Below are 50,088 nucleotides of genomic sequence, written 5' to 3'. Positions count from 1 at the left end.
ATGCTCACCCGTAACAAGCGCCCACACTTATCGGCTGTATATTTTTAAAGAACAGTGCTTCATCCTAATGAAGCGGTGCTTCGTACTGCTGAAGCGAGGTGCGCATTCTACAGAGTTATCAGGAAACGTCAACAACTCTTTTGCTTCACCTTACTCGCTACCGCGTTGCTTTGCGCTATCGAGAGCGGCGCATTCTACAGGGTTTTAAATTTTCGTCAAACCCTTATTTCTAGCGCCTTTCCCGTCATCTCGCTTGCTTCTGCGCTATGTCAGGAAGCTGCGCATTATATAGACCCAGAAGCGTTGGTCAAGGGCTTTTGACAGATTTGTTACAAGAAAATCACAAGCCCTTGAAATGCATCAAACTGCGGGCATCCGTTCAGCTCACCGTGATGCGCGCAAACTTGCGTTTCCCCACTTGGGCCACCACAGTTTCGCCGGCTTTTAGCTTGAGCGCCTTATCGCTCAGCTTTTCGCCATCGAGCTTTACCCCGCCCTGATCGATCATGCGCAATGCGTCCGAGGTGCTAGCGGTGAGCCCCGCCTGCTTAAGGGCCTGGCTGATCGGCAAGCCATCCGCCCCGCCGATGAGCGTGACCTCAGGCATTTCATCCGGCATCGCGCCTTGTCTGAAGCGCGCCTCAAAATCCGCCAGGGCAGCTTCCGCTGCCGCCCTGCTGTGAAAGCGGGTAACGATCTCCTGGGCGAACAGCACCTTGATGTCGCGCGGGTTGCGCCCCTCCTCCGTCTCCGTTTTCCACCTGGACACCTGAGTCAAGGGCTGAAACGAAAGCAATTCTATATAGCGCCACATTAAATCATCCGACACCGACAGCAGCTTGCCGAACATTTCGTTAGGCGGTTCATGTATCCCTATATAGTTGCCCAACGACTTGGACATCTTCTGCACCCCATCCAACCCTTCCAGGATCGGCATGGTCAAGACAACCTGGGGCGGCTGCCCGTAATGCTTCTGCAACTCGCGCCCAACCAGCAGGTTGAATTTCTGGTCCGTACCGCCCAGCTCCACGTCCGCCTTCATCGCCACCGAATCGTATCCCTGGATCAGCGGATAAAGGAACTCATGAATAGAGATGGGTTGGCCAGAGCTGTAGCGCTTATGAAAATCATCGCGCTCCAGCATCCGCGCCACGGTGTGCTTTGCCGCCAAGCCGATCAGATCGGAAGCGGTCATTTCGGCCATCCAGCTGGAGTTGAACATCACCAGTGTCTTTTCCGGATCGAGTATCTTGAAGATCTGCTGCTCGTAGGTTCGTGCGTTCTCAATCACGTCGTCACGGGTCAACGGCTTGCGCGTCGCATTCTTGCCGGTAGGATCGCCGATCATGCCCGTGAAATCGCCGATCAGGAACATCGCCTCGTGCCCCAGCTCCTGAAACTGGCGTAACTTGTTAAGCAGAACGGTATGCCCGAGGTGCAAATCCGGCGCGGTAGGGTCGAACCCCGCCTTGACGCGCAACGACTTGCCCGTGGCCAGCTTTTCAACGAGCTCCTGCTCCACCAGCAGTTCGTCACACCCTCTTTTTATAACCTGCAACGCTTCATTAACCTGGGTCATCTATACCGCCTGCGTAAACAATATGTAATCGATTCGACCTTCACTGATCGCCCATCTTCTGGTAAGCTCCCGCCTACGTCAAACGCTCAGGGAAGTCATGCAAAACAACGAGATCGGTATTTTAGCGCAAAAGCTGTTTCAGCAAGAACGAAAATTAAGCCTGCGTTGGCTGGTAGCTGTTTCCAGCCTGCCATTATTCGGCATCGTTGCCGCCTTCGGTATTGCTCCGGAAACACAAACGCGCCAGATCCCTGTCCATACCGTCATTGAAAACCTGCAACTTCCCAGTGCCGCCACACCTTCCAGTATCGTCGGCAACTTCTGGCACGAGGAAAGAATTCAGCGCGGCGATACGATTTCAGCCCTGCTGGACCGCCTCAATGTTAATGACGAGGACATCACCGGATTCCTGCAGAGCGCAAAGGACTCAAAATCCCTGCGCCTACTGATCCCCGGTCGAATTGTCCGCGCCCAAACCGACTCGGAAGGGAATCTCCTCGCCCTACAGTACATCAGCAGCAGCGAATCCATGCTGAAGGTAGAAAAACAAGCCGGGGGGTTCAAGGCCATCGATGATGCGGTGCCGCTCGAGGCACGCCTGATGATGAAATCGGCGGAAATCAAAAGCTCATTGTTCGGTGCAACCGATGCCGCCAATATTCCAGACAATATCGCCACGCAAATCGCCGATATTTTTTCATCGGACATCGATTTCCACAGCGACCTGCAAAAAGGCGACAAAGTCACCGTCGTCTACGAGTCATTCTACAACAAGGGCGAGCTGATCAAGACCGGTCGCGTGCTTGCGGCAGAGTTCATCAATAGCGGCAAGAGCTATCGTGCGGTTTATTTCCAGGATCGCGAAGGCCGTGGCGGCTACTACACGCCGGAGGGTAAAAATCTGCGCAAGGCATTCCTGCGCTCCCCCCTGGAGTTTTCCCGAGTCACCTCAGGTTTCACCACGGCCCGCTTCCACCCGGTGCTAAAAGAATGGCGCGCCCATAAAGGCGTCGACTACGGTGCACCGACCGGCACTCGCGTGAAAGCGGTAGCAGATGGTACCGTCGCCTTCGTCGGCAAGCAAGGCGGCTATGGCAACCTGCTCATACTGCAACATCAAGGCCAATACAGCACGGCTTATGGCCATCTTTCCGCCTTTGCGAAAGGTTTGCACAAAGGCAGCAAAGTCAACCAGGGTGACATCGTCGGCCAAGTCGGCATGACCGGTCTTGCGACTGGCCCACATCTTCACTACGAATTCCGCGTCGCGGGTGTACAGCGCAATCCCTTGAGCATTCCCATGCCGACCGCTTTCCCCATCGCCACCCAGTACAAGGCTGATTTCAACAGGATGGCCGAGAATCTGGCAATGCGTCTAAACCTGCTGAAGAATACCAATCTGGCTTCGCTCGACTAACACCCTCCGGAATCATTTCGGCCAGCCGTTTTGAACCCGCCTTTCAACAGCCCGGAATACTATGTCGGGCTAATGTCCGGCACCAGCCTCGACGGTATTGATACAGTTCTGACTGCTTTCGAAAACAATACCTGCAAACTGCTGCACAGCCAGTTCATCCCTTTTGACGAAGCACTGCGTGTCGAACTGCTCGCGCTAAACAGCGCTGGAGCAAACGAACTCGAGCGTGCGGCTCTGGCGGCAAACGAACTGTCGCGCTGCTATGCAGCGGCAATCCAGGCATTGTTAGGAAAAACGGACATCCGGGCCGAACAGGTGAAGGCCATCGGCTGCCACGGACAAACCGTGCGCCACCGCCCCGACCTCGGATTCACCATTCAGCTCGCAAATCCGGCGTTGCTGGCCGAACTGACCGGCATCGCTGTGGTCGCCGACTTCAGGAGCCGCGATATCGCTGCCGGCGGGCAGGGTGCGCCGCTAGTACCTGCTTTTCATGCTGCATTGTTTCGCCATCCGGAACACCACCGTGTCATCGTCAACATTGGCGGCATCAGTAACCTGACCAGCCTGCCGCCCCACGGCGGGGTGCTCGGCTTCGACTGCGGGCCCGGCAACCTCTTGCTGGATGCCTGGACCGCCCTGCACCTGAGCCAGCCCTATGACAATGATGGCACATGGGCGGCAAGTGGCCACCCCATCCCAGAATTGCTGCGGCAACTCCTCACCGAACCGTTCTTTGCCACGCCTCCACCCAAAAGCACCGGCCGCGATCTGTTCAATCTGCCTTGGCTGGAGCATTTCCTGTCACCCGATTTTTCACCGGCTGATGTTCAGGCTACGCTGCTTGAGCTGACCGTGAAAGGGATTGCCGCTGCCATCCTGGAGCATTGCGGGAAAGCCGGCGAGATCTACCTGTGCGGGGGAGGCGCCCATAACGGGACATTGGTGCGCAGGCTGAAACAATCCCTGCCCAACAGAAGCATCGCACTAACCGATGACTTAGGCGTGAACGCAGACTGGGTGGAAGCTTTTGCCTTTGCCTGGCTTGCCAGGCAGGCACTTAATGGAAATTCCGGCAACCTGCCGGAGGTGACGGGAGCGAGAGGCGCGCGCATCCTCGGCGCGATCTACCCGGCTTGAAAAGACAAAAGGGGCTTGCGCCCCCATTTGTCTTGCCTGTTCCCTCTCCTCAATCCTCTCCCGCGAGCGGGAGAGGAGGCAAACGAGAAAGGCGCTTGTTTTGATCGAACGGTTTACGCTGAAAAAGACGAGCCGCAACCGCAGGTGGTAGTGGCGTTCGGGTTCTTGATCACGAACTGCGAACCCTGCAACCCTTCCTGGTAATCGATCTCGGAGCCCGCCAGATACTGGAAGCTCATCGGGTCGATCAGGAGGGCAACGCCGTTCTTCTCCACCGTGGTGTCATCCTCGTTGGTCGTCTCATCGAAGGTAAAGCCATACTGGAAGCCGGAGCAACCGCCGCCGCTGACGAACACGCGCAGCTTCAGACCCGGAATGCCTTCCTCGTCGATCAGCTGCTTCACCTTGGCTGCTGCGCTGTCGGTAAAGTTCAGCGGGCTGGGCATTTCAGTCACTGCATTCATTCTGTATCTCCTTAAAAAACTGCCACAACTAATTATCCTATAGTTGAGTTATTTAGTCAATTACTCGGAACCGGCTGAATTTCCCCCGGCTGCTCGGCGGCACCTTCCTGATGCACCAATTTTCCTTCTACAATCGCCCCGACGTGCATCTCCAGGGTTTTGTAGAACACGTCACCTGTGACACGGGATTTCGATTGCAGTTCCACGTATTCTTGCGCCTGCACCGGACCCACCACGGTGCCATTAATCACCACGTGCGACACACGGATCACCCCCTCGATTCGAGCCTGCTCGCTCAGTACCAACGTGCAGGGCTGGTCACCCGTCTCGCTGACATTCCCCTTGATGGTTCCGTCCACCCGCAAGCCGCCACTGAAGAAAACGTTGCCCTCAATTTTCGTGCCGATACCAATCAATGAATCAATTCGGTTTTGCGGTCTGCTGCGTTTGTTATTTCCGAAAAACATCAGTAATCCTCATGATAAATTGATGGTTTGCATCAGCTTCGGCTGAACAGCACCGTTTTCGAATACACGTATCTGGACTTTCTTCACTTGCGCATTGGGCTCGGCATGAAAGACTCCCTCCAGACGCTGGTAATACTTGAAGTTCAAATTATAGGCCCGCGCCTCCGCTTCCTTCGTGGAAGGAAGCGTCATTACCAGCCTTTCACCACCTTGGGTAAAACTGACCAGAAACTGCACTTTTCCCTGAAATTCGCGTTCCCTCTGCCCACCCTGCAACAGCAACAACCGATAGCGGTACTCGCCCGGCATGGTGTTTTCGACCTTGAAACGGTAGATGCTGAGATCGCCGTCGCTCTTGTCGGAGGACATCTGCTTGCGGAAGAAGGTCAAATCCTCCTTCAATTGAGCATTCTCATCCTGCAACGTCTTGACGGTTTTGGCAAGATCATTCTGCGTCGCCTGCTCGATCTGCATTTTGCGTTCGCTTTGCGCCCCATCTGAACGCAGGCTGGCGTTTTCCCGCTCCAGCGATCCAAGCTTCTCACGCAAGCGCTGCAACTCGTCCACTGTCGCACCGCGATCCAGGCCCGCAAAGCGCGACCCGGCATCGTAAAACAGCCAGGACAACGCTATTCCGCCGGTCAGCAGAATCACCATCAGCGGCAAGCGCCAGTACCACGCCACATGCCGACGCACCGCCAAAGGGGCAGCAGCAATCCCGAAACGGTGTTTCAGCCTGCGATCCAGCCTCATGGCAGGAGCGGAATCTGCTCCAGGCCTCTATTTTCAGGCAAGTCAAACAGCAGGTTCATATTTTGCACTGCCTGTCCGGCCGCTCCTTTGGTCAGGTTGTCGATGACAGACAGCACCACGGCGACATCAGCGCCCTGCGGCTGATGAACGGCAATGCGGCAGAAATTGCTGCCACGTACCGAGCGAGTTTCCGGATGGGAGCCGGTCGGCAGGACATCGACGAAATATTCATTGGCATAGCGCTTCTCATAGAGCGCCTGCAAATCCACTTCAGCCGTCAGGCGCACATACAGGGTGGCGTGAATGCCGCGAATCAGCGGCGTCAGATGAGGCACGAAAGTCAGTTGCACCGGCTTGCCCGCTACGAGCGTAAGCCCCTGGCGAATCTCCGGCAGATGGCGATGCCCCGCCACGGCATAAGCCTTGAAATTGTCGGCGGTCTCGCTGAACAAGGCTGCCACCTCGGCTTTGCGACCCGCACCAGACACCCCCGACTTGCAATCGGCCACCAGATGACCGAGATCCGCCACGCCCGCCTCGATCAAGGGGAGAAAGCCAAGCTGCGCCGCAGTCGGATAACAACCGGGGTTGGCGATCAGACGCGCCTTCCTGATTTGCTCGCGGTTGAGCTCAGGCAGGCCGTACACGGCTTCGGCAATCAGGTCGGGGCAGGTATGTTGCATGCCGTACCACTTTTCCCACAACGCCACGTCCTTGATGCGAAAATCCGCCGCCAGATCGATGACGCGCACACCGGCGTCGAGCAATTCGCGCGTTTCCTGCATGGCGATGCCGTTAGGGGTTGCAAAAAACACCACGTCGCAGGATTTCAGCGGCGCATCGGCCGGGTCGACAAACTTCAGGCCCACCCTGCCGCGCAGATTGGGAAACATGTCGCTCACCGCCATCCCCGCTTCCTTGCGCGAGGTGATGGCAACCAGCTCGACCTCCGGATGCTGCGCAAGCAGGCGCAGCAATTCCACCCCGGTATATCCCGTACCCCCCACGATTCCGACTTTAACCATATTGATCAATATCCCAATGTTGAATTTACCGACAATAATAACCCTGTTGCCACTAGACAACAATTACCGATAGGCAACAAAAAAGCCGCCATAGGGCGGCTTTTTTGCGATTGCAGCAGCGATTAACGCTTGGAGAACTGCTTGCGGCGACGCGCTTTGCGCAGACCGACTTTTTTCCGCTCGACTTCGCGCGCATCACGAGTCACCAGACCTGCGGCACTCAAGGTGGGTTTCAGCGCCGCATCGTAATCGATCAGTGCACGAGTGATGCCGTGACGCACTGCACCCGCCTGGCCGGATTCGCCGCCGCCATGGACGTTGACCATAATGTCGAACGTGCCCTGGTGGCTGGTCAATTCCAGCGGCTGACGCACAACCATGCGGCCGGTTTCGCGCGAAAAGAAAACATCCACAGGCTTGTCGTTGACGACGATGTCGCCTTTGCCTGGCTTCAGAAACACGCGTGCAACAGAAGACTTGCGCCGCCCCGTGCCGTAGTAGTAGGTGCCGATCATGATAATTCCTTAAATTTCCAGTACTTTGGGTTGCTGCGCGCTGTGCATGTGCTGCGCGCCTTTGTAAACTTTCAGCTTACGGAACATGGCGTAACCCAGCGGGCCTTTCGGCAGCATGCCCTTGACCGCTTTTTCCAGCGGACGCTCTGGGAAACGGGCGTGCATCTTGGCGAAAGTGGTGCTGATAATACCGCCGGGATAGCCGGTATGGCGATGGTACACCTTACCTTCGGCCTTGTTCCCGGTGACGCGCAGCTTGTCCACGTTGATCACCACGATATAATCGCCGGTATCCACGTGCGGCGTGTATTCGGGCTTGTGCTTGCCGCGAAGACGCGATGCGATCTCGCTGGCCAGACGGCCCAAAACTTTGTCGGTGGCATCCACCACGTACCAATCACGTTTTACTTCGTGATCTTTTGCAGAAAAGGTTTTCATGCAGAAATTCCGGTTGCTGTATCAGAGAAAGACGCGCATTTTATGTCAAGACTGCGGCCTCTGTCAAACGTTTGTCGCTATCGCAGTGCTATAATTTCTCGGCTGAATAACCAACCCGGATGTCTGATGGATTCACGTGCCCTCGCTGGTCTTTTGTTCCGTATGGAAATTTTGTTCTGTCGGGCGTATGAATAACTACGCCACTCCTTCACAAAATCCCCCTACAAAACAAAATCCTGCGCGATCATCACGCGAATCCATCAGACATCCGGGTTAACCAAAAAGGAAATCTCATGCAGGCACGGGTCAAATGGGTGGAAGACGCCAGCTTTCTCGGCATTACCGACAGCAACCACGCCGTTCTGATGGACGGTCCGCCTGATGCCGGCGGACGCAACCTCGGGCCGCGTCCGATGGAAATGCTGCTGCTCGGCGCCGGCGGTTGCACCGCTTTCGATGTCGTGGCGATCCTGAAAAAAAGCCGCCAAGCCGTCAGCGGTTGCGAAGTTTCCATCAAAGCGGAGCGCGCCGACAAGGAACCCAAGGTGTTCACCAAGATGCATTTCCATTTCACGGTACGCGGCAAGGGCGTCAAACCGGAACAGGTGGAGAAGGCTATCAAGCTGTCGGCGGAGAAATACTGCTCGGCGTCGATCATGCTGGGGAAAACTGCCGAGATGACGCACGATTTCGAGATCGTGGAAGAGTAAAATCTTTCACCGCAGAGGCGCGGAGGCGCGGAGAAGATCGAATTTCTCTGCGCCTCCGCGCCTCTGCGGTGAATCTTTAAACCCTGAAAGTAGTAGCCGTCATCACCCTGGCGGAAAGCTTCATCGCCAGCTTCACCGGCGCAGGCAATTCCGCTCCGCCGTGCTCCAGGGCCGTGGTGGCGTGCCTGGCCTCATCCTGTTTCATCTGTTCGACAACCGCACGACTTCTTACATCGCCGGCCGGCAGGCGCTGCAGGTGGCCCTCCAGATGGCGAGCCACCTGCCGCTCCGTTTCGGCCAGAAAGCCTAGATTCCATTTATCCCCCAACGCGCCGGCCAGCGCGCCAATCGCCAGCGAACCGGCATACCAGGCGGGGTTAAGCAGGCTTTTGCGTCCGCCCAGATCATTGATGCGGCTCTCGCACCAGTTCAGATGCTCGGTTTCCTCGTTGGCAGCCTGTTTCAGGGCTTGCTGAATTTCGGGCTGGCGCGCCGTCAGCGCCTGCCCCTGGTAAAGCGCCTGCGCGCAGATCTCGCCGCTGTGGTTCACGCGCATCAACGCCGCCGCCAGGCGTTTCTCTTCCTCGCCCATTTCGGCTTCGGCCAGGCTCTTTCCCGGCATCGGGCGTACGGTTCTCGCCGGGGCAAGCAAGGTGCGCAAGCCTTTGTCGAACCCCACGATCAAGTCATCTATTTTTATCATTTTCAAACCCCATTTGTCGGGCCAGCAAAGTTATTGGGTGAACCACTTCGATTTCGATTCCTGCCGCCTTCAGGCCAACCGCCAGATGCATGGCGCAACCGAAGTTGGAAGTTGCCAAAATCCGCGCGCCGCCAGCCTTTACCGCTTCTATTTTATCAGCCAGCAAGCTTGCCGCCATGTCCGGCTGAGTCAGAAAATAAGTCCCTGCCGCACCGCAGCACTGGTCGTTTCCCGCCAGTGCCACAACCTTCGCTCCAGGAATTCGGCGCAGCAGATCGTAGGGCTTGTCCTGGCAGTGCAGCACATTTCGCATCAAACAGGGCTCATGCACCGCCACTATTCCTGCCAGCGGCGCAATTCCAGCCTGTTCCCAGCCCCCGGCCTCACCCAGGAATTCGCTGATGTCCCGCACCCTGCCCGCGAAATCCTGCGGATAGTTTTTCAACGCCGTGCCGCAACCGGTGGCGGTCGAGATCACGGCCTCCACATTCACTCCCGCGAATGCCCGGAGATTCTGCTCCTCAAATGCACGCACCTTCTCCGGTTCACCCAGACCCTCATGCATGGCACCGCAACAGCCCTGCCGGGGCGGCACATGCACGGTATAGCCCAACCGGTTAAGGACAAAAATCGAAGCCGAAAGCGTTTCGACGTCCGCCACCCGCGCCACGCAACCGAGAAACAACCCCACCTCGCCACGCACCTTGCCTACGGCAGGATAAACCGCTTTCCAGACTGGCTGTGGCTTCAGCGGCGGCAGCCGTGTCGCGATCCGCACCAGACCAAACCGCGTCAACCAGCCAGCCTTGCCCGCCGTAGCCTGCCAAGTGCGCAATGCACCACCCGCCAGGCGCAGCATGGTCGGCCTGGTCGCCACGCCGTCCATAACCACGTGACGCCCCAGACGCTGCAACACGCTGCGCCGGCGAGACTTCTCCACGATGCCCCGCACTCCGTTGATCAAACGCCCATATCCCACATTATTCGGACAGACGTTCTCGCAGGCCCGACAGGCAAGGCATAAATCGATATGTTCCTGAAACCGTTCGTTTGCTGGAATACGCTGCTCCAGCACGCCCTGCATCAGCGCAATGCGCCCGCGCGGCGAATCCGCCTCGCTCAGCGTCTTGCGATAAGTGGGGCAATACGGCAGGCACAGGCCGCAGGAAACGCAGCGTGCGGCTTCGGCCGACAGATCTGGAGCAGATACAGAATTCAAAGGCAATAGGGAAGCAGACAATGTTCAGAAAGTTGACTCTACGAGCCTGACAGATCGAGGTCAAGCAATAAAAAACGGGCCTCCGAAGAGGCCCGTTTTAATCTTCACACTTCAAACCGGACTAAGCCGGCGAGAAATTAGAAGGAGTGACGCATACCGAAGGACCAAGCTGATGGATCTGCACCACCAGCAAGAGTGCTCGCGCCAATGGCACTAACAGAACCGGTCGCGCCAGCACCATTCAGGCCATAGAAAGCATTCTTGTCGTTGTTCAGCTTGACGTACTGGGCATAGACCTTGGTGCGCTTGCTCATATTGTGATCCACACCCAGCGCCCACTGCTTGGCACCGGTGTCGCTGGTGCTACCCTGGTCACCGGCTTTGGTGAAAGCCAGTTTCAGGTCGTTGCTGCCCATGCTGTATTTACCGCCCAGGGTCCAAGCTTTGTGACCGAAGACTTCGGTGCCGGCATTCAAATCATCAGAAGTCTTCTCAAAGGCGAAACCCACTTGGAGCGCATCGATGATCTTGTAGCCCACACCCAGTTTCCAAGCTTTTTCGCTGCGGTTAACGCTACCGGCGCCTACCCAAGACGGGCCAGCGTCACCGGTGTTGGCGTCACCAACTTTGTGACGCTCATAGGCCAAGCTCGCCATCAACGGGCCATTGTCGTACATACCCATGGCAGACCAAGCATTGCCCTTCTGCTGGCCGGAAGTGGTCACGAGCTCAGCGCCGGCCACATAGGCAACAGCAGCGTGGAAGCCGCTGAAGGTGGGGGAGATGTAGGCCACGACATCGGACTGGCGACCATCGAAGGAAAGAGCAGAACCAGCAACGGGGCCGGCAGTTGTGCTGGTAGCACCACCACCACCCATGATGTTGCGGTTGTCGGCCAGGCCGTCAGTGAAGTAGTCCAGGCCGCGGGTTGCCAGTTTGTAAGGAGTGTCATGACGACCCAGAATTACGGTACCGGCAGTCTTGCTGCTCAGGCCGACGAAGGTGTTGCGGCTGCCCAGGGTGGTTCCACCGGTGGTGGCGCCGCCATCAACGTTCAGGGCGGTTTCGATTTGCCACACAGCAGCCAGACCGTTGCCCAGATCTTCATTACCCTTGAAGCCGATACGGGAAGAGTTGGAGGACACTTTGTGGGTGCGGATACCTTGCTTGGTGCCGTCAGCAGTGTCACCGTTGTCGGTAACGTCAATGGACGCGTCCAGGATACCGTAGATGCTGACGTTGCCGCTGTCAGCCATGGCGGCTGCGGGAGCCAGAGCGGCAGCAACTGCCAAAGCAATAAGTTTCTTGTTCATGTAGTGATCTCCTTGAGAGTAGGGTTTTGCAACGAGGCTCTTTAATTGAGCCCTGTCTTTTACAGACAACTTCATTATCACTACACCCCATTCGGATTCCAAGCGCTAGTCGATAAAAACGTCTTGTTTTTGATTGCCCCGGGGAAATGTGTTGTTTTTTTGCAACGACTACTATTTGCGAATCGCCAATAGCGTATCCAGGGTGTCATTCACCAAGAGTCTGTCGGCGTTCGACAACACCCCCACTTTGGCAACGACAAACCGGTGATCGAGCGTGAACAGTTTCATACGCACGACGGATGGCGCTGGCAAGCCAGCCTGCGACAGATCGGCTATCCTGACATCTAGAGGCCATGGCGCGTTCTTTTCGCTGGTGATCATCGCCATGACGCTATGGCCAATCTTTGCATTAAAGGTAGCGTGATCCGACAAAACCAACGCCGGGCGACGTTTTTGCATTGCGGAATCAGTAAAGGGGAACGGGACAGTGACGACATCGTACTTCTTATAGGCCACGGTATGCCTCCTCGTCGTTCTCCGAAGCCCATTCGCTCAGGGTTCCGGCTAGCGCCTTTGCGTATTCCACATCCAGCGGCACAACCCGTCGCAAGCGCACCACCCCATTCTCAAGCTCAAAGGCGACCATGTCCCCTTGCCGGATGCCGAGTTTTTCGCGTACCTCCAACGGAATGGTCGCCTGATATTTGGTAGTTACTTTTGAAGCCAGCATAGTACCTCCATGTATTACGGTAATACCGTAATAATATAGATTGCCTGTCGGGCTTCGTCAAGAACTCATCCTAAAAACCGCTATTATCCACGGATGAACACAGATTAACACAGATAAAACAAATGGTTGAGCATAAGCCATTAGCTACCCGAAGGGTGGGCTATACACTTTATGTAATCCAATGATAATCCGTGTACATCCGTATTAATCCGTGGATAAACTACTTTTTCCAGGTTCATATAAGGGAACTAGCCGAACAGCCTCGCCAGCTCGACACCCGGGTCTTCGGCGCGCATGAAGGCCTCGCCGACCAGGAAGGCATTGACGCCGTGGCCGCGCATCAACTGCACGTCCGCCGGCTTGAGGATGCCGCTTTCGGTGATGACGATGCGCTCGGCGGAAATGCGCGGCAGCAGATCGAGGGTGGTTTCGAGACGGGTTTCGAAAGTGTGCAGGTTGCGGTTGTTGATGCCGATCAGCGGGGTCTTGAGCTGCAGGGCAGCCTCCAGTTCGGCGGCATCGTGCGACTCCACCAGCACTGCCATACCCAATTCGTGGGCCAGCGCCTCCAGCTCCTTCATCTGCGGCAGCTCCAGCGCCGCCACGATCAGCAGGATGGCGTCGGCGCCGATGGTGCGGGCGCGGCAGATCTGATACGGGGCTATCATGAAGTCTTTGCGCAGCACCGGGATGTGGCAGGCTGCGCGCGCCTCGATCAGGTGATTCTTGCTGCCCTGGAAGAACCGCACGTCGGTGAGTACCGACAGGCAGGCCGCGCCATGGGCTTCATAGCTCCTGGCAATGGCGGCGGGATCGAAGTTCTCCCGAATTACGCCCCTGGAGGGACTGGCCTTCTTGATCTCGGCGATCACCGCCGGTTTGCCCTCAGCGATCCTGGCGCGAATGGCGCCGACGAAATCGCGCGGTTTCGGCATCGCCTCCGCTTCGGCGCGCACTGCGGCATAGGGTTTCTTCGCCACGGCACGGGCAACTTCGGCTTGTTTGACTTCGAGGATTTTTTGCAGGATGTCGGACATGTTTATTTAGATTTCACCGCAGAGGCGCGGAGGCGCAGAGAGTTCTTGAAATTGGTTAACGATGCGTTTAATACCGCTCCTAAGAACTGGCACGTTAAAATTGACAAGCAGGCCAACTGGCCGGTGATAAAGCTTCAAATAGGTTAACAACTGAGCTTCGTGGATGGGCAATATTTTTTCAACTGTCTTGAGCTCAACGACAATCTCTCCTTCTACAACCAAGTCCATCAAATAGCCGCAATCAAGTTTGATATCCTTATAAACTACGGGCAATGACACCTGCCTCTCGAAAGCCGCTCCCTGCAACGACAACTCGTGGCATAAACACTGTTCGTAGGCAGACTCCAGAAGCCTTGGCCCCAACTCCCTATGTACTTCAATTGCACAGCCGATAATCAACCCCGTTAAGAGATTTTCCCTCTGCGTCTCTGCGCCTCTGCGGTTCATGAATTATTCCGGTTTGAAAACGCAATCAACTGATCGAGCTTGGCCTTGGCCTCGCCGCTGGCAATGACATGAATCGCCTTCTTCACTCCGGCTTCCAGCGTCTGCGCCATGCCGCCGACGTAAATCGCTGCGCCGGCATTGAGCGCGACGATGTCGCGTGCGGCGCCGTGGGTGTTATCCAGTACCGCCATCAGCCTGGCCTTGGCTTCCTCGGGATCATGCGCCTTGAGCGCCTCGACTGACCCGAGCTTCATGCCGAATTCTTCGGGGTCGATGGCGTATTCGATGATGCCGCCATCCTTCAGTTCGGCGACGTGAGTTTCGGCAGTGATGGTGATTTCATCCATACCATCGCCGCCATGTACCACCATGACGTGGTTCGCACCCAGTGATTTCAGCGCCTCCGCGAGCGGACGGCACAAATCCTTGCGGAACACCCCCATCACCTGGTTTTTCGCCCCGGCCGGATTGGTGAGCGGGCCGAGCAGGTTGAACAGGGTGCGCACTCCCAGTTCGCGCCGCACCGGTGCGGCATATTTCATGGCGCTGTGGTGGTTGGGAGCGAACATGAAGCCGACGCCGATTTCGTGGATGGACCGCGCCACCTGGTCGGGGGTGAGATTCACATTCACGCCCAGCGCCTCCAGCACGTCAGCGGAACCGCAGGTGGAAGACACCGAGCGGCCGCCGTGTTTGGCGACTTTCACGCCTGCCGCAGCGGCGACCAATGCAGAAGCGGTGGAAATATTGAAAGTATGGGCGCCGTCTCCGCCGGTGCCGCAGGTATCCACCAGATGCGCTTCGGCACCGACCGGCACCTTGGTCGAAAGCTCGCGCATCACCTCGGCGGCGGCGGCAATTTCGGCCACGGTCTCACCCTTGGCGCGGAGCGCAACCAGGATGCCGGCGATCTGCACCGGCGTCAGTTCCCCGCCCATGATCTGATGCATGAGTGACAGCATCTCATCGCGGGTCAGGTCGCGTTTTTCCAGCAGGGCGGTTAATGCGGTTCGTGCGTCCATTCTCGTTCCTCGGCTCACGTCATTCCGGCGCAAGCCGGAATCCAGTCACAGTAAGTCATGGTATAAATCCCGCCAACTGGGATTCGCTTTTTCAATCAATTCCAGCTTCCACTTGCGTTTCCATTCCTTGATCGCCTTCTCGCGCGCTATGGCAGGGAGCATTTCCTCGTGTACTTCGAACCATACCAGTGTATGGACGCCATAGCGCTTGGTAAATCCATCAACCGCATCCGACTTGTGTTCCCAAATCCGTTTGATCAGGTCAGAAGTCACGCCCACATACAAAGTGCCATTTCTTCGGCTCGCAAGCATGTAGACGCAGGGTTGCATGAGGTCTCTCCGAGTTCCTGGATTCCGGCTTTCGCCGGAATGACGAAACAGCTTGAGCTTCTATTCCTTAAGAAAATTAGCCAGCATCTCATGGCCGTATTCGGTCAGAATGGATTCCGGATGGAATTGCACGCCTTCCACCTGCAGGGTCTTGTGGCGCACCCCCATGATTTCGCCGTCTTCGGTCCAGGCGGTGATCTCCAGGCAATCCGGAATACTCGCGCGCTCGATCACCAGGGAATGGTAGCGGGTGGCGCGAAACGGATTGGGCAAACCCTTGAACACGCCCGTGTCCTTGTGGTGGATCATCGAGGTCTTGCCATGCATCAACTGGGCTGCGTGGACAATCTTCCCCCCGAAGGCCTGGCCGATGCTCTGGTGCCCGAGACATACCCCGAGAACCGGCACCTTGCCCGCAAACTCCTTGATCAGCGGCACCGAGATGCCTGCCTCGTTGGGCGTGCACGGCCCTGGGGAAATCACGATATGGTCGGGCTTGAGCGCCGCGACCTGCTCCACGGTGATTTCATCGTTGCGGAATACCCGCACCTCCGCACCCAGCTCGCCGAAATACTGCACTAGGTTGTAGGTGAAGGAGTCGTAATTGTCGATCATCAGCAGCATAATTTATGTCCTTCACCGCAGAGGCGCGGAGGCGCAGAGTTTATCGTCATTTTCTCAGCGCCTCCGCGCCTCTGCGGTTCAAATGGTTTTTCCTTCTTCATTCCCCAATCCGCCCAGCGCCAGCTCCGCCGCGCGCAGCACGGCGCGGGCCTTGTTGCGGGTTTCCGTCCATTCGTTGTCCGCCACCGAGTCGGCGACGATGCCAGCTCCCGCCTGGACGTAGAGCGTGCCATCCTTGACCACGGCGGTACGAATGGCGATCGCCAGATCCATGTCGCCGTTGAAGCCGAGATAGCCCACTGCGCCGGCGTAGATGCCGCGTTTGGTCGGCTCCAGCTCGTCGATGATTTCCATCGCGCGCACCTTGGGCGCACCGGACACGGTGCCCGCCGGGAAGGTGGCGCGCAGCACGTCCATCGCGTTCAGGCCGCTTTTCAGTTTGCCTTCGACGTTGGAAACGATGTGCATGACGTGGGAGTAACGCTCGATGGCCATGTTCTCGGTGACCTTGACCGAGCCGGTTTGGGCGACGCGCCCCGCATCGTTGCGGCCCAGATCCATCAGCATCAGGTGTTCGGCCAGTTCCTTGGGGTCGACCAGGAGGTCGGCGGCCAGCGCCTCGTCCTCTTCGCGGGTCTTGCCGCGCGGGCGGGTGCCGGCGATCGGGCGCACGGTAACGGTTTCCTCCTCCAGCCGCACCAAGATTTCCGGCGACGAGCCGACCACCTGAAAATCGCCCATGTCGTAATAGAACATATACGGGGAAGGATTGAGCGAGCGCAATGCGCGGTAGAGAGAAAGCGGCGAGGCGGCGAAAGGCTGCGACATGCGCTGGGACAGCACCACCTGCATGATGTCGCCGTCGAAGATGTAGCGCTTGGCTTTTTCCACCGCCAGCTTGAAAGCGTCTTCGCCGAATTCCGATGCTGCCTGTGCAGGCGGATAAGAGGCCGTGACGGGGATTGCCACTGGCTGGTTCAACTGGCTGCGCATTTCGTCCAGCCGTGCCTGGCCGCGAGTGTACGCACCGGGCTGGGCGGGATCGGCATAGACCACCAGATAAATCTTGCCGGACAGGTTGTCCACCACCGCAACTTCCTCCGACAGCAGCAGCAGGATATCCGGCGTGCCCAGCACGTCCGGCTTGACGGTGCGGGCCAGCTTCTTCTCGATGTAGCGGATGGTATCGTAGCCGAAGTATCCCGCCAGCCCGCCGGTGAAGCGGGGCTGACCGGGGTGCTCGGCCACTTTCATGCGCGCGGCGTAATCCTGGACAAACTGCAGCGGGTCGTCGGTTTCAACCCGCTCCAGCACTGTGCCCTCATTTTCGACGCTCACGCTATGTCCATGCACCCTGATCCGGGTTTTGGCCGGCAGGCCGATGAAGGAATAACGACCGAAACGTTCCCCCCCCACCACCGATTCCAGCAAGTAGGAATAGGGCCGGTTGGCAAGCTTGAGATAAACGCTTAAGGGTGTATCGAGGTCGGCCAGAGTTTCCCTGACCAGCGGGATGCGATTGTAGCCTTGGGCGGCAAGGGCGTTGAATTCATGTTCAGTCATAAAATACTTTCACCGCAGAGGCGCGGAGGCGCAGAGAAAAACAAAAAAACTCCATTCAGGGCAAAGACCCATTTATAGCTCAAGGCCAGGCTCACCATCGCCGTAAGTTGAATATCGCCCTTCTCTGCGCCTCCGCGCCTCTGCGGTTCATATAAGTTATGCCTTTCTGATCAGCTTCAGCACTTCCGGCAGGCTGTCGATCACTGCATCGCAGTCCTGTTCGCGCACATCCTTGCCGCCGTTGTACCCGTAAGGCAGCAGCACCACCGGGCAACCGGCAGCGCGTGCAGCCTGGCTGTCGTTCAGGGAGTCGCCCACCAGCAGCAGATCCTTGGGCTCGGCTTCATAGTAGATCGCAGCGTAGCGTAGCGGCAGCGGATCGGGCTTCTTGCGCGGCAGGCTGTCGCCGGACAGGATCAGGTCGAAGTAATTCTGCATGCCCATTACCGCCAGCAGCGGCAGGGTGAAGCGCTGCGCCTTGTTGGTAATGCAGACCAGCGTGTAACCGGCATCGCGCAGGGCATTCAGCCCTTCCATGACACCCGGGTAAGGCTGGGTTTCGCGGTGCAACACTTCGTCGTAATGCGTCTCGAACAGCGGCAGCGCCTTGGCGAACAGGGCTTCGTCCGGCTTGCCGTGTATTTCTCCGGTCAGCGCCCGCTTCACCAGGTTGGCGATGCCGTTGCCGATGTAGGACTGGATTTTTTCCAGACTGACCGGCGGCATCCCCAAGTCGCGCAGCATGCGCTGCGCCGCCTCGGCGAGGTCCGGAGCGGTGTTCAGCAAGGTGCCATCGAGGTCGATGACGACCGCTTTGACCGGGAGTGGAAAACTCGCTGCCACGCTTACACCTTGGCCAGTTCTGCGCGCAGCGCGGCAATGATTGAATCGTAGCGGTGCGGGTCGCTGTCCTTGGCCGCGCCGAACACGGCGGAACCGGCCACGAAAGTGTCCACGCCCGCCCTGGCGACTTCCAGAATGTTACCGGGGCCAACGCCGCCGTCGATTTCCAGGCTCACGTTCAGGCCGCGCGCGTCAATCATCTGGCGCACCTTGCGTGCCTTGTCCAGGACGTAGGGAATGAATTTCTGGCCGCCGAAGCCCGGGTTCACCGACATCAGCAGCACCATGTCGAGCTTGTCCAGGGTGTATTCCAGCACGTCCAGCGGGGTGGCCGGATTGAACACCAGGCCCGCCTTGCAGCCGCTTTCCTTGATCAGGCCGATGGTGCGGTCGACGTGCTCGGAAGCTTCCGGGTGAAAAGTGATGTAGGTGGCGCCCGCCTTGGCAAAGTCGGGAATGATGCGGTCCACCGGCTTGACCATCAGGTGCACGTCGATCGGTGCGGTCACGCCATGCTTGCGCAGGGCCTCGCACACCAGCGGGCCGATGGTCAGGTTGGGCACATAATGGTTGTCCATGACATCGAAGTGAACGATATCAGCGCCAGCGGCGAGAACATTGTCCACCTCCAGGCCCAGCGTGGCGAAGTTGGCGGACAGGATGCTCGGCGCAATTCTGTATTGGGGCATGGCACTTCCTTAATAAACCAAAAGTTTGGATTTTATCCCAATTGATGGCAACGGGTCTATCGCGCTTGCCATGAAAGCCAAATTCGTGTGCAATAGGCGGATGGCTGACAGCAAGAAATATGAAATTACGGTAAAAACCCACGTCGAATACGTTCCCGACCAATCCGACGTCGATCTGGAACGGTACGTCTTCGCTTACACGATCACCATCACCAATACCGGCAGCGTCGCCGCCCAGTTGATCAGCCGCCACTGGGTCATCACCGATGCCACCGACCAGGTGCAGGAAGTGCGCGGCCTGGGCGTGATCGGCGAACAACCGCTGCTGAAGCCGGGCGAGAGCTTCGAATACACCAGCGGCTGCGTGATCGCCACCCCGGTCGGCACCATGCACGGCAGTTACCAGATGACAGCGGAGGACGGCACCAAGTTCGACGCGCCAGTTGCCGAATTTACCCTGAACATGCCGCGCGTGCTGCACTAGAACTCCTGTTAACCGGGAAAAATCGATTAACCACAGAGCCAGAAGTAGGCGCCTCTAGGCGACACAGAGAAAAACTGAACTCCTTTGCGTAAGCAGGGGTCTTTCAATTAAATCTCCTGACACGCCGGAATCAAAAGCCTTTGTTCTCGCACTTCTCTGTGCCTCTGTGATAAATGAATTGCCGTTTTTAAGTACATCCATGAAAAACCTGCTCGCCCTGCTTTTTACTCTGGCGGTTTCCGCCTGTGCCACGCTGGAAAAGCCGACCGCTGTTCCGCCTCCCGCCGTGCCGCCGCAAGCCATTCCCGCTATACCGCCCGTCCCGGTTGTTCCGCCAACCCCGGTAGCGCCGCCACTTCAATCCGTCGGCTGGGAAGCGCTTGCCGGCTGGCAGGACGAAGACCTGGCGGCCGCCTGGGACGCTTTCAAACAAAGCTGTGTCGCGCTGCAGAAACAACCCGCATGGCAAGCCCCCTGCGCCGCGACCCTGGAAATCCCCTCCCCGAGCAACGCAGCCCTGCGGGAATTCTTCGAACAATACTTCATCCCTTATCAGGCCACGCAGCCCGACGGCGGCTCCGAAGGGCTGATCACCGGCTATTACGAGCCGCTGCTTAACGGCAGCCGCACGCCCTCGAAGCGTTTCCGCTACCCGCTTTACGGCTTGCCCGACGACTTGCTGATCGTGGATCTGAGCAGCGTCTACCCGGAACTGAAAAATATGCGCCTGCGCGGTCGGATCGACGGTCGCCGGGTGGTGCCCTATTACAACCGCGCCGAAATCGACAACGGTGTGGCGCCGCTCAAGGGGAAGGAACTCTATTGGGTGGATGACGCAGTCGAACTCTTCTTCCTGCAAATCCAGGGTTCCGGAAAAATCGCACTGCCCGGAAGCGAAACCATGCGCGTCGGCTACGCCGACCAGAACGGCTATCCCTACAAGTCGATCGGCAAGGCCTTGGTGGAGCGCGGCGACCTGCCGCTGGAAAAGGCCTCGATGCAGGGCATCAAGGACTGGGGCAAGCAGAACCCGGACAAACTCCCGGAACTGCTCAACCTCAACGCCAGCTACGTGTTCTTCCGCGAGTTGCCGAACAACCTCCCCGGCCCGCTCGGCGCCTTGGGCGTGCCGCTCACCGCCGGGCGCAGCATCGCCGTCGACCCGCGCCACATCCCGCTCGGTGCGCCGGTGTTCCTCTCCACCACCTGGCCGAACAGCGCGAAGCCGCTCAACCGCCTGATGCTGGCGCAGGACACCGGCGGCGCGATCCGGGGCGTGGTGCGGGCGGACTTCTTCTGGGGTTTCGGCAAGGATGCCGGCAAGCAGGCGGGCAGCATGAAGCAGAGCGGGAAAATGTGGGTGCTGTTGCCCAAGGGCTACACGCCGCCGCAAAACGGCGCGACTGGCAACGGTCAGGGGGGCAACGGCAACGGCGGCTGAACGATTATTGGTTTTTCCCGATCATTCAATTCGTAAGTCACCCGGATCAGCACCCGGCTTTTTACCGCCCGGCCATTCTTTTGCGCCGGCGCGAAGCGCGCCTCGTGGAAGGCTGCGAGCGCGGATTCCTCGAAGATCCCCTCGGGGTTCGCCTCCGCCACTGTAGCCTCTTTCACCACGCCAGCCTCGTCGATCAGCAACAGCAGCACCACATTGCCCTCCACCCCCTGCTCCGCAGCCCCATTGGGGTAGGCAGGCTTGATCAAGCTCAGCGCGGTGGGATGCACATCCACCTGCTTGGCCGGATACCAGGTGGGATCTTCGAGCAGGGGAATTTCCAGCGTCGGCAGGATGGTCGGCGCAGGCTCCGCTGGAGCGGGCGGCTGTAGCGCGGGCTTTTCCTCGCTCGGCTTCGGCTCCTCCAGCTTTTTTTCGGCCGTGTCCGCAGCACTTGCGACCAGCAGCATCGGCTTGATTTTTGGCTGCGACGCACCCTCGACCCGCACCTCGATGGCGGCCCGCGCCCGCTCCATCGGCTGCGCCGCCTTGACCTGGACGCCAAACACCACCGCCAGATGCAGCACCAGGGAAGCCGCCAGCGCCAGCGCAAACCGGGCGGCGGCGGGAACTTCGTCTTGCTCTGGATTGGGGTTGAATTCGCTCATACCGTCGTCAGTATAAACGGCGGCGGCGGGAATGAAAAAAGGGAGGCCATCGGCCTCCCTGAAATTTAAAAATCAAAACCGGTCAATCGAGCGCGATGTTCAGCTTGACCCATAGATTGCGGCCCGGCTCGTTGACCCGCGTGGTCTGGTCGAAGCCCGCAATACCGCCCGTAGGCGACCCGGTACGGCTGATGTGCTCGGCATAGGTCTTGTCGAACAGGTTGTCGATGCCGCCGGAGATCAGCGTGCCCTTCTTCGGCCGGTAACCGCCGTTGAGCGAAAACACGGCGAAGCCCGGCGTCCTGCCGATGTCCTGCCCGACGATGTTGCCCTTGTTGGCGTCAAAGCGGCTCTGCTCGGACACCAGACGCAACAGCGAGCCGACGGTCCAGACTTTGTTGTCGTAGGTCAGGCCGAGGCGCCCTTCCAGCGGCGGCAATTGCGCCAGCGCCGTGCCGTCGGTATCGTTATCGCCGCGCACATAGGCAAGCGTGGCGTCGGTCTTCCAGTTGCTGGAAAGTGCATAGCTCAGGCCGGCTTCGCCGCCCCAGGTGGTGGCGTCCACGTTGCGGACGATGGTCGTGGCGCGGCCGCCCTTGACGTAGTTCGACTGAACCATGAGGTAGTCGTCGATCTTGCTGTAGAAGCCGGACACCGACGCGGTCAGCTTGCCGCTGTTGTAGACAACGCCGACGTCGAGCTGGTTGGTCTTTTCAGGTCGGGAATCGAAAGCGCTCAAGGTGGTCGCGCTTTCCTTGGTGGCCGAGATCAGCTCCCAGTAATCCGGGAAACGCTCGGTGTGGCCAAGGCCGGCGTAAAGCGTGGCTGGCGCACCGGCAAGGTCGTACTCGTAGCGCCCGAAACCGCTGGTCAGCGTTTCGCTCCGTTCCTTGCCGACGGTCGGGTTCGCCACTGTGCCAAGGCCCGCAATGGTCAGCGTCGCGCGCTTGTCCTGCGCATTCCAGTTGTCGGTGCGCAGGCCGGCGATCAGCTTGTCGCGTTCGCCCAGGTAGTGGGTGAGCTCACCGAACAGGCCATAGTTGCGAAAATTGGCATCCTCGACGCGCGGCATGTTCGCGTAGTTGATGGTCGAACGCAGCGTATGCTTGTTGGCCTGGTAATCGACGCCCAAAGTGGCTTTGGTCGCTTCGGCCAGACGCAGCCCGACCGCAGCGCGACCGCCGACAGTTTCCCGGTCGGGGTTGCTGACCATCTTCATTCCGCTCTGGCTGCGCAGGGTGTAGTTGTCCATCACATGGTCAACATAGTTGTAAAAGGCTTGCGCTTCGACCTTTTCCACCAGAGGCGAAATCCTGTTTTTCTCGAACTTCAGGCCCACATTGTCGCGGGCGAACTTGACGCCGTCCATGGTGCGGTCGGCGTAGGCGGCCTGGCCGTCGCTGTGGGTCCCGGTCAACTCCAGCCGGGTATCGTTGTCCGGCGTCCAGCCTATGGCACCGCTGGTGCTCCAGCGGGTAAAGGCGGAATGGACGGCTTTGCCGCTGCCGTCCTGGTAATCGTTGGCGTCGGAACGGGTGGCCGTGCCCTGAACGTAATAATCCGGCGTACCGGCACGGATGTCGGCCACCTGGTCGTTGCGGCCGAAACTGCCGGCTGCCAGGCTGCCGTTGAATTTCCAGCCCGGCTGGTCGAAGCGTTTGATGGTGCGCTCGAACAGCACCGTGCCGGCGGAATTGCCCGGTCCATACAGGACGGTCTGCGGCCCCTTGAGAACGGTGATCTTGTCGTAGGATTCCGGGAACACATAGGCAGTCGGCGGATCCATGCGATTGCCGCAGCCGCCGAGGATCTGCTCCCCGTCGAGCAGGATGTTCAGCCGCGAACCCGCCATGCCGCGCAGCACCGGGTCGCCGTCGGTGCCTCCCTTGCGGATCACCGAAAAGCCGGGAATGGTCTTGAGATAATCGGCGCCGTCATGGGCCGGCACCGGCTGGCGCGGCGCCTTGGGATCGGTGGTCACGACCAGCGGCTCCAGCATCATTGGTGCGGTTACCACCACTTCTTCGAGGCGCAAAGGCTTGGCTTCATCGGCGGCCAGCGCAAAATGATACGGCATGATGGCAGCCAGCGAGGCGGCAAGAATACGGGGTTTGAACGTCATTCTTATGATTCCCTATCTTATGAATTGAACAAGCAAATAGTCATTTGCTAATGCAATTCACGTGCCAGAGAAAAATCTTTACGAATCAGTGGACGCAGACAGCCAGCCCTGTGCCATTTCACACAGGGCGCGGCAAAAGACGCAGATCGGAGAGTGGATTGGGCAGAACGCCCTGTCGGGTTGCTACTTGCGATTTTCTTCCGGAGCCGGCACCTTGCCGCTAGGAGTGGTCACAAACGCCAGCTTGGTGATGCCGACCCGCTGCAGCATCGCCAGCACCTGGGCGACGCGACCATAGCGCACGCTTTCGTCGGCATGCAACTGCACGTTGGGGTCGGCATCCTGAGCGGCGATCTTTTTCAGCTCGGCTTCCAGCGTGTCGAAGTGGATCAGGCGCTGGTCGATGAACACGCCGCCCAGGGCGTCGATCGACATCTGAATAGTGCGCGTCTGCTTCATCGGCGACACCGCCGCGGTCTTGGGCAGGTTGACCTTGACCGCCTGCATCAAGAGCGGCGCGGTAACGATGAACACGATCAGCAGCACCAGCATCACATCGACCAGCGGCGTGACGTTGATCTCGCTCATCGCAGTCTGTTCGGAACGGGTATTCAAGGCCATAAAAAATCCTAAAAAATGTTAGCAGGAATGGGTGATGAGTGATGGGAAAAATCTCCACCCATTACCCATTCCTCATTACTCATCACCAACCTTGAAGCCCGACTTCATCACCAGGTGCAGAAAATCGGTGGCAAAATCCTCCATCTCCGCCACGTACAGCCGGGTACGGCGCAAGCCGTAATTGTAGGCCAGCACGGCGGGGATGGCGGTGGCAATGCCGAGGGCGGTGGCGATCAGCGCTTCGCCGATCGGGCCGGCTACCACGTCCAGCCCGGCGGAACCGCTTTTGCTGATGTCCTGCAGCGCATGCATGATGCCCCACACCGTGCCGAACAGGCCGACGAAGGGTGCGGTGGAGCCGATGCTCGCCAGCACCATCAGGCCGCTGTCCAAACGGTTCTGCTCCTTCTGCACCTGCTGGCGCAGGCAGCGCTCCAGGATGTCCTGCTGGTCGCCGCTGTGCTGCAGATTTTGTTCCCCGCCTTTTTGCATGTCGCGCAGCGCGGTGAAGCCGGCATGGGCGAGGCGCGCCAGCGGCCCGGCGGCGTTGGTCGATGCTTGCTCTGCCTCGCGCAAGCCTTTCGCATTCCAGAATGCCTGGCTAAATTGTCGGTTCTCCTTCGACAGCTTCCATTGCATCCAGCCCTTGGCAACGATCAGCGTCCAGGTCGCGACCGAAAAGATGACCAGAACCCACAGCGTGACGACTACGATATCCGACGAAGAAAAATGCGGCATAGATTTTCTACCTTCTAATTGTTTTCGAGTTTAAATGTGATCGGCACCTCGACCCAGGCAACCACCGCCAAGCTACCGCGTCGGGCAGGCACGAAGCGCCAACCCCTGACCGCTTCTAGCGCCGCATGATCGAGCATACCTGCGCCGCTGGTTTTTTTCAGCTCAACGCGCAGGCATTCGCCGCTCGCCGCCACCTCGGCGCGCACCAGCACCGTACCTTCGATCCCGCGCCTCCGTGCCGCCATGGGATAAGCCGGAGGCGGATTGCTCAGGTAGTCCGCATTATAGCGTGGCGGCTCGGCTGCCGGCTCCGCAGCAGACTGAGCCTGGGCCGGCGCGGGTGGGGATGGCCGGGCAACCTCCACCGGCGCCTGCCGTAGAGCATGCTCTGCAACCGGTTGCGCTACCGGAACCGGCTTGGGTGTGGGAATCGCCTTCTCCACGACCGGTTTCTGCTGTCGTTCAACTTTCGGTGGTGAGGGCGGGGTCACGCGCGGCTCTAGCGGCACAGGTGGCGTCACCAGCGCAACCTGCACCACCGGCAAGGGCTTGGGCAGCACGATCTCATTCTTGAAATGGGTGAAGCCCCACCAAATGATTGCGTGCATGACCACAACCAGCCCCAGCGGGGGCAGCCATGTTGCATCGTCTTTTTGCGGCATCGAGAACGTATTCAACAAAATAATCTGAAAGTTCAATTTATCACCCGGTCTACCGATAGCGCAAGGATTCTATCAGATCGAGACGGGCAGCCTTGTGCGCCGGGTAGAAGCCGAAGAACACGCCAACCGCCATGACTGCGCCGAGGAGGCAGGCCATCAGGAATACAATTTTTCCATCTCAGGAATCCCCGATCAGGAAGCGGAAGGCAGGGGAGCGGGAGACGGCTCACCACTTGCCCTCCAGAGACAAGAGCACGGTGCGCGCCCCCTTGTCGGTGGAAGCGAGCGACCAGGAACTGCCGGGAGCGTAGGCATCAAGCTGGCGGCGGGTGTCGGCGCGCAACAGGTTCTGCAGCGACAAACGCAGATTCAGCGCGCTGTTCAGCTTCTGCAGCGCATAGGCATCGAACACGGTGCGCCGCCTTGTTTCATAAGCCTGTTCGCCCGGCACCTGGGTGAGGACGCGGCCGTTGTGCTGCATCGACACGCCGAAGCTCTTGTCGGCCAAGGTCTGGTCGTAGCCGGCGCTCAGGATGTAGCGCGGGGATTCGCGCGCGGCGCGGCTGATGCCGAGGCGTTCGTCCTGCACCTCACTGCGCGGCACCGTGAGATGGGCGCGGAATGTCGCCCCCCGCCAACCGAGGCTGTCGGTGCGCAGCTTACCGTCCAGCTCCACGCCCCAGTGGCGGGCCGAGCCCTCGTTGTAGGGGCGATCCACCCAACGGGCTCCTTCCAGTTGCACCCGCCGCTCGGTGAAGTCTTCGGTGTGCCGCAGATAAGCGTTAGCGCCGATGACGCCGGCTTCTCCCGGCAAATAGCGTTCAAGCGCGGCCTCGAAATTCACGCTGCGCTCCGGCCGCAGATCAGGATTGCCACGCCGGTCGGGCTCAAGCGGCGTATTGGCATTGACGCTGAACACCGGCTGATTGGTGAGTTCGTCCAGCCGTGGCGTCTTGATGCCGGTACCCAGGGAAGAGCGCAGCACCCAGTGCTGAACCGGCTCCAGACGCAGGGCCAGCGAAGGCAGCAGGCGCTGGTGGCTCTGGCCGATGCCGTCAACGGCGTAACGAATGAATTCGCCGCGCAGGCCCGGCGTGACGGTCACGGCCGTAATGGGGCTCCACTCGTCCTGCAGCCAGACGCTCCATTGCCTGTCCCAGGCCGAGTGGGTTTCGTTGACCGCCAGACCGCTGTTGGACTGGCTCTCGTCGCGCCGATGGCCGTTTTCCTCGATACTGGCCGCGAGCGCATGCAGCCCGATGCTCCAGTCGAGGCGGAAGGAACCGCCCAGATCGCGTTCCTTTCGGCGCATCTGCTCGCTGGACAGGGTGGCGACGCCGCCGGTGAGCATGTTGCGCTGCGTATCGGCGCGCCGCTCGCCATCGGAAAGCGCCAGCCGTCCGGAATACTTGATGCCCTGGCGCAGCATCTCGCCGTCGGCGCGCAGGCGGTTGAAGGCATTGCGGCTGTTCTCGTTATCCTGGCGCGTGGCGCTGTTGGCCGGGGTGGTCAGGTCGCTGCGCTCGAAGGCGTTGTCACCGCGCCCGAAGGAGCGAAATATCGACGGCGAGAGGGTCAGGCTGTCGCTACCGGATTTCCACGCCAAGCGCGGTGAGATCACGAACTCCTCGGTCTTGCGATCGCCCTGCTCGCTGTCTTCCTGCCAGGTTCCGGCGCTGTCGCGACGGCTCACCTGGCGTCCGGATGGCAGGTCATGGTGATTCAGCGTCACCGGCAACAGCCAGGAAAATGTCTTGTCGCCACCGCCCTTGGTGTAGGAGGTCTGAACAAGCGGCTTGCCGTCGCGAAACCCGACGGCCGTCTTGAAGGCGGTGGACTCGCGCGCCATCGGCCTGTTGAGCACCAGATTCACGCTCAACGGTGCGTTGCCGCCGACTTCCGCCGAAGAACCGCGCATGATCTCGACGCGCTGCAATTCGGTCGACGGCAGGCGGCCGACGATGCTCTGGGCCATGCGCGCCCCCCCGGGCACACGCTCGCCGTCGACCAGAATTTGCACCGAGTCCCGCACCATGCCGCGCGAACGCAGCGCCATCGAGCCGTCGGCGCCTGGCGTGCCGGCATCCACGCCGGGCAGTTTGCCCATCACGTCGCTGATCGTCAGCGCCCCCATGTTTTCGATGTCCTGGCGGTTGATGATGACTTTCTGTGTCGCGGCCTGGTGGCGTTCGGAGATGTCGTCCTCGCTGGAGGAAGTGACTATCACTTCCTTGAGCGTTATTTCATCGGCTGCGCAGGCTGCCGTAAGGGATAGGCAAAGAGGCAGCAGGGTGAATCGTTTCATGATGGCGGCAGGTGGCGAAATAAGATGAAAAGTCAGAAAGCCCGGATAAGCTGGCTCATCCCGACCAGAATCAGCAGCCCAGCGCTGAGCGCCTCGATGCGCGGGCGCCAAGGGCCCAACTGCTCGCGCAGGCGGGCGCCGAAATAGGCGACGCCGAGGCCATACACCAGCGAAGGCACGACGATGGCGCCGAGGCCGAAGCCGAGGCCGAGCAGAAATCCGCCGGCGGCATGGCCCGAGGCGGCGGCCGAGAACAGCACCACGCCCAGCGGCCCGCAGGGCGTCAGCGCCATGCCGGCGCCCATCAGGAACAGGCCGCCCGGCAACAGGGGCCGAGGTTCAGTGCCGAGATCGAAGCGGCGCAAGGGCAGACCGTCGGCAGCGGGCGCCGCCGCAACGGCGCATGCCGGCCGTCGCTGCCAAAAGAGAGCGAGGCCGACCATCAGGGCGGCGGCGCCGAAGAGCAAATGCAGCTGCGGCGAGGCCGCAGCGCTGTCCTTGACATAACGGCCGGCCCAGCCCGCCGCCGCGCCGAACAGCGAATAACCCGCAAGGCGACCGAGAGACAGGGGCAGCACGACGCGCCAGGAGCGGCGCAAGCTGAAATCTCGGGCGAGAAATACCGGCCCCAGGTAAGGCAGGCAACTGACGAGGCATGGGCCGAGGCCATAGACCAGCCCCAAGACCAGGGCCATGGGCAGGCCGACGATGGTCTCGACGGGCATCAGGGGTTCTCGGCTAGAAACTCGTTGCGCGCCAGAATGGCGGCGCCGAAGGCGGTGGTGGTCTGGGGATGTTCCGGGACGACCAGTTCTCGCTGTAGTTCGTCCTGAATGGCGGCCACCAGCCCTTTGTTCAGGGCCGGGCCACCATCAAAATAGACCCGATCCTCGATGCCGACGCGCTTTGCCAGGCGCACTGTGCGTTTGGCGATGGAGTAATGGATACCGGCAATAATCTCTTCCTTGCCGTGGCCGTTCGCCAGCAGGCCGATGATCTCGGACTCGGCGAACACGGTGCAGGTGCTGTTGATGCTCAAGGGGGCGCCCTTGCCGTTGAAGTGGTAGTCGCCCAGCTCCTCCAGATCGATGTCGAGATTGCGCGCCGCCACATCCAGAAAGCGCCCGGTTCCGGCGGCGCATTTGTCGTTCATGGCGAAGTTGGACACGTTGCCCGTGTCGTCGATCTGGATTGCCTTGGAGTCCTGGCCGCCGATGTTGATGATGGTGCGCACGCCGCCGAAAGCCTTGCCAGCTTCATGGGCGCCGATGGCGTTGGCGGTGATTTCGCTGATGGAGTCGTCGGCCTCCTTGAACAGCTTGCGGCCGTAGCCGGTGGCGATCAGGTAACGCACATCGTCCTTGGCGATCCCCAGTTGGGTCAGCAAATTCTGCAGGGCCTCCTTGGCGTTCTTGTGGAACAGGCTGCCGGAAGAAGAGACGTGGACGCCGACAATCTTGCCTTCCTCATCTACCAGGGCCACCTTGATGGCGGTGGAGCCGATATCCAGGCCTGCGAAGTAATTCATCCTAAATTCCTCACCACAGAGACACAGAGACACAGAGAAGATCGAGAAAACAATGGGTTATCCGTTTTCAGGCAATCGCCTCCCGGGTGAACCAATGAAGCGAACCAACTCATTGTTTTTCCTCTGTGTCTCTGTGGTTCAAGTGAGTTTTTCAGGTTCATGCTCGTTTTCTCTTGCGGTTTTTCAGGGATTCCATGAACGCCTCGATCCGGGTCGTGAGCTGGCCCATGTCATCCGGGCTGTAGTCGGTTTCGATGTAGAGCATGGCGATGCCCTCTTTGTTGAGGGTTTCAGCCACGCTCCTCTGCTCCATCTCATACACCTGGCAACCGGCGAAAGCTTGATACACCACGCCATCGACGGCGAAGCTTTTGGCCAGTTCCACCAAGCGGCGGCGGCGGTCGTCGTTGTTGGTGAAGATGGGGCAGGTGCAGGGCTTGAGGTATTTGTCCGCCAGGCTGTCGACCATGTCGTTGACCAGCCACTCGTCCACGGCAGTCATGTCGTAGAGCATGCGGTTGGCGGAACAGGTCTCGTCCGCCACCACCACGCCGCCGGCTTCCTCGATCAACAAGGGCAGCTTGAGGTTGGGGAAGATCGGCGGCGAGCCGGTGAAGAGGATGCGCGGCGCCTTCTTCTGGGCGGCGCAAAAGCCGTCCTTCTCGCGCTGGGCCAATTCGGCGTTGAGCTTTTCCACCGCCTCGGTCCAGCGCTCGATTTCGTCGAAGAAGTAGGAATTGGTGATCAGGAACACGTCCTTGCCCAGCACCACCGAGGGCGACTTGCGGCAGAAGTTGTGCAGGGTGCGGAAGGCTGCCTGGGCGCGGCTGGTCCTGTCCATGGCCGCCGTCAGGTTCTTGCGGGTGAGCTTCTTCCCAGTGAGCTGACGCAGGCGCAGGACGAACTCCCGCACCGAGCGCCGCCAATACACCCTGGCCTGCTCGCTTTCCTTGGCCGGGGGCAATTCCAGGTTATAGACCGTATGCCCCATGCCCACCATCATGGCGCTGGCCTTCTTCTTCTGGTCGCAGGTGGTGGGATTGACGATCAGGTCCAGCTTGCCGACTTTGGGGATCACGTTCTCGGAACTCAACATGCCGAGGGTGGCTTTGACCAGAGAACAAGACTTGGCCGGCATGAAATCGGCGCCGACCTGATCGTAGTGGTAGGAGCCATTGCACAGGCGCACCGGCGTTGCCCCCATGGCGTAGATCAATTCATCCGGTGCATGAATGCAGGTGGTGCCCACCCGCACGCCCTCCCGTTCCAGGGATTCGCCCTGGCAATAGGTGCGCCGGAACAGGTCGTAGAAATAGGCCATCGCCGCCGGGTTGTCGTCGAAATCGTCGGTGATGTGGTCAAGCACGGTCTCCGCCTCCCGCGCCTGGCGGCTGCGGTTGTAGGGGATGGGCGCGATTGCCGCAGTGGTGGGTTTAGTGCTCATGGCGCTTGGCATTCCATCCTTTTTGGGTACGCTTGAGAAAACCTTCCTCCGTCGATTCGAAGAAGGTGACGCTGGCGAAATTGGCCTTCAACGCCCCCGGCTCGGGGCAAGCGGCAACGCATTTCAGGCACAGGATGCAGTCGTCCATCATGATATCCTTGGTCTTGATGTCGTCGGCGATCTCGCGGATATCCATATCGCAGACGGTGTAGCAATCGCCGCAGCGGGTGCATTTGTCGCCATCCTTCTTGAGCTTGAGCAGCGCCGGCTTGGAGATCAGGTAGTGAAGCGCGCTCATCGGGCAGAAGAAGCAGAAGAAGCGCTTCTTGACGAATGACCCGGCAAGGAAAAGGCCGGTGATGCCCATCCCCAGCGCCGTCATGACCAGTGCCGTCTTGCTGGAGAAATCGAGGGTGAACTGCGAAAAATCGCCGGTAAACATGGGCAGGATCATCCGCCCCGGACAGATCAGGCAAAAGGGCGTTGCCATGTCGCGGGAGAACCAGCCGCCGCCGATGCCGAGGGGAATCAGGATCATCAGGGCGAGCAGAAGGTACTTGATCCGACTGAGCGCGTGAAACTGGCCCTGGGTGTAGCGGCTGTAACGCACGCCGAGCCGGCGGCGCAGGGCCGTGATCCAGTCCTGGATGGTGCCAAGGGGGCAGATGTAGCCGCACCAGCTCTTGTTGAGCACGATGAACCAGAGATAGAAAATGCCGAAACCGGTCAGCACGGACATGGAGGCCATGCTGAACAACTGCGGCCAAGAACGGGAAAGCTGATGCTGGAGCGGCAGCAGGTAACAGACGCCGGCCCTGCCCTCCTGGTTGAAACCGCAGGCGAACATCGGCAGGTGATTGCCCAAGTCGATGGCCAGATAGCCCCCATAGACCAGCAGCGCGAACAGCGCCAGCTGGAGCCAGAAGCGGAAGCGCTTCAGGTCGGCGTTATTGACCGCGCGCCGGAGGCTAATCATCGAGCCTGACCTCCTGGTAGGGCTTAACCCGGCGGCGACGATAGAGATAGACGCCGGTGCCGGTGAACAGCAGTCCGGCGAAACCCACCAACAGGCCATAGCCGTAGGAGCGGTAATCGTCTGGCGAGGGGTAGTAGCTCCCGGCCAAGGTGGCCTGATAGCGCACGCTGGTATAGGGCTGATCCTTGTGGCTGCCGGCTTCGGCGGCGGCGACCTCGGCAATCACCAGATAGTTGGCCTTGAAGCGTTTCTGGAACTCGTCCCAGGGCGGGAAGTAGTCCCGGATCACCTGGAAACTGGCGCGCCCCTGCTCATCGCTCGTCACCTCCTTGACCCAGCCCTGGTGGCTGACGAACCGCACCCGCGCGTTCGCTACCGGCAGGCCTTTCTGCAGGACGATGAAGGCCTGGTCCGTGCCCGATCTGATCTGGGCGAAAGGCCCCTCCTTGTCCTGGCGTTCACGGACGATTTCGATCGCGGCGTTCTCCAGCACCCGGGGAGCCGTCATGGCCCGCTTCTGCTCCTCCACGTCGCCGTCATGGCCGAAGTTGCCCACCTCGGCCTTGGCGACGCTGACATTCAGCGTATCCCCCTGCAGCTTGCGGATCGTGACGTAAATGCGGTAGAAGCCCTGCGCCGGCATCTCGAAGGCAAGCCCTTTATAGCCCTCGGCCGGCGGCGGCAGGGTCTCGCCCTCGGGCTTGCCGCGGGGTGTTACCAGCAGGGTTTCCACCGACGCATCGGCTTCTTCGCGGGCGAAAGGCGCCTTCTGGGGGTCGGCGCCGGAGCGCAGCCACAGGCGTTTCATCGGCGGGCCACTGCGCTCGCCGCCCATCGGCATTCCTCCCATGCCGCCGCGTCGCCCCTGAGAACCCTCGCCCCGCATCGGTGGGGTGTCTGCAATCCAGAGCACGCCGCCGCCGCGCATGGCCATGCCGCCCGGACGACCGCCACCGCGGGCGGCTTCCTCGGGTTTGCCCGCGACCGCCGGCGCGGCGACGGGGCCGTGACGATGCTCTGCCGTCGCCGGCGTTTCGGCAGCTTTGCCCTCGCGGGCCTCGCGCCTGGCACGCCACTCGGCGCTCTGGGCCTCGCTCGGCGGTCCGCCTCCCTGCTTGGCCTCTTCCGGTTTGCCGCCGGCCTGGGCCGGCGCTGGCGCGCCACTTTCCTCTGCCTTGGCGCGTTCAGCGGCCCGTTTCTGCCAGAACGCGCGCCGCTCCTCCGGGCTGGCGCCTTCGGGCGGTCGCGGTCCGGCGTACTCGCCGGCGTCCTGCCCACCCCGAACCGACGGTGGCGGCCCGCCGCCGGAACGACGCTCGTCACCCGCATCCTGGGCCGAGGCAAGCCCAGTCGCCAGGATCGCCAGCAGTACCGGCCCGAACCGATGTGTTATGCGGCTCATGATCGGGTCAGAACTTGTACGAAACGCCGGCGCGCAGGGTCAGAGGATGGTAGCCGGCGTCGATAACACGCGTATTGTTAAGTACCAGGACACGTTCAGCGTACTTAGTATCAAGCAGGTTCAAGGCATGCATCCAGAACGACCAGGGGCCATCGGCATAACTGGCGCGCAGGTTGTAAAGACTGGGCCGCTGATAAGTATCGCTGTTCTTGTCGTCGATGTAGTAGCGGCTGGTGTAATCCCCTTCCAGTTCGACCTTCCACTTCGCAGCCGGCCGCGCCGTCAGGCGCAGGTTGAGATGGTGACGGGGGGACGCCTGGTATGAAAGGCCACTGTAGTTCACACCGCTGTTTACGTAATCTTCATAGGTGTTGACGGCATAGGTGTGTGAGAGACCGAGATCCAGCCACTTCGCGGTCGCCAGGGAAAGCCCGGTTTCCACCCCCTTGAACGATACCTTGCCGGCATTCAAATTTGTGGTTCCTGATTTCACAATCATGTTTTCGATGGTGGTGTGATAAACGGCCACATCGTAGCGGAGGCGCTGATCCGGCAGGAAACCGCGGAAGCCGATTTCATGGGTGAGCGACTCTTCCGGCAGCAGATTCATATTCGGGGTGGCTCCCCCAGACCCTAGCAAGGTGCTGACGGATGGGGCAAGAAAGCCTTCGGCGACGCTCGCCCAGAGCAGATGGTTGCGGTCTAGATCGTAGGTGGCGCCAACCTTCTTGACCAGCTTCCTGTAGGTCTTTTCGCCATCTTTGTTAGCGGCTGTTCTATCGTCGATGCTATATTTGATTTCGTCGTTACGGGCGCCCAAAGTAAGACGCAGCCGCTCGGCCGGGGTAAACCCATAGTTCAGGAACGGCGACAGTTGTTTTTCCTTGGCCAGGCTGCTGGCAGTTATGGCACCGCGCGAAAATTGCCCTTGCGATCCCAACGCAGAGGTCAACTTGTTGTTGTATGTGATGCTGTCCGTGGTGTTAGATATGTCGTCAAAACCCACATGCAGCGTCGACTTGGCTAAATCGAAATCATGCCGGTACATGGCCCGCACACCGGTCTCGGATGCATCGGTGTCGTAGATGGAGTTGTCAAAATTGCCTGCGCCGGCACCGTAGGTTTTTGCGTCGCCAAAGGTCGTTAAGTCCTTCTTGCGGTTCAGCATGGATAGGGTCAACTCACCGCGTTCCCCGATGTTGCGCTGGTACTGCACCGAAGGCGTCACATACGTAGCCCAGGTGCGGCTATACACCGACGGGCCAGCCGTTACCCCGGGGGCTCGCTGCTGCCAGTTGCTGTCGAACTGCTTCTGCGTCAACTGGCCCGGAGCCTGGGCATCATCATCGATGTATTCGAGGCGGAAAGCCAGTTTCGATTGCTCGTCGATGCGACCGGACAGCTTGGCGCTAACCGTTTTCTTGCTTTCAGCCGTTTGCTCGCGCCAACCCGAATTTTCCAGCACGTTGGCGTCGATGAGGTAGCCAAAGCCATTCTCCAGCGTGCTGCCGCCCCACAGATCGGTGCGATAGAAACCGTAAGCGCCGGCTTCCTGAGAAAGACGCACCTCGGGCGTTTTTGGCGCATCGCGGGTGATGACGTTGATAGTGCCGCCGAATGCGCTACTGCCGTTCAACACCGAGCCGGGGCCGGCAATGATCTCGACTCGTTCGATGTCGTTGGCGTTGACCACGTCAAGAAAAGCGGTCGTGCCGGTACTTGCGGTGCGCATGCCGTCGATACGATTTTCCGTGTACTGCTTGCCGCCATCGGGGATGCGCATATTGCGGATCTTGCTGACCCCTGGAACACGAGTCAGCAGTTCGCGCAGGGAGTCGACGAACTTCACCGTTTCCAGTTCTTCCCGGGAAACCACCGTTCCGGCCAGGGGCGTGTACTCGTTCAGTGTGCCGAGTTCGGTTCTTGACTGAACGTCGGTCTTCTTGCCCTCGGTGACGCGAATCTCGCCCAGAACTGTCGCCGTGGCTGCGTCGTCAGCCGCTTGGGTTGGCCCGGCAAAGGCGGCGTAAACGGCAACCGCCAAGGTGCTTCGCGCTATTTTTCTTTTCATGTTGTTCTCCAAATGATAAAAGCAAAAATCAAGGGGTTGCTATCAGCGCTGCGCTTCCGTGACGATGGCGATCTTCATCAACCCCGCCCGTTGCGCCACGGCGAAAATGTCGGCCACCTTTTCATGGGGCGTGGCACTGTCGAAAAACTGTCTGCCCTGGCTGCCGAAGGCAGAGGCCGAGCCGAAATTGCTCGGGTCGCCAAGGAGCACCCGGATGTTATAGAACTTGTTCGGGGCCGGGAATTGGGCAAATTGTCGCACCCCCTCCATCAGGGCAAATATGCACACATCTCGCACAATCGTCATTCCGGCGAAAGCCGGAATCCAGGAACGCGCGCCAATACTGGATTCCGGCTTTCGCCGGAATGACAGCACTGATTTCGATGTTGTTACATATCCGTTTGAATATGAATGCGACTTGTGTCCATACGGTAGCCGTCAGGGGCAATGCATGCCCGCATTTCAGCCGACGATCTTCCCTCACCCCTGCACCGGGCGTTTGTCCAGCTTCCGTTGCAGGGTGCGACGGTGCATCTTGAGGGCGCGGGCGGTAGCGGAAATATTGCCCTTATGTTGCGCCAGCACGGTCTGGATGTGTTCCCACTCCAGACGGTTTACGGAGAGAGGGGCCTCCGCTACCGGAGTGCTGGCATCGCCCCCGGTGCGTAACAGGGCGGCTATCACGTCGTCCGCATTGGCCGGCTTGGCCAGGTAATGGGTGGCGCCCAGCTTGATGGCCTCGACAGCGGTGGCGATGCTGGCATAGCCGGTAAGCATGACAATGCGGGTATTGGGGTCGAGGTCTATCAGGTCTGCGATGAGTTTGAGACCGGAGTTGCCGGGCATTTTGAGGTCGACGACGGCAAACTCCGGGGGGTTGTCTCTGGACAAGACCAAGGCATCCTCTGCGTTTCCGGCGGTTTCCACCGCATAACCTCGACGGCGCAAGGCCTTGGCCAGTACATCCCGGAAGACCTCATCGTCATCCGCCAGCAGCAGTACCGGCCGCTCGTCCAGATCGACCTGGCTCATGTAGACTCCGGGTTGAGTTGGGCCAGAGGCAGGATCACCCGTGTGCAGGTGCCGCCACCTTCCCGGTCGAAGACTTCCACCTCGCCGCCAAAGCGCTCGATCGTGGCATTGGTGAGAAAAAAGCCTATGCCCAACCCGCCGACAGCATCGTCTGTCGGCGACTTGCTGCTAACGGGGGTCTGGCCCAGTAACCCGGCAACCCGTTCGTCTATACCCTGCCCTCGGTCGAGTATGTCTACCGTCAGGCTTTGGGTGTCCCAGGCCAGGCGCAGTTCGACACTCTCCGGGCTGGCATCGGCCGCATTGTCGAGCAGGCTTTGCAGTGCCTGGTCCAGGCTGCGGTCGGGGCGCACAGACGGCGCAGTGGAGGCAGTGTCAGGATGAATGGACGGCAAGCGTACCTTGGGCCGTAGAACGTGCCACTCATCCACCAGATGCGCCAGCCAGACATCGGCGGGGAGCGCCGCCGCGGGTGCCGTACCGGCGGCGCCCACAATCTCGGCCAGGATGCCCTTGCAACGCTCCACTTGGGAGCGAAGCAGACGCAGGTCGTCGGCGCGTTCTTCCCGATTGCCTTCATCCACCTCCATCTCGCGCAACACCACGGCCATGGTGGAAAGAGGCGTTCCTAGCTTGTGGGCAGCCCCCGCCGCCAGGAGGCCAAGAGCAAGGATCCGCTCCTGCCGCAGGGCGCGCTCACGGAAGGTATGAATCTCACGTTCCCGCTGGCGTAACGCCCCTGCATTGCGGGCCAAAAACACTGAAACGATCAGGGCGCTAATGGCAAAATTAAGCCACATGCCAACCACGTGCAGGGCGAACCCCCCTTCCTGATGAATCGTTGTACGATTCATGCCGCAGGTCTTCGAAAGGGCCGCGTCCAGGACACTCAATCGGCCCTGGGGGAGTGGCAAGGGCTGGTTAAAAAAAACCAGCAGAGTGTAAGCTGCAAAAGCCATCACGGCCATGACCCAGATGTAACGAACGGGCAGGACGACCGCGCCAATGGTGAGTGGCAGGAGCAACAGCGAAATAAAAGGGTTTTCTGCTCCACCGGCAAAGAAGAGAAGCCAGGTCAGCACCAGCACATCCAGGCACAATTGGGCAAATAGCTCGCCATCGGCCACGGGCAGGGCTTTACAGACCTGCCACCAAGTGAAGAGGTTAACCAGGGTCAGAAAAAGCACCGCTGCCAGCATGGGCAATAATGGCAGAGAGATGTTTAACCACCCGGCGGCAAAAAAAATGGTCAGTCCCTGAGCCAGTATCGAAAACCAGCGCAAGGCCACCAGACGGCCCAGGACACTGGCCGGATGAAGCATGTTTGGAATCATGTCTTGTAATTAGTCGTCCCTGAAACATAGACCGGGACTCCTGATATGCAAGCCCCGTGCCAAGGTCAAGTTTTCGTTAAAACAATAGGTTGACCCAGATCAGGATTGCGCCATTTAGCGCAAACGGGGGAAATGGAACACAGCCGGGGTTGCGGCTAGCAGGAACCGCCAACTGGATCGGGAGAGAGGGGAGCCGAACGGAGGTCGGCTTCAGCGTGCCGCGAAGTGCGCTTGAACCCATTGCTCCATCTGCAGGGCATCGAGTTTGCCGCTGAAAGCCTGGGCCTTGTGGGAAGAATCGTAAAGATAAGTGCGTGGCAGTTCGCCATGCCATTTGGGGTCGATTTCGAAGCGCAGGCGTTCCGCAAAGGGATCGGCGAATACCCAGGCTTCTGCACCTCCGAGACCGGATTGCCGCAGCGTGGCGCTGATTGCTTCCCCCTCTTCCGGCGTATCGGTGGAGATCAGAATCAGGTCGAGATCGGGATGCTTTTTTAACAGGTCGGACAACAAGACAAGCTCTTCCCGGCAATGGGTGCAGGTCAGAGACCACATGCCCAGGATGAACGGCTTGCCCTGCCGCGCCGCGGTAATTTCCTTGATACTGCCGGCAACAAAGGGTTTAAGTTCCTGCGCTGCCGCGGGTGGAATCAGCACCAACAGCAATGCCAGTACCAAACAAAGGCGTTGCCGCATTACGGCGCCACCCCGATCAGCCGGAAGCCTTCCTTGGCGGTGTTCCACGACAGATAGGGTTGAGTGCCGTCGGCAACCAGCAGGGGGTGATCCGAGGCGCCGGCGGTCGTGGCAATCTGGCGCGGCAGCGACCACGACTTGCCGCCATCGGCGGAGGACATCCCCCTGATGACCAAGTTCTGGCCGTCGAATTCCTTCCAAACCACATGCACCGCCTTGCCGAAGCTCAGCACGTGCGGATGGCCGGCCTGCGCCTCGAAATTGCCGAATGCCTTCGGCGCGGAAAAGGTTTTGCCCTGATCGGCCGAGCTGGCATAGAACAGGCCATGGAGCTTCGGCCCATTATCGAACCAGACCAGATGATAGGCCCCGTCATCGGCTATCGAAATCGCCGGTCCGTGATGGGGGCAGGCATCCACCTCCCACTGGTCATAACTGACGCGAACCGGCTGGGATTTGCCGTCCAGCCTGACGAGCGCATGGTCGCGCACGTTCTTGCCATAGACATGGCGCCAGAAAACCACCGGCACGTCACCTTGGTCCATCGCCATCGCTACCCGGCAGCACTCGCAGGAATTGTCGGCCAGCTTGCGGTTGGCGCCGAAGCTCGCTCCGCCATCGGTGGAAACGGCGTAGTAGACTGCGGCCCCGGCATAAGCCTGGCCGTGCCGCTGCGCCGCAGACTGATCGCGCTTGTCCAGCCAAGCCAGAGTAACCTGGCCGCGACTATCGACCGCCATCGCCTCGAAACGGTGGCTGATCACTTCACGGTTGTCGTTGACGGTGAGCGGTTCGGAGAAGGTGGTTCCGCCGTCGGTCGAGCGACTGAAGCGGATATGGCCACTGAAGGGTATTTCCAGGCTGGAGGTGTAGGCGACGTAAACTCTGCCCTCTGGAGTCACCATGATCTTCGGCCGGTTTTCCCCGTCGGCGGCAATCTTTTCGGGCACCGAGTTGACCTTCACCGCCGGGCCGAAGGTCTTGCCTTTGTCTTCAGAATGACTGACGAAGAGGTAGCCGCTTTCAACCTTGGCCAGCCACAGCCGGCCCCGCGGGTCGAAAGACGATCCAACCGAAAGGGCGGGCCGCGCCAGCGACGCTTGCCACATCTTGCCCATGTCGTGCGCCTGGGGCTTGTCGGCCGCGAACACCGAAACAAGCCCCATCGCACAAACTAGTGCAGCAATTGCCTTAGAGGTGATGAAACGTATGTCCTTCCTCATTTATTGCCAATTGTACTGGAGGCCAGCATAGATTGTGCGCGGCATGCCCGGCGCATAGACCGCGTTGGTGGAAGATAGGGAGGCACTTTCTGCATAGCGTTTGTCGGTCAGGTTCATCACACTGCCAAACAGGTCCACACCACGTCCGGCTGGATAATTGACGCGCAAATTGAAGACATCGTGGCCTTCATACTGCGCGGTATTGGCCGTATCCAGCCAGTAGCTGCCGAGCCTGATCCATTCCAGCGCCACTTTGCCGCCATTCAGCGCGGCGGGTGCATAACTCAGCCTGGTATTGGCGATAGTGCGTGGCGCGGTTTCCATTTCCTTGCCGCTGTAGTCCACATTGGCTCCCGCGCTATCTTTCGCGGTCCAATTTTCATAGGTGTGTTTTGCATAGGAATAGGCCACATCCAGCTTGAGTTCGCGCGTCAGTTCCGCACCGACGCCGATTTCAATACCGCGGTGCAAGGTCTTGCCCGCATTCAGCGACTGGGTAGCATTGGTGACCGGATCTTTGTAGCTGAGGATATCATCACGCTTGGTCATGTTATAAAGCGAGGCTTCCCAGACTATGCCCTGACCTGTCTTGCCGCGCAGGCCAAGTTCGTAGCTGTCCACCTTGACCGGTTTCAGACCGAGCGCAGACTGCGCAGCAGCCTGTGCAAAAACCACAGACGTGCCGGTGGAAGGACGGAACAACTGCCCCTCGGACGGGGCCCGGAAGGCATGGTTATAGGCAGCGAATCCATTCAGGTCCTGACTGAAAGCATAGGTTGCCCCCAGTTTTGGACTTAGATGGTTGTAACTGACAGTAGCATCACCGACATGCCCATAATTCTTTCCCCCCGCCGAAATCGAAGCATCCGCCAGCTTGTTGTCATAGTCGTAATGAATATCGTCGTAGCGCAGGCCGCCGGTCAGGCGCAGTCTGTCCGTGGGTGACATTTCACCGTGGATATAGGGAGAGATACCCCGATAGGTGACATCATAATCGTATACCGTCGCTCCAGTCGTATAGGCGGTATAAACCTTGGTATAGCCCGTGCCCGTCGTGGTCAGATTGATGCTTTTCTCCAGCCGGCTGCCAGGGCTGCGATCGACGTCCATGCCGACAATCAGGCGGCTGCGGTACGGCGCGAAATCCTGGCGGTATTTCACCATCAGCCCCAACGAACTGTTGTTGGTGTTGTACACCGTCGGATCGTAGCCTAGCGACCAGTTCGCCAGCAGGTCCATGTCATCGTTGCGATAATAGGGCGTCACGCTCAGCAGCGAATTGGCAGACTCCTTCTCGTAAGCGGCCGACAGGCGGAACGCCTTGACCTTGCGGAAGGAAATCGGGGTGTAGTTCTTGGTCGGATTGTTCAGGTAGTCATCCCTGGAGATGGTGGAACTGCCCGCCGTTTCCTGGTCGATATCGGAGAACGTGGCGACTGTCTTCAGCACCGCGTTGTTTTCCAACGCCCTGTCCCAGCGGAGGGTACCGGCTTGCCGATCATAGCCGGTCTTGTCACGCCAGCCGTCAGTATGGGTCAGATTGAGATCTCCCCGCCAGCCATCGTTACCCACCGTATTACCACCACCCACCATAACGCGCTTCCAGCCATATTGGCCGGCTTCCACGCTCGCCTGGGCCTCCGGCTTGAGCGGGGACGGACGGGTCAGCACGTTGATCACTCCACCGATCGCATCCGAACCGTACAGTGCCGTGCCCGGACCCTTGTTCACCTCAATGCCGCCCGATTGCGGCATGTTGACCTCATACAGGGCGTTGTGGTTGAAGAAGCCGGTGGAACGAACAGGGATGCCATCTTCCAGATAGAGGTAAACAGGGCTGGTGGTCAGCGGCTGCCGAATCGCGGTTTGATGGCCCTCGCCACCCGTCACGTTAACCCACACGCCGGGCACCTGCCCCATAATCTGCGAGGGGTGGGTTGGTCGCACCTCACGAAGGGTATCGCCTTTGATCACGTCCACGGTGGCGGGCGTTTCCGCCTTGAGCTGCCCCTCGCGCGTGCCGGTGACGGTCACCTCTTCGAGCTTCACCGAAGTGCCCGCATCTGCCGCAAACACCGCACCGGACATCCCCGCGCACACCCCTGCCACCAAACCCCGCAACAGCTTGTTGTTCATTTTCGCCTTCGCTCCCTCAGATAATTTTGTTGTCGGATTATGTTTCAAGTAAGCCAGTGCCGCCTTGATTCAGGTCAAAGGTTGATTTACAGCAACCATCATGCCATGGATAACTAGCTGACCTGCAACAAAACTAGACAAATTTAGGTGTGCGTTACGGCACGCCTGCGCCATTTCGCACGTCCAAGCTAATCGGATGTTGACGTATGAAATGAGTATTCTTATACTGCGCTTTATGGATACCTTTTCGCTCATCGGGCACTCCCCCGTCTTCCGCCAATTGCTGAATACGGCACAGCTGGTTGCCGCAACGCGCGCGACCGTGCTGATCTGCGGCGAATCGGGCAGCGGCAAGGAAAATCTGGCGCGCTTCCTGCACGTCCACAGCCCCCTGGCAAGCCGGCCCTTCGTTGCAGTCAATTGCGCCAACCTACCGGAAAATCTGGTGGAATCCGAGCTGTTCGGCCACCGCCGCGGCGCTTTCAGCAATGCCATCATCGACCGCGACGGCCTGGTGCGGGCGGCCCACAATGGCACATTATTCCTCGACGAGATTGGCGAACTGCCCTTGGCGGCGCAGGCCAAAATGTTGCGCTTCCTGGAAAACGGCGAAATCCTGCCACTGGGTTACGACCGGCCGATCAAGGCCAACGTACGCGTTATCGCCGCGACCAACTGTGACCTGGAAAAGATGGTGAAGATCGGCCGCTTCCGCGCCGACCTGTTCTACCGCTTGCAGGTGGTGCCGATGGAGGTGCCTCCGCTGCGCGAGCGCGCGGGCGACATTGGCTTGCTGATAGAGCACTTTGTTGAAATGGCGGCGCAGCAGCACAGTCTCCAGGCTGTTTTCTTTAGCCCGGAGGCGATGAAAGTGCTCAAGGCTTACTCTTGGCCCGGCAACGTGCGCGAGTTGAAAAACCTGTGCGAGCGCCTGACGATTTTGTGCAATTTCCAGCGTGGCTCACTGGGGGTGGACAACCTGCCGCTCAACATCCGCGGCGGTCAGCGCGTTGCCATATCCACCCATGCGACTACCCCGCTCAACCTGGAACAGACCGAGCGCGATCTCATCCTGCAAGCCCTGGAACAGACCAGAGGCAACCGCACCCGTGCAGCGAAACTGCTGGGCATCAGTCGCTACACCCTGCTTTACCGGATGAAGAAATACTTTGGCGCCGAAGAACCCGGCCTTCTGGGCGAAGCGTAAACAGACCGCTTCCTGAAGAAAACGGCTCCTAGGAGCCGTTTTTCTTTTGGGTTTGCGCTATTTCGACTTGATCACCGTCAGCAGATCGCGCTTGTGTTCTTCCTCCTGGATCAGGATGTCCTCGAGCACCCGGCGCAGGCCGTATTCCTTGAGCGCCTCGGCCTGGGCGATCCGTTCCTTGTAGCGATCGATGGCGTTGTCCTCGCCCTTCAGATCCTGCTTCAGCATTGCCAGGCTGTCGCTGTCTGTTTCGCGCTTTTCCACGTCCACCGTGGGCACGCCGCCGAGAAAATCGATCTGGTCGGACAGCATGACGGCATGCATCATCTCCTCCTGGGAGTGAATGATCAGTTCCTTCTGGATCGATTCATACTGCGCACCGGTGATCGCTGAAGCGTGCTGGACGTACTGTACAGCCGCGGCGTATTCCCATTCCAGGTCTTTGTTGAGTTCTTCGAGCAGCTTCTTTTTGGTGATTTTCATGTCCGGCTCTCCTTTAGAATTAATCTAAACCCAATATAGCCCTAAAAGTATTTGCGCGCCACCAAGTCCACCAGCGCCGACATACCGCAGTGCCCCTCCCCTTCGCAAATCTCGTCGTCATGTTCGGCGAGATGAAGAATTTCCATGGCGGAAAGCTCCTCGCGCAGGGTTTCCGCCGTGTACAAATTTTCCACGCGGGAAGGTCCGCCGGTCTTGTATTCCAGCTGCTTGGGCCGGTAGCCCTGCAGGATCAGCAAGCCGCCCGGCTTGAGCGCGCGCAGCATCAGGCCATTCAGGATACGGCGCTGCTCCGGGCCAACAAACTGGATGAAAATCGCGGCTATGGCATCGAAGCGGTTTTCACCCCAGCTCCAGGCGAACAGGTCGCTGATTTCGTGGCGCACGGTCACCCCGTATTGCCCCGCCAGTCGTTGCGCCTTCTCCACGGCCAGCGGGGAGAAATCCACCGCCGTCACGTCCAGTCCCTGCCGGGCGAGCCAGACACCGTTCCGTCCCTCGCCATCGGCCACGGCCAGAACGGTTTGCCCGGGCTTGAACCGGTGAAGCTGCGAGGCCAGAAAAGCGTTGGGGGCGGTGCCGTAGAAAAACTCGTCGCCGCTATAACGCTGGTTCCAGAATTCCTTCAATGCTGCGACCTTTCGCCGTTAAGCAGCTTTTCCAGATTGGCGGCTGGCACCATGCCGGGAACGCGCATCCCGTCGGCGAAGATGATCGTGGGCGTACCGTTGACCTTGAGCTTGCGGCCCAGCTCGGCGATTTTCGCCAATGGGTTTTCGCACTTGCCGCCCGCCTGTGGCACGGTTCCCTTCTGAATCAGGTCCTCCCACGCCTTGACGCGATCAGGCGCACACCATACTGCCTTGGCCTTGTCTCCGGCCTGGGGATGGAGGCTGGCGATCGGGTAGAGAAAAGTGTAGATCGTCACATCGGTGACCTTTGCCAGTTCGGCATCGAGCTTCCTGCAATAGGGGCAATCCGGGTCGGAGAACACCGCCATCTTGCGGCTGCCGTTGCCTTTCACCTGCTTGATTGCCGATTCGAGCGGCAGCGTATCGAATTTCACCCGCATCAGGTCGCGGATCCGTTCTTCAGTCACATTACGCTGGGTCTTGGCGTCGATCAGGTTACCGACAAGAATGAAACTGGCATTTTTGTCGGTGTAGAAAACCTGGCTTCCCTCCATCACGGCCTCATACAGGCCACCGTATTGGGTTTTTTGCAGGCTATCGAGCTTGATATCGGGAAACTTCTTCTCGATGGCTGCCTTCAACGCCACTTCATCCGTACCCAACTTGGTATCGGCCAGTGCCGCGCCGGCAAAGAAAAAACCCGACAACAGGCAGACCAAAAATTTTGAGCGCATTACGATTTCCTTCAAGAGTAAAAAAATACAATCTAAAAACGACTATTGCTTAACCGCAGAGACGCGGAGGCGCAGAGAAACAAATGGGTTACAACAATTTTCCACCCCTCCAAATGGGTGAGGTCATACAATGCGATAACTCATTGTTTTTCCTCTGCGCCTCCGCGTCTCTGCGGTTCAACTGAGTTTTTGGCACAATTAGTTAAGATGCCGCCCCACCGCATGTTGCACCAGGCCGTTTTTCAGCCAGGGCAAGCTGCCGGTAAGGGAAAGGCCCAGGTTGCGCGCCAGCTTCAAAGCCGGGTTGCGATTGTTGAACAATTTTTGCAACCCGTCGGTAACCAGCTGCATTGCCAGAATATCCGCCTTGCGCGCCCGCTCATAGCGACGCAGCAGGAAATAATCGCCGCAGTCCGGCTGAGGGCCACGATCCTTCAGCACTTTCGCCAGCTCCCGGGCATCCTGGAACCCCAGGTTGACGCCCTGCCCGGCAAGCGGGTGGACGTTGTGGGCGGCGTCGCCGATCAGCGCCACCCTGGATTTGACCAGGTGTTCCAGGTGCAGCAAGCGCAGCGGAAAAGCGGCAGGCTTGCTGAGCAGTTTCAATTCGCCCAGGGCGCTGTGGCTCGCCTCCTGCACCTGATGGCAGAACTCGTCCGGCGGCAGCGCCATCAGCTCGGCCGCCCGCTCCTCGAACGCCGTCCAGACGATCGAAATGCGATTGCCCGGCATAGGCAGGAAGGCCAGCACGCCGTCGCCGCGAAACCATTCCCATGCGGCATCGCCATGAGACTGCTCGGTTTCGAAATTGGCGATCACCCCCATCTGACGGTAGGGCGCAGGTTCGGCATCCATTCCGGCCTGCGAACGCACCCAGGATTCCCGCCCATCTGCTCCGACGATTAGCGGAGCACGCAATTCTCGGCCGTCCTCCAGGCGCAGCACGGCGACCTCTTCCTGCAGCCTCAGGCTGGCGCAGCGTGCCGGGCAGAACAACTCGAGATTTTCCTGCCGCTGCAGCGCCTGCCACAGGCCGTGCTGCATATGGCGCGTTTCGGCAATCACCGCCAATTCGGCCAGCCCGGATTGATGGGCATCGAAATCCAGACAGGCCTTCCCGTCGTCGCCGTAGATATGCATACCCAGCACCGGGGCAATGCGGGCGGCATCGAATTGCTGCCAGGCACCGCTCTCGCTGAGGAATTCGATGCTGCCCGGGCTGATGGCGTAGACCCGGCTGGTCCACTCCGGCGATGGGGCAGTCGGCGCCACACTTTCCACCAGCGCCAGCTTCAGCCCGCTGTCCTTCATCGCCAGGGCGAATGATGCGCCGACCAGGCCGGCACCGACGATGATGATGTCGAATTGGTCGCTCATGCCGCCGCCTCCTCAACCGTCATGCCGATTTTAATTTTCTCATGTCGGCGGCTGGCGGCAATCGCGGCCGGTCGCATCCCGGCTGCGCCGTGAACCTGCTCCCTGCTCATGCCGCCCCCGCCATCGTTGCTTCGATATCGTCCACCGTTTTCGGTGCTGCCAGGGTCAGAACTTCGCAACCCCGGGCCGTCACCAGCACGTCGTCCTCGATGCGGATGCCGATATTCCACAGATGCTCCGGCACGTCCTCGCCGGGCCGGATGTAACAGCCAGGCTCGACGGTCAGCACCATGCCCGCTTCCAGCTTGCGCCACTGCCCACCACGCTTGTAGTCGCCCACGTCGTGCACATCCATCCCCAGCCAGTGGCCGGTCTTGTGCATGTAGAAGCGCTTGTAGTCGCCGGATTCCAGCAACCCATCCACGCTTCCTGTGCACAGACCCAGATCGATCATGCCCTGCGCCAGCACCTTGAGGGCGGCCTGGTGCGGATCGTCCCAGCTGGCGCCAACCTTGACGGCGCCGATAGCCGCCGCCTGTGCCGCCAGCACCATTTCATACACGTCTTTCTGCACGGCGCTGTAGCGCCCGTTGACCGGAAAAGTGCGGGTAATGTCGGCGGCATAGCCATCCAGCTCGCAACCGGCATCGATGAGCAGCAGATCGCCATCCCTGAGTCTGGCGCTGTTGTCGACATAATGCAGCACACAGGCATTAGCGCCGCCCGCCACGATCGACGTATAGGCCGGGGCCTGCGCGCCGTGGCGGTGGAAGTCATGCAGCAATTCCGCCTCGATTTCGTATTCGTGCCGCCCTGGTCGGACCTGCTGCATGGCACGGCGGTGCGCGGCGGTGGAAATTTCGGCGGCACGGCGCATGGTGGCGATTTCATCGGTGCTTTTGATCAGCCGCATTTCGTCCAGCAGCACGCGCACGTCCCGGATTGCGGACGGGGCGGCAATGCCGTTGCGCACCTCGGCCCGCACCGCGTTGAGCCAGCCCACTGCGCGCACGTCCCAGGCGCTGTCGGCACCGAGATGGAAATGCAGGCTGGGCTGGTCGGCGAGTAGCTTGGTCATCATCTCGTCCAGCATGGCGATGGGATAGGCCTCGTCAAAGCAGAAAGTCTCACGCGCCGCCTCCGGGCCATGGCGGAAGCCGTCCCAGACTTCGCGCTCGGGGTTTTTCTCCCGACAGAACAGGATGCTTTTGGGTTCCGCACCGGCGACCAGAACCAGCACCGCCTCGGGTTCACCAAAGCCGGTCAGGTAGTGGAAATAGCTGTCGAACCGGTACGGGTAAGTGCTGTCGCGGTTACGGGAACGCTCAGGCGCAGTGGGAATCACCGCCACGCCGGCCTGCATCTGTTCGGCCAGCCGGCGGCGGCGCTGCTGATAGGTTTTGAGTTCAATCATTTAAGAAATTTGACCACGAATGCCACGAATGTTCACGAATCAAAAGCAAATATTTAGCCACGGATGAACACGGATTAGCACGGATTCTTAATGGCAGGTTTTTATCTGTGTTCATCTGTGTTCATCCGTGACTGGCTTGTGTTTTGTAGCATGTAGTCCAGTTGCCGCAGACGTTCAGGCGTGCCGACATCGAGCCACAAGCCGCGGTGGTGCTCGCCGCCGACCCGTCCTGCAGCCATCTGTTCGCGCAACAACGGAGCGAGCATGGCTTTCGCCCCACGGGCAACAGCCGCAAACAGTTCGGGGCGGTAGATCCCTATCCCGCTGAAAGTCAGTTTGTGCTCGCCATCATCCAGCACCTTGCCCTGCCTTAATGCAAAATCCCCACCGGGATGGTGATCGGGATTGTCCACCAGCACCAGCCAGGCCGAATACTCGCCCAGTTCACGCGGCAGGCCAGTGAAGTCATAGTCGCAGAAAATATCGCCGTTGACCACCAGAAAGGGTTCCGGCCCCAGCAGCGGCATGGCGTTGGCGATGCCGCCGGCGGTCTCCAGCGCTTCAATCTCGGCGGAATAGCGAATGCTCACCCCGAAGCGGCGGCCGTCACCCAGGGCCGCCTCGATCTTTTCGCCGAGGTGGGCGTGGTTGATGATCAGCTCGGTGAAACCGGCCCGCGCCAGCCTTTCGATGTGCCATACGATCAGCGGCTTGCCGCCCGCCTCCAATAAAGGTTTCGGCATGACGTCAGTGAGTGGCCGCATGCGCTCGCCGCGCCCGGCGGCGAGGATCATGGCCTTCATTCAGGATTGAACCGCAGAGGCGCGGAGGCGCAGAGAAGAACAGAACTTTTTTGTTCAATGCTGTTGATTTTGATTTTCTCTGCGCCTCCGCGCCTCTGCGGTGAAAAGATTTTCAAAACGTATACCCCACCACCGCCTGCCTGTTCTCCAGCTCGTCCAGCAGCTTCAGCAGCGGATGTAGCTCGCGGTAGCGCTCGCACACCTTACGCAAGTAAGCCATCACCAACGGCATGTCTTTCAGATAGTTATCCTTGCCGTCGCGATGACAAAGCCGGGCGAAGATACCCAGCACTTTGATGTGGCGCTGCGCACCCATCCATTCGAAATCGCGGTAAAACTCGGCAAAATCGCGCGACACAGGCAGACCGGCTTTCTTCGCCCTTTCCCAGTAGCGTATCGTCCAGTCCAGCACCCGTTCCTCCTCCCAGTGGATATAGGCATCCTTGAACAGGGAAACCAGATCGTATGTGACCGGTCCGTACACCGCATCCTGAAAATCCAGGATACCCGGTTCGTCGCCGGTCGCCATCAGGTTGCGGGAATGGTAGTCGCGGTGCACGAAGACTTTGGGTTGCGCCAGGTTGTTGCTCAGGATCAGGGTGAAAACCCCGTCCAGCGCTTCCGCCTGAGTGGTGGAGAGTTCTGTTCGCAAGTGCTTGCTCACGTACCAATCCGGGAACAGCCGCATTTCGCGCAGCAACAGGGCTTCGTCGTAGTCCGGCAGCACGACCGGGCGACTGGCCAGCTGAATCTTGATCAGTGCTCCGGCGGCGGCGGCATATAAAGTATCCGCCGCCGCCTCGTCCTGATTCAGCGCATCCAGATAAGTGGTGCCGCCCAAGTCGGTCAGCAGCAGAAAACCCTGCTGCAAGTCCTGCGCCAGAATGTGCGGCACGCGGACACCCGCATCCCGGAACAACTCCGCCACATGGATGAAAGGCCGGCAATCCTCGCGCTCCGGTGGGGCATCCATCACGATCAGCGAGCGATCTGGCAGGCTCACCCGAAAGTAGCGGCGGAAGCTGGCATCGGCCGACGCCGGGGCTAGCGTATAAGGGATGTCGGGAATTTGCGGCTTCAGCCAGTTTTCAAGTAATTCAAGGCGGTCCATTTAATCTCGCATTGCGTAAAAGCAGAATTTGTGCGATTTTATCACCGATAACGGCCTAGCTCGGATGTTTCATAAATTCGCGTGATGATCGCGCAGGATTTTGTTTTGTAGGGGAATTTTGTGAAAGAGTGGCGTAGTTATTCATACGCCCGACTGAACAAAATTTCCATACGAAACAAAAGACCAGCGAGGGCGCGCGTCAATTTATGAAACATCCGGGCTAGATAATAACGAGAGCACAACATGGCCTCGATCCGCGTCCGCTAGACGCTGACCGAGGCCGTTGCCATATTGCAGAACATGAAAAAACCTTTCCGCGAACAGTCGTTGCTGCATAGGGCCAGACTATTCCATAACTTCCGCCCGACACCGCTCGCATTCGCCCTGTTCTGGCTATTCCC

At 59.5% G+C, this 50,088-nt stretch carries 52 protein-coding genes (1 of these 52 running past the window's edge); 7 read left to right on the top strand and 45 right to left on the bottom strand.

The window, feature by feature from the left end:
• Positions 1 to 379: 379 nt before the first annotated feature.
• Positions 380 to 1,579, bottom strand: coding sequence for a tyrosine--tRNA ligase (gene tyrS / locus VMV64_RS02560; RefSeq protein ID WP_325328379.1), 1,200 nt, complete (start codon positions 1,577 to 1,579; stop codon positions 380 to 382).
• A gap of 97 nt (positions 1,580 to 1,676) precedes the next feature.
• On the opposite strand from tyrS, the gene VMV64_RS02555 reads away from it, so the two are divergent.
• Both VMV64_RS02555 and VMV64_RS02550 read left to right on the top strand, forming a co-directional pair.
• Positions 1,677 to 2,996 carry an OapA family protein gene (locus VMV64_RS02555; RefSeq protein ID WP_325328378.1) on the top strand — a complete coding sequence of 440 codons (1,320 nt, stop codon included), beginning with the start codon at positions 1,677 to 1,679 and terminating at the stop codon, positions 2,994 to 2,996.
• Between the two features lie 30 nt (positions 2,997 to 3,026).
• Positions 3,027 to 4,136 (top strand): anhydro-N-acetylmuramic acid kinase, encoded by a 1,110-nt coding sequence (locus VMV64_RS02550; protein WP_325328377.1) that lies wholly within the window; start codon positions 3,027 to 3,029, stop codon positions 4,134 to 4,136.
• 113 nt (positions 4,137 to 4,249) lie between these two features.
• Here VMV64_RS02550 and erpA read toward each other — a convergent pair whose 3' ends face one another.
• From erpA to rplM, 6 genes are all read right to left on the bottom strand, one after another.
• Positions 4,250 to 4,600 (bottom strand): iron-sulfur cluster insertion protein ErpA, encoded by a 351-nt coding sequence (gene erpA, locus VMV64_RS02545; protein WP_009207722.1) that lies wholly within the window; start codon positions 4,598 to 4,600, stop codon positions 4,250 to 4,252.
• Between the two features lie 56 nt (positions 4,601 to 4,656).
• The gene (locus VMV64_RS02540; protein ID WP_325328376.1) at positions 4,657 to 5,067 is read right to left on the bottom strand and encodes a polymer-forming cytoskeletal protein; all 411 of its coding nucleotides are present in this window, start codon (positions 5,065 to 5,067) and stop codon (positions 4,657 to 4,659) included.
• A 9-nt stretch (positions 5,068 to 5,076) separates the two neighbouring features.
• Positions 5,077 to 5,820, bottom strand: coding sequence for a DUF6776 family protein (locus tag VMV64_RS02535; RefSeq protein WP_325328375.1), 744 nt, complete (start codon positions 5,818 to 5,820; stop codon positions 5,077 to 5,079).
• Entirely contained in the window at positions 5,817 to 6,845 is a 1,029-nt protein-coding gene (argC, locus tag VMV64_RS02530; RefSeq protein WP_325328374.1) for an N-acetyl-gamma-glutamyl-phosphate reductase, read from the bottom strand. The genes VMV64_RS02535 and argC overlap by 4 nt, the downstream gene beginning before the upstream one ends.
• 122 nt (positions 6,846 to 6,967) lie before the next feature.
• Positions 6,968 to 7,360: a 30S ribosomal protein S9 gene (gene rpsI, locus VMV64_RS02525; RefSeq protein WP_325328373.1), complete on the bottom strand. Its 393-nt coding sequence runs from the start codon at positions 7,358 to 7,360 to the stop codon at positions 6,968 to 6,970.
• Between the two features lie 9 nt (positions 7,361 to 7,369).
• A complete protein-coding gene (gene rplM, locus VMV64_RS02520; protein ID WP_059417690.1) occupies positions 7,370 to 7,798 on the bottom strand; it encodes a 50S ribosomal protein L13 in 429 nt (142 codons plus the stop codon).
• 293 nt (positions 7,799 to 8,091) lie between these two features.
• On the opposite strand from rplM, the gene VMV64_RS02515 reads away from it, so the two are divergent.
• Complete coding sequence (locus tag VMV64_RS02515; protein ID WP_325328372.1) at positions 8,092 to 8,508, top strand: OsmC family protein; 417 nt, start codon at positions 8,092 to 8,094, stop codon at positions 8,506 to 8,508.
• A 76-nt stretch (positions 8,509 to 8,584) separates the two neighbouring features.
• On the opposite strand, the gene coq7 is transcribed toward VMV64_RS02515, so the two are convergent.
• From coq7 to rpe, 13 genes are all read right to left on the bottom strand, one after another.
• Positions 8,585 to 9,211: a 2-polyprenyl-3-methyl-6-methoxy-1,4-benzoquinone monooxygenase gene (gene coq7, locus VMV64_RS02510; protein ID WP_325328371.1), complete on the bottom strand. Its 627-nt coding sequence runs from the start codon at positions 9,209 to 9,211 to the stop codon at positions 8,585 to 8,587.
• Positions 9,195 to 10,436 (bottom strand): (Fe-S)-binding protein, encoded by a 1,242-nt coding sequence (locus tag VMV64_RS02505; protein ID WP_325328370.1) that lies wholly within the window; start codon positions 10,434 to 10,436, stop codon positions 9,195 to 9,197. The genes coq7 and VMV64_RS02505 overlap by 17 nt, the downstream gene beginning before the upstream one ends.
• Before the next feature lie 131 nt (positions 10,437 to 10,567).
• Entirely contained in the window at positions 10,568 to 11,743 is a 1,176-nt protein-coding gene (locus VMV64_RS02500; RefSeq protein WP_325328369.1) for a porin, read from the bottom strand.
• Between the two features lie 171 nt (positions 11,744 to 11,914).
• The gene (locus VMV64_RS02495; protein WP_325328368.1) at positions 11,915 to 12,259 is read right to left on the bottom strand and encodes a type II toxin-antitoxin system PemK/MazF family toxin; all 345 of its coding nucleotides are present in this window, start codon (positions 12,257 to 12,259) and stop codon (positions 11,915 to 11,917) included.
• A complete protein-coding gene (locus VMV64_RS02490; protein ID WP_325328367.1) occupies positions 12,249 to 12,473 on the bottom strand; it encodes an AbrB/MazE/SpoVT family DNA-binding domain-containing protein in 225 nt (74 codons plus the stop codon). The genes VMV64_RS02495 and VMV64_RS02490 overlap by 11 nt, the downstream gene beginning before the upstream one ends.
• A 248-nt stretch (positions 12,474 to 12,721) precedes the next feature.
• The gene (gene trpC / locus VMV64_RS02485) at positions 12,722 to 13,510 is read right to left on the bottom strand and encodes an indole-3-glycerol phosphate synthase TrpC (protein ID WP_325328366.1); all 789 of its coding nucleotides are present in this window, start codon (positions 13,508 to 13,510) and stop codon (positions 12,722 to 12,724) included.
• Positions 13,511 to 13,516: 6 nt separating this feature from the next.
• A complete protein-coding gene (locus VMV64_RS02480; protein ID WP_325328365.1) occupies positions 13,517 to 13,957 on the bottom strand; it encodes a GxxExxY protein in 441 nt (146 codons plus the stop codon).
• Positions 13,954 to 14,979: an anthranilate phosphoribosyltransferase gene (gene trpD, locus VMV64_RS02475; RefSeq protein ID WP_325328364.1), complete on the bottom strand. Its 1,026-nt coding sequence runs from the start codon at positions 14,977 to 14,979 to the stop codon at positions 13,954 to 13,956. Before trpD ends, VMV64_RS02480 begins: the two co-directional genes overlap by 4 nt.
• 45 nt (positions 14,980 to 15,024) lie before the next feature.
• Positions 15,025 to 15,309: a GIY-YIG nuclease family protein gene (locus VMV64_RS02470; protein WP_325328363.1), complete on the bottom strand. Its 285-nt coding sequence runs from the start codon at positions 15,307 to 15,309 to the stop codon at positions 15,025 to 15,027.
• Between the two features lie 60 nt (positions 15,310 to 15,369).
• Positions 15,370 to 15,933, bottom strand: coding sequence for an aminodeoxychorismate/anthranilate synthase component II (locus tag VMV64_RS02465; RefSeq protein WP_325328362.1), 564 nt, complete (start codon positions 15,931 to 15,933; stop codon positions 15,370 to 15,372).
• A gap of 78 nt (positions 15,934 to 16,011) precedes the next feature.
• Positions 16,012 to 17,496, bottom strand: a complete 1,485-nt coding sequence (trpE, locus tag VMV64_RS02460) for an anthranilate synthase component I (RefSeq protein ID WP_325328361.1) — start codon at positions 17,494 to 17,496, stop codon at positions 16,012 to 16,014.
• Positions 17,497 to 17,652: 156 nt separating this feature from the next.
• Positions 17,653 to 18,339, bottom strand: a complete 687-nt coding sequence (locus VMV64_RS02455) for a phosphoglycolate phosphatase (protein ID WP_325328360.1) — start codon at positions 18,337 to 18,339, stop codon at positions 17,653 to 17,655.
• Between the two features lie 2 nt (positions 18,340 to 18,341).
• Positions 18,342 to 19,028, bottom strand: coding sequence for a ribulose-phosphate 3-epimerase (gene rpe, locus VMV64_RS02450; protein ID WP_325328359.1), 687 nt, complete (start codon positions 19,026 to 19,028; stop codon positions 18,342 to 18,344).
• A 100-nt stretch (positions 19,029 to 19,128) separates the two neighbouring features.
• Between rpe and apaG the strand changes: the two genes are divergently transcribed.
• Complete coding sequence (gene apaG / locus VMV64_RS02445) at positions 19,129 to 19,512, top strand: Co2+/Mg2+ efflux protein ApaG (protein ID WP_325328384.1); 384 nt, start codon at positions 19,129 to 19,131, stop codon at positions 19,510 to 19,512.
• Between the two features lie 199 nt (positions 19,513 to 19,711).
• Positions 19,712 to 20,953 carry a murein transglycosylase A gene (locus VMV64_RS02440; RefSeq protein ID WP_325328358.1) on the top strand — a complete coding sequence of 414 codons (1,242 nt, stop codon included), beginning with the start codon at positions 19,712 to 19,714 and terminating at the stop codon, positions 20,951 to 20,953.
• On the opposite strand, the gene VMV64_RS02435 is transcribed toward VMV64_RS02440, so the two are convergent.
• The 18 genes from VMV64_RS02435 to VMV64_RS02345 form a co-directional block, all read right to left on the bottom strand.
• Positions 20,926 to 21,618, bottom strand: coding sequence for an energy transducer TonB (locus VMV64_RS02435; RefSeq protein ID WP_325328357.1), 693 nt, complete (start codon positions 21,616 to 21,618; stop codon positions 20,926 to 20,928). The two genes, VMV64_RS02440 and VMV64_RS02435, sit on opposite strands and share 28 nt — an antisense overlap.
• A gap of 82 nt (positions 21,619 to 21,700) precedes the next feature.
• Positions 21,701 to 23,740, bottom strand: coding sequence for a TonB-dependent copper receptor (locus VMV64_RS02430; protein ID WP_325328356.1), 2,040 nt, complete (start codon positions 23,738 to 23,740; stop codon positions 21,701 to 21,703).
• Between the two features lie 183 nt (positions 23,741 to 23,923).
• Complete coding sequence (locus VMV64_RS02425) at positions 23,924 to 24,361, bottom strand: biopolymer transporter ExbD (protein ID WP_325328355.1); 438 nt, start codon at positions 24,359 to 24,361, stop codon at positions 23,924 to 23,926.
• 75 nt (positions 24,362 to 24,436) lie between these two features.
• Complete coding sequence (locus VMV64_RS02420; protein WP_325328354.1) at positions 24,437 to 25,099, bottom strand: MotA/TolQ/ExbB proton channel family protein; 663 nt, start codon at positions 25,097 to 25,099, stop codon at positions 24,437 to 24,439.
• A 14-nt stretch (positions 25,100 to 25,113) separates the two neighbouring features.
• Positions 25,114 to 25,707, bottom strand: a complete 594-nt coding sequence (locus VMV64_RS02415; protein WP_325328353.1) for an energy transducer TonB — start codon at positions 25,705 to 25,707, stop codon at positions 25,114 to 25,116.
• A gap of 280 nt (positions 25,708 to 25,987) precedes the next feature.
• Entirely contained in the window at positions 25,988 to 28,066 is a 2,079-nt protein-coding gene (locus VMV64_RS02405; protein WP_325328351.1) for a TonB-dependent receptor, read from the bottom strand.
• A gap of 32 nt (positions 28,067 to 28,098) precedes the next feature.
• Positions 28,099 to 28,791, bottom strand: coding sequence for a sulfite exporter TauE/SafE family protein (locus VMV64_RS02400; protein ID WP_325328350.1), 693 nt, complete (start codon positions 28,789 to 28,791; stop codon positions 28,099 to 28,101).
• The gene (locus tag VMV64_RS02395; protein WP_325328349.1) at positions 28,791 to 29,594 is read right to left on the bottom strand and encodes an acyl-CoA dehydratase activase; all 804 of its coding nucleotides are present in this window, start codon (positions 29,592 to 29,594) and stop codon (positions 28,791 to 28,793) included. Before VMV64_RS02395 ends, VMV64_RS02400 begins: the two co-directional genes overlap by 1 nt.
• Before the next feature lie 157 nt (positions 29,595 to 29,751).
• Complete coding sequence (locus VMV64_RS02390; protein WP_325328348.1) at positions 29,752 to 31,038, bottom strand: double-cubane-cluster-containing anaerobic reductase; 1,287 nt, start codon at positions 31,036 to 31,038, stop codon at positions 29,752 to 29,754.
• Positions 31,028 to 32,014 carry a 4Fe-4S binding protein gene (locus VMV64_RS02385; RefSeq protein ID WP_325328347.1) on the bottom strand — a complete coding sequence of 329 codons (987 nt, stop codon included), beginning with the start codon at positions 32,012 to 32,014 and terminating at the stop codon, positions 31,028 to 31,030. Before VMV64_RS02385 ends, VMV64_RS02390 begins: the two co-directional genes overlap by 11 nt.
• Positions 32,007 to 32,927 carry a hypothetical protein gene (locus VMV64_RS02380; RefSeq protein ID WP_325328346.1) on the bottom strand — a complete coding sequence of 307 codons (921 nt, stop codon included), beginning with the start codon at positions 32,925 to 32,927 and terminating at the stop codon, positions 32,007 to 32,009. The genes VMV64_RS02385 and VMV64_RS02380 overlap by 8 nt, the downstream gene beginning before the upstream one ends.
• A gap of 496 nt (positions 32,928 to 33,423) precedes the next feature.
• Positions 33,424 to 35,487, bottom strand: coding sequence for a TonB-dependent receptor (locus VMV64_RS02375; protein ID WP_325328345.1), 2,064 nt, complete (start codon positions 35,485 to 35,487; stop codon positions 33,424 to 33,426).
• 42 nt (positions 35,488 to 35,529) lie between these two features.
• Entirely contained in the window at positions 35,530 to 35,793 is a 264-nt protein-coding gene (locus VMV64_RS02370; RefSeq protein ID WP_325328344.1) for a hypothetical protein, read from the bottom strand.
• A 174-nt stretch (positions 35,794 to 35,967) separates the two neighbouring features.
• Positions 35,968 to 36,519, bottom strand: a complete 552-nt coding sequence (locus VMV64_RS02365) for a response regulator transcription factor (protein WP_325328343.1) — start codon at positions 36,517 to 36,519, stop codon at positions 35,968 to 35,970.
• The gene (locus tag VMV64_RS02360; RefSeq protein ID WP_325328342.1) at positions 36,516 to 37,841 is read right to left on the bottom strand and encodes an ATP-binding protein; all 1,326 of its coding nucleotides are present in this window, start codon (positions 37,839 to 37,841) and stop codon (positions 36,516 to 36,518) included. Before VMV64_RS02360 ends, VMV64_RS02365 begins: the two co-directional genes overlap by 4 nt.
• Before the next feature lie 222 nt (positions 37,842 to 38,063).
• Positions 38,064 to 38,549 (bottom strand): TlpA family protein disulfide reductase, encoded by a 486-nt coding sequence (locus VMV64_RS02355; protein WP_325328341.1) that lies wholly within the window; start codon positions 38,547 to 38,549, stop codon positions 38,064 to 38,066.
• Positions 38,549 to 39,715, bottom strand: coding sequence for a sialidase family protein (locus VMV64_RS02350; protein ID WP_325328340.1), 1,167 nt, complete (start codon positions 39,713 to 39,715; stop codon positions 38,549 to 38,551). Before VMV64_RS02350 ends, VMV64_RS02355 begins: the two co-directional genes overlap by 1 nt.
• A gap of 57 nt (positions 39,716 to 39,772) precedes the next feature.
• Positions 39,773 to 41,908 (bottom strand): TonB-dependent receptor, encoded by a 2,136-nt coding sequence (locus tag VMV64_RS02345; protein WP_325328339.1) that lies wholly within the window; start codon positions 41,906 to 41,908, stop codon positions 39,773 to 39,775.
• A gap of 211 nt (positions 41,909 to 42,119) precedes the next feature.
• On the opposite strand from VMV64_RS02345, the gene VMV64_RS02340 reads away from it, so the two are divergent.
• The gene (locus VMV64_RS02340; protein ID WP_325328338.1) at positions 42,120 to 43,115 is read left to right on the top strand and encodes a sigma-54 dependent transcriptional regulator; all 996 of its coding nucleotides are present in this window, start codon (positions 42,120 to 42,122) and stop codon (positions 43,113 to 43,115) included.
• Positions 43,116 to 43,172: 57 nt separating this feature from the next.
• On the opposite strand, the gene VMV64_RS02335 is transcribed toward VMV64_RS02340, so the two are convergent.
• The 7 genes from VMV64_RS02335 to VMV64_RS02305 all read right to left on the bottom strand — a co-directional run bounded on the left by VMV64_RS02335 (position 43,173) and on the right by VMV64_RS02305 (position 49,687).
• Complete coding sequence (locus VMV64_RS02335) at positions 43,173 to 43,598, bottom strand: ferritin-like domain-containing protein (RefSeq protein WP_325328337.1); 426 nt, start codon at positions 43,596 to 43,598, stop codon at positions 43,173 to 43,175.
• 41 nt (positions 43,599 to 43,639) lie between these two features.
• Complete coding sequence (locus VMV64_RS02330; RefSeq protein ID WP_325328336.1) at positions 43,640 to 44,245, bottom strand: class I SAM-dependent methyltransferase; 606 nt, start codon at positions 44,243 to 44,245, stop codon at positions 43,640 to 43,642.
• Positions 44,242 to 44,982 carry a DsbC family protein gene (locus tag VMV64_RS02325; protein WP_325328335.1) on the bottom strand — a complete coding sequence of 247 codons (741 nt, stop codon included), beginning with the start codon at positions 44,980 to 44,982 and terminating at the stop codon, positions 44,242 to 44,244. Before VMV64_RS02325 ends, VMV64_RS02330 begins: the two co-directional genes overlap by 4 nt.
• A 198-nt stretch (positions 44,983 to 45,180) precedes the next feature.
• The gene (locus VMV64_RS02320; protein WP_325328334.1) at positions 45,181 to 46,359 is read right to left on the bottom strand and encodes a UbiH/UbiF family hydroxylase; all 1,179 of its coding nucleotides are present in this window, start codon (positions 46,357 to 46,359) and stop codon (positions 45,181 to 45,183) included.
• A gap of 106 nt (positions 46,360 to 46,465) precedes the next feature.
• Positions 46,466 to 47,773, bottom strand: a complete 1,308-nt coding sequence (gene pepP / locus VMV64_RS02315) for a Xaa-Pro aminopeptidase (RefSeq protein WP_325328333.1) — start codon at positions 47,771 to 47,773, stop codon at positions 46,466 to 46,468.
• A 101-nt stretch (positions 47,774 to 47,874) separates the two neighbouring features.
• The gene (gene murU, locus VMV64_RS02310) at positions 47,875 to 48,576 is read right to left on the bottom strand and encodes an N-acetylmuramate alpha-1-phosphate uridylyltransferase MurU (RefSeq protein WP_325328332.1); all 702 of its coding nucleotides are present in this window, start codon (positions 48,574 to 48,576) and stop codon (positions 47,875 to 47,877) included.
• 112 nt (positions 48,577 to 48,688) lie between these two features.
• Complete coding sequence (locus VMV64_RS02305; RefSeq protein ID WP_325328331.1) at positions 48,689 to 49,687, bottom strand: aminoglycoside phosphotransferase family protein; 999 nt, start codon at positions 49,685 to 49,687, stop codon at positions 48,689 to 48,691.
• 300 nt (positions 49,688 to 49,987) lie between these two features.
• Here VMV64_RS02305 and lptD point away from each other — a divergent pair, with 300 nt between their 5' ends.
• On the top strand, positions 49,988 to 50,088 hold the beginning of the coding sequence (gene lptD, locus VMV64_RS02300; protein ID WP_325328330.1) for an LPS-assembly protein LptD. The gene runs 2,518 nt beyond the window's last position; the window shows 101 of its 2,619 coding nt (coding positions 1-101); the start codon lies at positions 49,988 to 49,990; its stop codon lies off the right edge, out of view.

Origin of the sequence: Sulfuricella sp. (genome assembly GCF_035531155.1) — a bacterium.
GTDB lineage: Bacteria > Pseudomonadota > Gammaproteobacteria > Burkholderiales > Sulfuricellaceae > Sulfuricella.
This window is presented reverse-complemented; position numbering and strand designations above follow the sequence as displayed.

Bases quoted from the DNA above. Each gene is read 5' to 3' on its own strand.
- VMV64_RS02400 (WP_325328350.1), bottom strand. From the start codon at position 28,791: ATGCCCGTCGAGACCATCGTCGGCCTGCCCATGGCCCTGGTCTTGGGG.
- VMV64_RS02435 (WP_325328357.1), bottom strand. From the start codon at position 21,618: ATGAGCGAATTCAACCCCAATCCAGAGCAAGACGAAGTTCCCGCCGCC.
- VMV64_RS02440 (WP_325328358.1), top strand. From the start codon at position 19,712: ATGAAAAACCTGCTCGCCCTGCTTTTTACTCTGGCGGTTTCCGCCTGT.
- VMV64_RS02490 (WP_325328367.1), bottom strand. From the start codon at position 12,473: ATGCTGGCTTCAAAAGTAACTACCAAATATCAGGCGACCATTCCGTTG.
- VMV64_RS02350 (WP_325328340.1), bottom strand. From the start codon at position 39,715: ATGGGGCTTGTTTCGGTGTTCGCGGCCGACAAGCCCCAGGCGCACGAC.
- VMV64_RS02415 (WP_325328353.1), bottom strand. From the start codon at position 25,707: ATGCACGCAATCATTTGGTGGGGCTTCACCCATTTCAAGAATGAGATC.
- VMV64_RS02470 (WP_325328363.1), bottom strand. From the start codon at position 15,309: ATGCAACCCTGCGTCTACATGCTTGCGAGCCGAAGAAATGGCACTTTG.
- VMV64_RS02340 (WP_325328338.1), top strand. From the start codon at position 42,120: ATGAGTATTCTTATACTGCGCTTTATGGATACCTTTTCGCTCATCGGG.
- murU (WP_325328332.1), bottom strand. From the start codon at position 48,576: ATGAAGGCCATGATCCTCGCCGCCGGGCGCGGCGAGCGCATGCGGCCA.
- VMV64_RS02355 (WP_325328341.1), bottom strand. From the start codon at position 38,549: ATGCGGCAACGCCTTTGTTTGGTACTGGCATTGCTGTTGGTGCTGATT.
- apaG (WP_325328384.1), top strand. From the start codon at position 19,129: ATGGCTGACAGCAAGAAATATGAAATTACGGTAAAAACCCACGTCGAA.
- coq7 (WP_325328371.1), bottom strand. From the start codon at position 9,211: ATGATAAAAATAGATGACTTGATCGTGGGGTTCGACAAAGGCTTGCGC.
- trpE (WP_325328361.1), bottom strand. From the start codon at position 17,496: ATGACTGAACATGAATTCAACGCCCTTGCCGCCCAAGGCTACAATCGC.
- VMV64_RS02515 (WP_325328372.1), top strand. From the start codon at position 8,092: ATGCAGGCACGGGTCAAATGGGTGGAAGACGCCAGCTTTCTCGGCATT.
- VMV64_RS02480 (WP_325328365.1), bottom strand. From the start codon at position 13,957: ATGAACCGCAGAGGCGCAGAGACGCAGAGGGAAAATCTCTTAACGGGG.
- VMV64_RS02420 (WP_325328354.1), bottom strand. From the start codon at position 25,099: ATGCCGCATTTTTCTTCGTCGGATATCGTAGTCGTCACGCTGTGGGTT.
- VMV64_RS02395 (WP_325328349.1), bottom strand. From the start codon at position 29,594: ATGAATTACTTCGCAGGCCTGGATATCGGCTCCACCGCCATCAAGGTG.
- VMV64_RS02385 (WP_325328347.1), bottom strand. From the start codon at position 32,014: ATGATTAGCCTCCGGCGCGCGGTCAATAACGCCGACCTGAAGCGCTTC.
- VMV64_RS02430 (WP_325328356.1), bottom strand. From the start codon at position 23,740: ATGACGTTCAAACCCCGTATTCTTGCCGCCTCGCTGGCTGCCATCATG.
- VMV64_RS02535 (WP_325328375.1), bottom strand. From the start codon at position 5,820: ATGAGGCTGGATCGCAGGCTGAAACACCGTTTCGGGATTGCTGCTGCC.
- rpe (WP_325328359.1), bottom strand. From the start codon at position 19,028: ATGCCCCAATACAGAATTGCGCCGAGCATCCTGTCCGCCAACTTCGCC.
- VMV64_RS02360 (WP_325328342.1), bottom strand. From the start codon at position 37,841: ATGCTTCATCCGGCCAGTGTCCTGGGCCGTCTGGTGGCCTTGCGCTGG.
- tyrS (WP_325328379.1), bottom strand. From the start codon at position 1,579: ATGACCCAGGTTAATGAAGCGTTGCAGGTTATAAAAAGAGGGTGTGAC.
- VMV64_RS02390 (WP_325328348.1), bottom strand. From the start codon at position 31,038: ATGAGCACTAAACCCACCACTGCGGCAATCGCGCCCATCCCCTACAAC.
- VMV64_RS02555 (WP_325328378.1), top strand. From the start codon at position 1,677: ATGCAAAACAACGAGATCGGTATTTTAGCGCAAAAGCTGTTTCAGCAA.
- VMV64_RS02325 (WP_325328335.1), bottom strand. From the start codon at position 44,982: ATGCGCTCAAAATTTTTGGTCTGCCTGTTGTCGGGTTTTTTCTTTGCC.
- VMV64_RS02500 (WP_325328369.1), bottom strand. From the start codon at position 11,743: ATGAACAAGAAACTTATTGCTTTGGCAGTTGCTGCCGCTCTGGCTCCC.
- VMV64_RS02405 (WP_325328351.1), bottom strand. From the start codon at position 28,066: ATGAAACGATTCACCCTGCTGCCTCTTTGCCTATCCCTTACGGCAGCC.
- VMV64_RS02465 (WP_325328362.1), bottom strand. From the start codon at position 15,933: ATGCTGCTGATGATCGACAATTACGACTCCTTCACCTACAACCTAGTG.
- VMV64_RS02375 (WP_325328345.1), bottom strand. From the start codon at position 35,487: ATGAAAAGAAAAATAGCGCGAAGCACCTTGGCGGTTGCCGTTTACGCC.
- VMV64_RS02320 (WP_325328334.1), bottom strand. From the start codon at position 46,359: ATGAGCGACCAATTCGACATCATCATCGTCGGTGCCGGCCTGGTCGGC.
- erpA (WP_009207722.1), bottom strand. From the start codon at position 4,600: ATGAATGCAGTGACTGAAATGCCCAGCCCGCTGAACTTTACCGACAGC.
- VMV64_RS02345 (WP_325328339.1), bottom strand. From the start codon at position 41,908: ATGAACAACAAGCTGTTGCGGGGTTTGGTGGCAGGGGTGTGCGCGGGG.
- VMV64_RS02370 (WP_325328344.1), bottom strand. From the start codon at position 35,793: ATGACGATTGTGCGAGATGTGTGCATATTTGCCCTGATGGAGGGGGTG.
- VMV64_RS02305 (WP_325328331.1), bottom strand. From the start codon at position 49,687: ATGGACCGCCTTGAATTACTTGAAAACTGGCTGAAGCCGCAAATTCCC.
- trpD (WP_325328364.1), bottom strand. From the start codon at position 14,979: ATGGACGCACGAACCGCATTAACCGCCCTGCTGGAAAAACGCGACCTG.
- argC (WP_325328374.1), bottom strand. From the start codon at position 6,845: ATGGTTAAAGTCGGAATCGTGGGGGGTACGGGATATACCGGGGTGGAA.
- VMV64_RS02425 (WP_325328355.1), bottom strand. From the start codon at position 24,361: ATGGCCTTGAATACCCGTTCCGAACAGACTGCGATGAGCGAGATCAAC.
- rpsI (WP_325328373.1), bottom strand. From the start codon at position 7,360: ATGATCGGCACCTACTACTACGGCACGGGGCGGCGCAAGTCTTCTGTT.
- VMV64_RS02365 (WP_325328343.1), bottom strand. From the start codon at position 36,519: ATGAGCCAGGTCGATCTGGACGAGCGGCCGGTACTGCTGCTGGCGGAT.
- rplM (WP_059417690.1), bottom strand. From the start codon at position 7,798: ATGAAAACCTTTTCTGCAAAAGATCACGAAGTAAAACGTGATTGGTAC.
- VMV64_RS02540 (WP_325328376.1), bottom strand. From the start codon at position 5,067: ATGTTTTTCGGAAATAACAAACGCAGCAGACCGCAAAACCGAATTGAT.
- trpC (WP_325328366.1), bottom strand. From the start codon at position 13,510: ATGTCCGACATCCTGCAAAAAATCCTCGAAGTCAAACAAGCCGAAGTT.
- VMV64_RS02335 (WP_325328337.1), bottom strand. From the start codon at position 43,598: ATGAAAATCACCAAAAAGAAGCTGCTCGAAGAACTCAACAAAGACCTG.
- pepP (WP_325328333.1), bottom strand. From the start codon at position 47,773: ATGATTGAACTCAAAACCTATCAGCAGCGCCGCCGCCGGCTGGCCGAA.